Raw genomic sequence first — 56,190 nt, forward strand, 5'->3', positions numbered from 1 at the left:
CCCGCTGATCGCGTTGACGCCCTCGACGAACTCCGACCCCATGTCGTAGAGCACCTTGCTGACCAGTCCCACGGTCTCGTTCTCGCGGACTCCCGGCCGCAGGAACTCGTAGAGCCGGTCGTAGGCGGCGTCGACCATGGAGGCGGCCTGGGTGAGCAGCCCGATCTCGTCCTTGGTCTTGATCCGGCGCGCCTCGAGGAAGACCTGCTGGCCGTCGACGACCTGGATGCCGGCCCGCTGCAGCGCGGCGAGGATCGGCAGCTCGATGACGTCGACGCCGAGCGGCTCGCCGAGCAGCCCGTGCCGGTCCAGCTCAATCCTGATCTTGTTGGCCACGTCCTCGGCGATGCCGGCCTGTGGGTGGAAGGCGCCACGCAGGGTGGAGATGCCGGCTCGGGCGCCGCCCGTTTGCGTGTCCGCGCCGTGGTGCGGGCCGTGGACGGCGTCGGGCGACTCCAGCGCGGCGTGCCCGAGCCACGGGTTGTACAGCTGGTGGTGCCTGGCCGCCGAGCCGAAGTCCCAGATGATCGGTTCGGCGCCCCGGACCAGCAGGGCGAAACGGATCAGCTTGTCGTTGGCCCAGGTGCCGATATGGGTGGCCGTCATGTACCGGATGTTGGGGAAGTCGAACGCGAGCACCGCGCCCAGCGATGAGCGGTCCAGCTCGGCGCGTAGCCGGGCAAGGCGCTCGGTACGCAGCCGGTCGAGGTCCAGCCGCTGTTCCCAGTCGACGGCGTTCATTCCGTAAGTGGCGATTCCCACGTTATTTCCTTTCGGTTGCGCGGCCGGGAGCACCTTTTCCTGCCGCGGCGGAGTGGCCGGCGCGACCGGCCGTGCCCGAGTGGCCGGCGCGACCGGCCGTGCCCGAGTGGCCGGCCCGGCCGGCCGTGGCCGCGAACCAGGCCGCCATCGCGGCCATGTCCCTGGTGCCGAAGCCGTCGTCGAGCGCGTGCTCATGGAGCTCGAAAGCACGCCGTACCACGGACTCCTGGAGGCCCGCGTCGTCGCCGGCGGTGACCGCGAGGCCGAGATCCTTGGTGGCGGTGCCCAGATCGAAGGCGACCTGGGTGCCGGCCGGGTCGGTGAAGGCGGGCCTCTTGTAGTCGAGGAAGCGGTTCCACAGCACGCCGGCGGCGAGGACGTCGAAGAAGGAGTCGGCGGAGACACCGGAGGCGCGGGCGGTGACCAGGCACTCGGACAGGGCGGTGCTGAACGTGTGCAGCAGTGCGTTCACCGCGACCTTGGCTGCTGCGCCGGCCCCGGTGGGCCCCACGTGCACCACGGTGCCGAGTGCCGCCAGCACCGGTCGCGCCGCGTGGATCACGGCCGGGTCGCCGCCGGCCATCAGTCCGAGCCGGCCCTCGCGGGCTACGGCGGTGCTGCCGCTCACCGGACAGTCGAGGAAGCGCATGCCCGCGGCGGCGCACAGTTCTGCGGCCTCGCGTGCCGCGTGCACGCCGATGGTGGAGCAGTCCACGACGATCGTGCCCTCGCGGACGCCGGCCAGGACGCCGTCGTCGCGGGCGAGCGTACGAAGCACCGCCTGGCCGTCCGTCAGCATGGTGATCACGACGTCGGCGTCCTTGCCCGCCAGCGCCGGCGTCGGAGCCACCTCGGCGCCGGTGCGCCCCGCGGTGGCGACGGCGCGTTCCGCCGTCCTGTTCCAGATGGTGACCGGGAAGCCCTGCCGGGTGAGGACGCCGACCATCTCGGCGCCCATCCGGCCGGTGCCGCAGAAGGCGACCCGCAGTAGCCGCTCGCTCATGATGGCCCAGCCTGGGTGTCCACGAGGAGCTTGCCCCGGGCGGCTCCCTCGGCCATCGGGATGAGGGCGTCCTCGACGATCCGATCGAGGGGGACGACGCGCTCGACGAGGAGCGAGGCGAGATCGCGCCGGGCGAGCAGGTCGAGGGCGGCCGGAAGGTTCCGGTCGCACACGTGGGCGACGGTGGTCATGACGTCGATCTCACGGAGGATGAGGTCGGCCGCCGCGAACGAGACCGCCCCCTTGGGCAGGCCGACGAGGAGGATCGTGCCGCCGCGCCGGGTCAGCCGCTGCACCAGGGAGAGGCCGTCGCGCACGCCGCTCGCCTCGATGGTGACGTCGGCCAGCGCCGAGCCGGTGAGATCGCGTACCACCTGCAGCGGGTCGCCTGAAGACGCGTTGACCGTCACGTCGGCGCCGAGCCTCGCGGCGGTCTCCAGCCTGCCGTCGTCGATGTCCACGGCGACGATCGCGCCGGCGCGGGCGGCCTGCAGACCGGCGATGATGAATGACCCGATGGCGCCGGCACCGTGCACAACCACCACGTCACCGGGCCGGACCCGGCTACGGTCCAGGGCGTGCAGCCCGACCGCGAGAGGCTGGGCGAGCGCGGCGTTGTCGTCGGACACGTGCGGCGCGATGGGGTGCAGCATCACCTCGGGCACCGTGACCTGCCGGGTGAGCGCACCGTCGGCGGACAGTCCGTAGGTCCAGTACGACCGGCAGAGGTTGGTCTGACCGCGCCGGCACCAGTCACAGCCTCCGCACCAGACACCGGCGCCGGCCGCCACCCTGTCACCGATGGTGAACCGGTCGCTGCCCGGCCCCGTGCTCTCCACGACGCCGATGAACTCGTGGCCGAGTACTACCGGCCCGAGCGCGCCGGAGCCCGGGTGGCGGCTCTTCAGCGGGGTCATGATCGGACCGGCGGCGTACTCGCTGGCGTCGGTGCCGCAGAGCCCGGCGCGGGTGACCCGCAGGCGTACCTCTCCCGGCTCGGGGGCGGGGGCGTCGGGGCGCTCTTCTATGCGGACGTCCCCGGCGGCGTGCAGGACCGCGGCCTTCATGAGCGCGCGCCGTTCTCGATGTGCACCTTGACGTTGCGATCGGTACGGCGTGCGGCGTCGTACGCCTCCGTTGCCCGCTCCAGGGGGAACCTGCTGGTGATCATCGGCGTCAGGTCGAGACCGGACCGGGCGAGGAAACGCAGGGTGTCCTGCCACACGCCGGGCGAGCCGATGGTGCCGCGGATCTGCAACTGCTTCGACTGGATGAGCCCCAGCTTGGCCGTGGCGCTGCGGCCGACGTCGATGCCGATGTTGACCAGGCGGCCGTTGAAGCCGGCGACCTCCAGCGTCGCCGCCATCGCGGCCGGCTGGCCGGATGCCTCCATGACGACGCTCGCGCCCCGCCCGCCGGTGAGGTCGAGGATCTGCTCGGCGAAGCCGGCGGAGGTGGGGTCGAGCACGTCCTCCGCGCCGAGCCGCCGGGCCAGGCTGCCGCGGGCGGCGTCGGGCTCGGCGGCGATGACCCGGGCGCCGAGCGTGGCGGCGACCGCGACGCAGCTCAGGCCGATGGGCCCGGCGCCGAAGACGACGACGGTGTCGCTCGCGTTGACGTTGCCTGCCCGCATGGCGGCGAAGTACGCGCAGCTGAACGGTTCCACGAGCGCTGCCTGGCTGTCGGTGAGCTCGTCGGGCACCTTGTGCAGCCACTCCGGCCGGACCACGAAGTATTCGGCCGCGGCTCCCGAGATGGAGAATCCGAAGTGGTCCATGCCGATCACGCACTCTCCGAGGACCCGGTCGCCGGTGGCGAACCCGGTCACGTTCCGGCCGACCTCGGCGACCTCGCCCGACCACTCGTGGCCGGGGATGATCGGGTACTCGAAGGGGATGATGTAGCGCCCTTCCAACAGCTCGAAGTCCGAGTGGCAGATCCCGACAGACCGCAGTGCGACCAGGATCTCGTCGTCGCCGATCTTCGGTATCTCGATGTCGGCCAGCGTCAGCTTGCCGGCGTCCTGAAACTGAAGGGCCTTCATGACGGCCTCACCTCCGAGGGGATGACTCGTTCCTTGCGCAGCCGGTCGAAGAGGTCGAGGAACGACCGGCTGCTGTCCTGGACCCTGGTGAAGCCGGCCTGCCGGCTCTTGGCCATGTCGGCGTAGGTCTCGACCGTCCGGCCGAGGTCGCTGTCGGTGTGCCACCACGACACCAGGCGGTCGACGTCGGGCTCGACGAGTCGCTCCCGCTCGGCGATCCGCCGCCAGATGACGGCGGCGTCGTCCATCCGGCCGTCGAGCGGTGTCGGGTGCCCCGGATAGGGGGCGGCCTCGACGCCGAGACCGGAGGCCACCACTTTCCACATCTCGCGCCACTGGAACGTGTCGCCGTTGGTGACGTTGAACGCCTCGTTCCGTGCCGCGGGCGTGGTCGCGGCCCAGGCCAGGTGCTCGGCGAGGAGCCGGGCGTCGGTGATGTCGGTGGTGCCCTCGTACTGCTCGGGGGAGCCGGGGAAGACGAACGGGATGCCCGTCTCGCGGGCGATCGTGCCGTAGACGGCGAGCGTGACGCCCATGTTCATGGCGTTGCCGAGCGTGTATCCGATGACGGTGTGCGGGCGGTGCACCGACCAGCCGAACCCGAACCGGTCCGCGGCCTCCCAGAGGATGTCCTCCTGGGTGTAGTAGAAGTTCTCGTGGTCCAGCCGCGGCTGGCTCTCGCGGAACGGCGGCCTGGCCGGGTTCCGCGCGTAGGCCTCGAACGGGCCGAGGTAGTGCTTGAGGCCGGTGACCAGGCAGACGTGCTCCAGCGTCCCGGTACTGCCCGCGGCGTCCAGGACGTTGCGCAACATCGTCCCGTTGACCACGATGTTCTCGGCCTCGGTGTTCCTGCGCGACCAGGTGCAGTAGAAGAGGTGCGTCGCCCGTACCTCCCGGGCCACCCGCAGCACCGAGTCCGGGTCGAGGATGTCGGCGCTCGCGTGCCGCACCCCCTCGCTCTCCATGGCGTTCCTGCGCGACAGTCCGGTGACCGCCCAGCCGGCTCGCGCCAGGTGCTCGGCGGTGTTGCGGCCGGTGAGTCCGGTGGCGCCGATGACCAGCGCTCTGCGCCCGCTCACGGGTGCTCCTTCCCGTCCGGGGTCTGGAACAGCTCGAGGGTGATGCCGTCGGGGTCCTTGAGGTAGACGAACGAGCAGCCTTCGAGCGGCCCGTCCTCGATGAGCAGCGGCGGGGCGAGGCACTCGACGCCCTTGCCCAGCAGGTCCCGGTAGGCGGCCTGCAGGTCGGGGACGTCGATGCACACGTGCGCGGTGCCGACGTCGGCGTTCGACCGGGTGAACGTCTCCTCGCGGTCGTTGTCGTAGCAGAGCAGCTCGATCACGCTGCCGCCGAAGCGGAGGAACGCGAACCGGAGGTACGCGCCGGGCACTCCCAAGGCCTGCGACAGGCCGGGCCCCGACCCGTGGGCGACAAACTCGGGCTTCACCCCGAAGATGCGCTCGTACCAGGCCAGTGACGCCTCCAGGTCGCGCACCGTGATGCCGACGTGGTGCATGTCGCCGAATGAGCTCATGCGGCTTTCCTTTCTCGGGTCACGAACCCGACCGGACGAGGACTTTGAGCTGGTCGCCCTGCGGGTCGACCAGCGTGTCGAAGCCCTTGGCGACGACGTCGCCGAGGGAGATCTGGGCGGTGACGGCCTTGCCGACCGGGTACGCGCCGGAGGCGATCATGCGGATGATCCGCGGCCAGTCGGTCATCCTCCAGCACCAGCTGCCGTAGAGCGTGAGGTCCTTCTCCGACAGCGCCATCGCGTCGAGGGTGGCGGGCCGAGTGTGCAGCCCGGTCTGCACGATCGAGGCCCGCTTCCTGGTCTGCCGCACGCAGGAGGCGAGACCCGGAGTGCTGCCGGAACACTCGACGGCCAGGTCCACGCCGTCGCCGTCGGTCAGCTCCGCCACGAGCACGTCGAGCTCCTCGGTGGCCGGGTCCACCACAGGGCCGATGTCGAGGGAGGCGGCCAGCGCGGAGCGATTCTTGTTGGGCTCGGAGATGATGACCGTCGACGCTCCGACGGCGCGGGCGTACATCGCGGACAGGATGCCGATCGGCCCGGCACCGGTGACCAGCACGATGTCACCGCCGGTGACCCCGGCGCGATCGACACCGTAGGCGGCGACCGCGGCCGGTTCGATGACCGCGCCCTCGACGTCGGACACCTCGTCGGGAAGCTTGGCGACCTGGTACTCCTTGACCAGGGCGTACTCGGCGAGCCCGCCCGTCTCGGCGCTGAGGCCGGTGCAGGCGAACCGTACGCACAGGTGCCCCTGACCGCGGCGGCAGTAGCGGCAGCGCCCGCACACGATGGCCGGCATGATCGAGACCCGGTCGCCGACGGCGACGTCGCGGACGGCGGCGCCCACGGCGGCGACCCTGGCCGAGAACTCGTGCCCCAGAGTCTGCGGCAGCGTGGCGCCGGTCAGCGGGTGCGGTGCGACGGGGGTGACGATCGGCCCCACGGAGTACTCATGCAGGTCAGTCCCGCAGATGCCGCAGTAGGCCACCTCGACGAGCACATCGTCGGGCTCCTTGACCTGCGGCTCGGCGACCTGCTCCACGCGGATGTCATGCTGTCCGTAGTAGCGCGCTGCTCGCACGTTCTGTCCTTTCATCGGCGGCGGGTACGCCGAGTTTTCACGAGGTCAACGGGTGGCGCTCTCGGCCGTGCGGCCGGTGCCGCGCGCCTGGCTGTACACGAGGGCGGCGATCACGATCAGGGCCCCCTGGAAGAGGTACTGCCAGGTCTGTGACAGGCCGAGGAACGTGGTGGCGTTGAGGAGTTGGACGATGAGGCCGGTGCCCAGGACGGTGCCGACGAAGGTACCGCGGCCGCCCAGCAGGCTGGTCCCGCCGAGCACGACCGCGGCGATGCTGTTGAGGGTGTAGCTGACCCCCTGGGCCGGGTCGCCGATGCCGAGCTGAGCCAGCAGGATGAGCGCTCCCAGGAAGGCGAAGAGCGAGACCACGACGTAACCGGCGATGATCGTACGGGTGGAGCGCACGCCGAGCCGGCGGGCGGACTCCTCGTCGGAGCCGACCGCTCGGATGTTGCGCCCCCATCGGGTGGTGCGGAGCAGGAACTCCATACCGAAGGCGAGAACGACCAGCACGATGAAGGCGATGGGGACCGGGCCGATCGTCAGGGTGATGACGTCGGTCACGGCTGTGCTGATCAGCCCACCGGGAGTGTCGCGCAGCAGATAGCTGAATCCCTGCAGCGCGATGTAGGTCGCCAAGGTCGCGGCCACCGGGGTGAACTTGCCGAACCTGATCAAGGACCCGTTCACCAGGCCGGTCGAGGCCGCGAGCGCTGCCATGAGCACCAGTCCGAGCACCAGCATCTGCCCGGAGTGGCCGTCGGTGAAGAAGAACGACCCGACCACCACCAGGAACCCGGACAAAGGGCCGACGGACAGATCGATGCCGCCGGTCATCAGCGCGACCGTCTGGCCGAGCGCGATGAAGCCCAGGGCGCTGACCAGGAGCATCACCGACGTGACGTTGAAGGGCAGCAGGTAGCGGTCGTTCTGGGCGTAGATGTAGGCGCCGAGGAGGAGCATCACCCCGGCCAGGATCAGGACGGGGGTGTAGTCGCCCTCCAGCCGGCGCCGCCATACCGGGCTGAGTCGGCTTCCGGTGGTCCGGTGCTCCTCGGCGCGCTTGTGGGCCGTCGATTCGATCGCGGCCCGGATCATCCGCTCCTCGGTGACCTCGTCCCCGGCCAGCTCTGCCACGACGTGGCCCCGGGACAGCACGATGACCCGGTCGCAGAGCCCCTCCAGCTCCTTGGCGTCGGAGGACGCGACGACGACCGGCACCCCGCTGCCGGAGACCTCGCGCAGGATGCGGTAGATCTCCGCGCGTGCCCCCACGTCGACGCCCTGCGTGGGCTCGTCGGCCAGCAGGATGTCCGGCTTGCCGAGCAGCGACCGGGCCATGACGACCTTCTGCTGGTTACCACCGGACAGGCTGGTGACGGGCGTCTCCAGCGTCGCGGCCTTCACGTTGAGCCCGGCCAGTTCGGCTCCGACGACCGCGACCTCCCTTCGGCGGCTCACGAACCGGCCCGCGCCGAGCCGGTCGAGCGCCGTCAGCGCGGCGTTCTCCCGCACCGACATGGACATCATCAGTCCCTCGTGGTGCCGGTCGGCCGGCATGTACGCCGAGGAGCGGTGCAATCGCCGGCGGTTGACCCGCCTGCCGCCGATGACGATGCCGCCGCTGTGCCATGCTGCGAGACCGGCCAGCGCCCGGAGCAGCTCGCTCTGACCGTTGCCGAGGACCCCGGCGACGCCGATGATCTCACCCTGCCGGGCGGTGAACGAGACGTCGGAGAACCCGTCCCCGGACAACCCTTCGACCGTGAGCACCGGCGGCTCGTCACCGGAGGTGTGCTGCTTCGCGGGGAAGGTGTACTCCAGCCGCCTTCCGACGATCATGGCGAGCAGTTCTTCATCGGTGACGTCGCCGACGACGGCGGTGCCGCTGTGGTGCCCGTCGCGCAGCACGGTGACCCGGTCGGCCAGCTCACGGACCTCTGCCAGCCGGTGCGTGATGTAAACCACGGCGGTGCCCTGCCGAGCCGCCGAGCGTACGAGGTCGAACAGCAGCCCGACGGAGTCGCGGTCGAGGGGGGCGGTGGGCTCGTCGAGGATGAGCAGCCGCGGCTCCACGGCCATCGCCTTGGCCAGTTCCAGCAGATGCTTCTGGGCGATGCTGAGATTGCCCACCCGGTCCTGCAGGTGTGCGGTGCAACCGACCCGGTCGAGAATGCCGCGCATCGCGGCGCGGCGGTCACCGTGGAGGAAGCGTTCCGGCACCGCCACGGCGATGTTCTCCGCGACTGTCATGTCGGGGAGGACCGCGGGGTGCTGGTGCACGATCGCGATGCCCATCCTGGTCGCCAGGCCGGGGGTGAGCTCGTCGACCGTCTCTCCGAGGACCGTGATGGTGCCTCGGTCCGGGATGACGGTGCCGGAGGCGACACCCATGAGGGTGGACTTGCCGGCGCCGTTCTCGCCGAGCAGTGCGTGCACTTCGCCGGGCAGGACCTCGAGGGACACGTCGGTCAGTGCGGCGACCGCGGCGTAGGACTTGGAGATGCCCTGCAGCGCCATCGTCGGCGGTGCCGCGGTCAGCGCCGTCTCCTGAGACTGGTTGATCATCACATCGTCCTTGGGAGGTGCTCGATCTCGATCGTTCCGGTGGCTCCTGGGGTGGCGTCCGGCGCCACTACTTGACGACCGCTGCCTGGTCGGCGCCTGACATCTCGGCGGAGAGGTAGATGTCGTCGGGCAGGTCGCGTTCGCATTGGACCGGCTTGTCCTCCGAGGTGGAGTCCTCGAACACCAGCGACGGGAAGGTGGAAGAGTCGGGGATCTGGCCGCCGGTGGCCCTGGCGACCGCGTGCTGGACGGCCAGCCGCGAGTGGTCGATCTGGGTCGAGACCGTGAACAGCTTGAAGTCGGGGTTCTTGGCCTTGTGCTCTTCCCAGAAGCATGAGAGCACGTTGCCGTCGGACGTGGCGATCGCCGGGATGGAACGTCCGCTCTGCTCGAACACCGGAAGCGCGCCGACCAGGGACGGACCGAAGTCGGAGATGATGACGTCGATCTGCGCGTTCTGAGCGATCGCGGAGGTCAGCACCTTCTGCGTTTCGGCGGGGTCCCAGTTGGTGACCTCGAACGGCTGCTCGCCGATGAACTTGTACCGGCTGTCGGTGCCGAGCACCGAGCGCAGTCCCTCGGCCTCGTCCCGCCCCTGGCTGTTCCCGGGAGGGCCGCTGAGAAAGAGGACATTGCCGCCGTCCGGGAGGATCTTTTTGATCCACTCGCCCCAGTTACGTCCGTCGTTGGCGAACTTGGTGTCCACGAACACGTCGTAGTCCTCGCCGGCCTTGCCACCCGGGGCGACACGGTAGGGCACGGTGACCACACCGGCGTTGTAGGCGCTGCGCAACGCCGGGAGCATGGCCTCGCCCGCGTCCGGGAAGACGACGAGGGCGTTGACGCCTTTGGCGACCATGCCCTGGATGTCGGCGATCGCCTTCTGGGTGTTGCCCTGGCCGTCGGCGTACTCGAAGCTGGTGATGCTCGGACACTTGGCGGCCTCCTCTTTCGCGGAGGCGGTGCTGACCAGCCGCCAGCTGTTGCCACCGAAGCCGTCGGCCAGGCCGAGGGCGGCCTTCTTGCTGCCGCACCATGCGGGGGCGTTGCCGTTGCCACCGGCGACGGTCTCCGATGCGGAGCCGGCATCCGAGGCGCCGCATCCGGCGAGGGCGAGGCCGAGCGCTCCGGCGGCGACGGTGGCGAGGAATCTGGAACGGCGGATGGGACGGTTCATGGACGTGATCCCTTTCTGAGGGGCTTGCCGTTGCGCCCGGCGTGGCGGGCGAGGGCCCGGCGACGCGTGGATCGGTCAGGCCGTGGCGGCCGTTCGCCGCCCGGCGAACCTGCGTCGCACCGCGGCCCAGTCGACGGTGTAGAGAGCGACACCGACGGTGAGGGCGGCTGCCTCGACCAGCGTGCGGATGGCGAAGGAGACGCCGAGGGCGAGGACGAACTGCTCGAGTTGGCTGAGAAAGACGGCCGCGATGGCGGTGGGCACGAGGAAGCCACGGCCTCCGAGGAGCGAGGTGCCGCCGAGGACCACCGCGGCGACGGAGGGCAGCAGGTAGGCGTCGCCCTGGAAGGCGGTGGGCTGGGCGATGATCCCCGCGAGCAGGACGCCGGCCAGCCAGTAGAGGACCTGCGCCCAGATATAGGCGGCGGCGCGATACCGCGTGACCGGCAGGCCGGTGGCGGCCGCGGCCGCGGGGTTGGCGCCGATGGCCTCGAAGCGCCGGCCGCCGACAGTGGTCTTCATGACCATGGCGGCGAGGGCGACCACGACGACTCCGAAGTAGACGGAGTGCGGAATGCCGAAGGTGACACCGCCGGCCACCTCGCGCAGCAACTGGGTGGTACGCCGGGGGGACCCACCGGAGATACCGAGCACCACGGCGTACATCAGGGCGTTGACACCGAGGGTGGCGACGATGGGGTTGAGCCGCCGCCAGCCGATCAGGAGCCCGTTGACGATTCCGAAACCGATGGCGACGGCCAGCCCGAAGACCAGTGCGCCGAGGAGCTTGTCGTCGTCCCCGGCCGGCTGATGGGTGGTGATGACGACCGCGAGGGACACGGCGCCGGGTACCGACAGGTCGATCCCGCCCTGCTGCACCACCAGGGTCTGCCCGACGGCCGCGATGGCGAGGACGGCCGCGAACGGCAGCATTCCGAGGAGCGCGCTGTGGTCGACGCTGGTCGGCGCCAGGACGGCGCCGACGGCGAAGAGCAGGATCACGGCGATGCTGACCGTCAGCAAGCCCCGGGAAAGGCGGAAGCCCGGTCCGGGAGTGATCGCGCTGCGTTCGGATGCCTGGAGGGCCATGCTCACACCTCACAGTCCTACGGGGGCCGAGTGACGGCCGCCACATGTTTCGTAGGAATGTACATTGTGCGCTTACGCTTAACAAGACCCTAACATCGGGTCTTCAGCGCTGGCATTTCGCCATGGTTGTTCACTTATACAGAACACTCCTGGGCAGTGAACCTTGACTGGCCGTCCATGGTCGTTCACTATGACTGATCACGGTCTCGGGCGACGACACGTCCCCGCAAGCTTCCCGCGAAGGGACACCATCATGAAGATCAGCGACCGTCTGGGGCATCTCACCTACTCCACGCTGGTCCATCCCGGCGACACCTGGGCCGAGATGCGGGCGAGCGTCGCCGCCCACGTGCCCGCGGTGAAGAGGCGGGTTTCCCCCGGCTCTGCGATGGGGCTGTCGCTGCGGCTTTCCGGCGCATCGGTGGCGGCTCTGCGGGCGGATCCCGCCGAGCGCGCCGACTTCCTCGGCTTCCTGCGCCAGGAGGAGCTGTACGTCTACACGGTCAACGCGTTCCCGCACGGACCGTTCAAGGGGCGCTCCGTCATGGAGCAGGTGTACGAGCCCGACTGGACGACTCAGGAACGGGCGACCTACACGATGGGCGTCGCCGACGTCCTGGTGGACATCACCGAAGCCGGCGTGGAGCCGTCCATCCAGACCGCTCCACTGGCCTTCCGTCCCCATGTCACCGGTCCGGGATACGTCGCGGCGTTCACCGCCAACCTGCTCCGGGTGGTCGCCCACCTGGCCGTACTGGAGCGGCGGACCGGTCGCCGGGTGAAGCTCGCGCTGGAGCCGGAGCCGTTCTGCTTCCTCGAGACCACCGAGGAGACGGTGCGCTACTTCGAGGAGCAGGTCTTCTCCCGGTCGGGCACCGAGGAGTTCGCGCGGCTGGCCTACGTCCCGATGTCGGAGGCCATCGGCCTGATCCGCAGGCACCTGGGCGTGGTCTTCGACATAGGCCACCAGTCGGTGGAGTTCGAGGACATCCCCGCTGCGCTGGAGTCACTGCTGGCGGCCGGTATCCCGATCTTCAAGCTGCAGCAGGCGGCGGCGCTGTGGATCCCCGAGGTCACCAGTGAGGCGGTGAAGGCGCTGGAGCAGTTCACCGACACGATCTACCTGAGTCAGACCACCGAGCGTCGCGAGGGACGACTGACCCGCTTCCTCAACCTCGGTGACGCCATCGCGTCGTGGAACGCGGACCCGGGCGGCACACGGGAATGGCGGACCCACTTCCACGTGCCCGTCTTCCTCGACGAGGTCGGTGGTTTCGCGACAACCCGGTCGAACATCGAGGCAGCCCTGGCTCTGCACCGGCGCACACCCCTCTCCGATCACCTTGAGATCGAGACCTACACCTGGGACGTACTCCCGGAACACCTCAAGACCGGCGACATCAATGAGTACGTCAGCCGCGAGATCGAATGGGTACGCGACGCACTCGGCGCACGCTGACCACCCCAACGACGACGAGCAAAGGAGGACCGATGTCCGCAAGAGTGCAGGGCAAGAGCATCATCATCACCGGGGCGGGAAGCGGCATGGGGCGGGTCTTCGCCCTGGGGCTGGCCCGTGAAGGAGCGACCGTGGGCGTCCTCGACCTGCGCAAGGACGCCGCCGAGGCGGTGTGCGCAGAACTACGCGATGAAGGGCTGACGGGGATCCCGCTGGCCGCGGACGTGAGCAGGCGCGACCAGGTGATCGCAGCCTTCGACGCTTTCGTCGAGGAGACCGGCCGGCTGGACGTGCTGTTCAACAACGCCGGATTCAACGAGCCGATGCACCTGATGGACGTGACCGAGGAGAACTGGCGCGCCATCATGGACGTCAACGCGATGGGCACGCTCATCGGCATCCAGGAGGGGGCACGCCGGATGATCCCCCACCGGCAGGGAAAGATCGTGAACACCTCCTCCATCGCCGGCCGGCAGGGCTACCCGTCGTTCGCGCCCTACTGCGCGAGCAAGTTCGCCGTCAACGCGCTGACCCAGGCGGCCGCCCGCGCGCTGGCCGAACACGACATCACCTGCAACGCCTTCGCGCCAGGCGTCGTGGACACTCCACTGTGGACTAAGCTCGATCAGGATCTGATGGACATCGGCGACGCCGAGAGGCCAGGTCAGGCGATGGCCGACTTCGCCGCGGGCATCCTCAGAGGCCGGGTCGCCACCGGCGAGGACATCCTGGGAACGGCGTTGTTTCTGGCCTCCGCGGACTCCGACTACCTGACTGGGCAGGTCATCATGGTTGACGGGGGCATGGTGCTGGTCTGAGCCCCACACGAAGAGCCATCGGACCGCCCGCCATCCGTCGCCATGAGCAAGGAGCACTCTTGACTTCTCCCTCTTCACCGCAGACTTCTGACGACGCCACCGCCGTCAACCTCGGGCTCCGGCTGCGGATGGCGCGTCGGAAGTCAGGGTTGTCACTGCGCGAACTGGCGCGCCGGCTCAGTGTCTCGCCGTCCTTTCTGTCCCAGATCGAGAACGGCAAGTCGCAGCCTTCGGTGGCGACGTTGTATTCCATGGCGCAGATGCTCAATGTGTCCGTCGACCATCTCTTCGAAAGCGAGGAGGCACCGATGGAGTACGACAGCGAGATGACCGACGAGGCCCCGGACGCCGCGGCCGAGCCCGACGAGGAACGGGACGCCGTACCCGGCATCTCGCCTCTGCTCCGCCCAGAGGACGCCGAGGAGACTCCGGAGCGCGGTCCAGATGCAGGCTCCGCGCGAGGGCTGTGGGAGGACACCAAGCGCACGGCCCGCCTGTCGGTGACCTCGCCGGGAAACCGGACCCGGCTCGTCATGGACACCGGTGTCATCTGGGAACAGCTGGCCACCAACACCGCGCACCAGCTGGACTTCATCGAGATCATCTACCCGCCGGGCGCCAGCTCGACCAGCGACGAGCGCATGCTGCGCCACAACGGCTTCGAATACGGCTACCTTCTCGAGGGGGAACTCGAGGTGACCTTCGGGTTCGACACGTTCACTCTGTCCGCCGGCCAGTCGCTCGGCCTGAACTCCACCGTCCCTCACCTGTTCCGCAACCGCGGCACAGTCCCGGCCAGGGGCATCTGGTTCGTGCACCACGAGCACGACTGACAGCGCCGCCGAAGAGTCAGTGTCATGCGTGGTGGTCAATGACGATCTCGGGTTGCATGTTAGGCGTACGCGCTGCCGGCGCCTGGACGCTGAGACGCGTTGCCGCGATGGAGCATCAGGCCCCGGCAAGCCGGGCGTTGCCCCGGAGATCCGTACCCGGCCGCTCCTGCTGTTCGAGCACACCCTCCACGGGTTATCTGTTCCAGCGCCTGAGCCCTGAGCGCGAGGTCTGAAAGGAGAGAGGGCTGGAGGTACCGCACTGACCCGGCCGAGTCGGCCATGCTCGGGGGCACTTCAGGTTGGTGCGGAAGAACGTGGTCAGCTTGCCGAAGGGGATGAGGGGTGACGCGGTCATAGAGATCCACGTGGTCAGCGCCGGGAACGATCGCCAGTTCCTTGGCGTCACCGGCCAGCCGGTAGGCCTCTTCGCTGAACTCCCGCTAATGCGCGTTCTCGCCCGTGATGAACAGCATCGGGCGGGGTGAGATCGTCTCGATGTCGGCGAACGGGTGAAAGTTCATGAACTTGACGTTACTCGTGAGCGTCGGGTGCGTCGTGGTGTTCGGGCTGTAGCCCCTGGCAGTGCGGTAGAAGTCGTAGAGCTCCCGCTCGACCGCGGTGGAGTTGTCATTCAGCTGTTCGGGCGTCCCGCTGGTGTATGCGGTCGGGCCGCCCGCGAACTCCACATCGCGCTGCTGGGCTACCTGGTTGAGGATGTCCTTACGCTGCTGGAGGGTGAGCGACTTGCGGAGCCCTGGAGTTGACCCGGTTCGGTGGACACCTGATCTCTGGGGAACCCTGGTTCCCGGAAGGAGTTCACAGTGCCGAACAACTATCCGCCGGAGTTTCGCCGGCAGATGGTGCACTGGTGCGCGCGGGACGGTCGCCGGAGGAGCTCGCCAAAGAGTTCCAGCCCTCCGCGCAGTCGATCCGTGTCTGGGTGCGCCAGGCCGACCTTGATGACGGCCGCCGCCAAGACGGCCTGACCAGCGCCGAGAAAGACGAACTGGCCAGACTGCGCCGCGAGGTCAAGATCGTCCGCGAGGAGAAAGAGATCTTGCGGAAGGCCGCCTTAGATTCAGACGATCAACGCAACGCTGCTAGTGGATGGGTGGATCGTGGCTCGGATGGGTCGGCCGGGAATGTCGGACGCGATGAAAGAAGACTTGTGGCGGCGGTGGCGCGCCGGTGACTCCATCAGCGTGATCTCCCGGGCACTGGGCAAGCCCCCGGGGTCTGTTTTCACGGTGCTGAAGCACCATGGCGGCATCGCGCCGGCCGAGCGGGTGCGCCGACCCCGGCACCTTCAGAGGAGGCCAGGACGTAACACCTTCGCGTCCTCCGGTACGCCGCCGGAGGGTCGGCTCAGGGGGTGAATGCCGCTGCGCCAACGGCTCGACCAGGGCTCCGGCCTGGCACCCACCAGCGTTCCCAGCGCAGAATCTCTTCGCGCGGGATACGGCGGGCGGGCTTGAAGTCGGTGCCGATCGTGTAGGCCAGCGGAATGAACGCCGCCAGCATCACGTCGTCGTGAGGTACGCGCAGCACCTGGGCCAATTCGCGTTCGAGTGGTCCCTGCGGGCGTCCAGACGGTGCCCAGGCCACGCGCGCGGGCGGCCAGCATGAAGCTCCACACGGCGGGCAAGATGGATCCCCAGGCGCCGGCTTGCACGGTCACCGGGGCGCGGTCGGTAAGCCCTTCCACGCCAGGGATGACGAAGGCGGGCACCGGTGAATGTTCTCGGCCAGGTGGCGGAGGCCGTCGAAGACCCGCTCGGTGGAGCCGGGATGATAGGCCATCCGCCAATGATCGCGCTCGCTCAGGGGCTGGCCGTTGGCCAGGGACAGAGCACGCCGGAAGATGTCGGTGCGGACGCATCCGGTGGTGTGGACCGCTCGCCGGGAGGCGGCCTGGCGGCACGGAGGAGAGCGACCGCCGGTGGCGGTGTGGACGATCGAGCAGTTGGCCGCCTTCCTGCGCTTCGCGTGGGAGGACCCGCGGCGCGAGCTGACCGTGGCACACCAGCTGGTGCACACCGATGATGGGCTGGTCCTGTGTGAGCCGAAGAGTGAGGCCAGCCGGCGAACTTTGGCACTCGATCCGGAGAGCGTGCGGTTGCTGTGCCGCCAAGGGCGTGCGCAGCGTCGGCTGTCGGGGGAGCGCTGGTCACCGACCGGCCCGATCTTCACCCTGAGGAGCGGGGCGGTGGTGTAGCCGAGCTATCTCACGCACCGCTTCCACAAGCCGGTGCGTGCCAGCGGGCTGCCGCCGGTCCTGTTGCACGACCTGCGTCAGGGAGCTCCGACGCTGGCGCTGGCGTCAGGCACGGAGTTGAGTGTCGGTGCTGCCGCAGCTGTACCACGACAGCGCGAAGGCGACGGCCCGGCTGGTGCTCAAGGCCGTGCGGGCGACCAACCGGAAGATCGGCAAGGCGCGAGCGGAGGCCTGACTCACATGTGGCTCACCGTTACTCACGATCAGATGACGCGACTACAGATCCGCGTAAAGCCGCAGATGGGCGTGGTAGGGCGGGTGGGACTTGAACCCACGACCCACGGATTATGATCCCCCACCATTTCCTACCGGGAAAGCCTTGATTCGCGACGTAGATCGCTCTTATAGTCGGAATACCGACCCATTCGTACGACTTGCTCGCCCTGTGAGGTCTATCGTCCTGTCTGTGTGGCTTGTTTGAGCGGCTCCCTCTGTCACTGATCGCGCTCTGACGTAGCGCTCGATCCCCACCCCTTCTCGCATGTCCTATCGGGTATGCCTCCTTTCGGAGCCTTCCTCATCGTGAAGAGATTCTCTTTCTCCCTGCAGTTGCTGCTGGGCCTGGTCCTGGGAGTCGCCCTCGGCTTCGCCGCCCGCATCTGGGACGTTGCTTGGCTGGCTACGACCCTCACCGAAGTCGGCGCGATCTTCGTCCAGCTGCTCAAGCTGGCGGTGCCGCCGCTGGTGTTCACCGCCGTTGTGGTCAGCGTCGCCAACCTCCGCAACGTCAACGGCGCGGCCAGACTCGCGAGCAAGACGCTGTTCTGGTTCCTGGCCACCGCGCTGATCGCCGTCATCGTCGGCATCGGCATCGGCCTGATCCTCAACCCCGGCCAGGGCGTCACCCTGAGCACGGCGGGCGCGAAGGCGCCCGAGCACGTCGGATCCTGGGTCGACTTCCTCACCGGCATCATCCCGACGAACATCGTCACGGCGTTCACCGAACTCAACGTCCTCCAGATCGTCTTCCTGGGGATCGTGCTCGGCGCGGCGGCCATCGCGATCGGCGAGAAGGCTGAGCCGTTCCTCAACTTCAGCCGCTCCATCCTCGAACTGGTCCAGAAGGCGCTGTGGTGGGTCATCCGCCTGGCTCCCATCGGGACCGCCGGCCTGATCGGCAAGTCGGTCGCCACGTATGGGTGGGACTTGCTCGCGCCGCTGGCCAAGCTCAGCCTCGGCGTCTACGTCGGCTGCTTCATCGTCCTGCTGGCCGTCTACCCGACGCTGCTCTCGCTGGTCGGCAAGGTCAATCCGATCACGTTCTTCCGCAACGCGTGGCCCGCGATCGAGCTGGCCTTCGTCTCCCGCTCGTCGGTCGGCACGCTGCCGCTGACGCAGAAGGTCACGATCGAGCGTCTGGGAGTCGACCGCGACTACGCTTCCTTCGCCGTGCCGTTCGGTGCGACCACCAAGATGGACGGTTGCGCCTCGATCTACCCGGCGCTGGCGGCGATCTTCGTGGCGCAAGTGTTCGACATCCCGCTGGGCGTCGGCGAGTACCTGCTCATCGCGTTCGTCTCCGTGGTCGGCTCGGCCGCGACGGCCGGTCTGACCGGCGCGATTGTCATGCTCACACTGACTCTGAGCACGCTGGGTCTGCCGCTCGAGGGCGTCGGCCTGCTGCTCGCCATCGACCCGATCCTTGACATGATCCGCACCGCGACCAACGTCGCGGGGCAGATCGTGGTGCCGGTCCTCGTCGCCCGCGGCGAAGGCCGTATCGACGAGGCGGTGCTCAACGCTCCCCCGCAGCCGCTCGACGAGCCTCCGGTGAGCGCGCCGCGCCCTTCCGGCGAACCGGCGATCGCATAACCTTCTCACTCGGATAAGCAGAGGGGACAGCCCACGCAAGGGCCGCCCCTCTGCTCGTGTTCTAGCAGGCGATGCCGGCCAGGCGCGCTGGGAGAGGCATGCGCTGCCCCCCAGCACCCCGCCGACCCTCATCGGACGCCGCTTGGCGCGCTCGCCGGCCGCGCCACCGCACCGGAGGCCCGGCCGCGTACACAGTCCAGCGGCACCGGGTAAACGAGTTCGGCGGCAGCCACGCCCAGCGCGACGCCGTCCAGAAGACCCTGCTGGAGGGCGCCCTGCGGGCCGGCCGCCGCGCCCTGGCGCGGGTGCTGGTGAGCGAGCGGATCAGCGTGCGGCCGTCGAGCCCGTTCAACTGGCTCAAGCACGCCGCCCTCAGCGTGAGTCTCGGGAATCGCGCTGCGGCCGCAACCGCGCACGCCAAGGTGGCCGAGCTTCGCGCCTGAACGAGCATGCCGCGGCCGCTCACCCGTGGGCTCGCACCCTCGGGTCGAGCAACGGGTACAGCAGGTCCACCAGCAGGTTGGCGGCGGCGAAGACCGCCGCGCCGAAGAGCACGATCCCCTGGACCAGCCGCGCCGAAGAGCACGATCCCCTGGACCAGCCGCGCCGAAGAGCACGATCCCCTGGACCAGCGGCAAGTCCTGCGCGCTGACCGCCTGTGCCGACAGCCGGCCCAGGCCCTGGCGGGAGAAGACCGTCTCGGCCACCACCGACCCGGTCAGCAGCCCTCCGACCAGCAGCCCGGCCATGGTCAGAGCGGGCGGCGCGGCGTTGCGCAGCGCGTGCCCCACCACGACGCGCAGCGCCGAGGCGCCCTTCGCTCTGGCGGTGTCGATGTACGGCTCCCGCAGGCTCTCGCGCAGGCTCTGCCCCAGCACGTGCGCCACCACTGCCGCGGCCGGCAGCGCCCGCGTGACCGCGGGCAGCACCACACCGGGCAGGCCCGCGCCGCCCGTGGCAGGGAACCAGCGCCACCTGAAGGAGAACTGCTGCAGCAACAGCAGCCCGATCCAGAACGACGGCACCGCGACCCTAGCGGCGGCAGTGCGGCGACCGCCTGCCACCGCCCGCGTGCGAGCCCCACCGCCAGCGCCAGTGCCACGCCCAGCAGGCCGAGCGCCAGCCCCGCCCCGGCCACCTCGGCGGGCTGGGGCACCGCCGCGCCGATCAGCTCCGTGACCGGCCGCCGGTACTGGATCGACTCCCCGAACTCGCCGCGGACCACCTCGCCCAGCCGGGCCAGGTACTGCACGGCCAGCAGCCGGTCCAGCCCCAGATCGGCGCGCATCGCGGCGAGCTCGGCGGGGCTGAGCCTGGAGCCCGGCCCGGCCAACACGCTCACGGGGTCTGCCGGCAGCCCGAACATCACGAAGAACGTCACCGTGTACGCGGCCCACAACACGAAGACGGCCTGGCCTGCGCGCCTCAGCAGATAGCCGGATCACCACTCGTCCAGCGACCGGCTCGGGAGCTCCTTGCGCAGCACCGGCGCGATGTCGGTGAAGAGCAGCTCCAGCGTCGCCCGGTAGTCCTCTTCGGCCAGAATCTCACCGTCCACGTGGATGTGCATGACCTCGTGCCCAAAGAGGCGGTGCTGCTCGGAGACCTTCTCGATGATCTGCTGCGGGCTGCCGACCAGCACCGAGCTGTTCGCGATCCAGTCCTCGACGGTGTCGTACTTGATCGAGCCCCGGTCGTAGCGCTTGTTGACCTTCAGCCTGGCCTCGAACACCGGCCGGTACTTGGCCGCTGCCGCCTGCGAGTCGCAGTGCCCGAAGTAGCCCGCGGTGCCCGCACCCACCAGTGCCCGTGGCGGGGTCGTGGCCGTAGGCGGCGTACCGCTCGCGGTAGTGGTCGATCAGCGCCGCGAACGGGCCGGGCGTGCGATCCGGCGTGCGCGACGACCGGCTGGTCTATCAGGCGAGCATCTTCCCCACGCTCTGCGCGCTCACCGGCGTGCCAATGCCGTCCACAGTAGAGTTCCCCAGCCTGATCGAATCCGGGGACGACGATCCGGCCTTTCTGGCGTACCGGCACCTGCAGCGCGGGTTGCGGACCCGGAGGTGGTCACTGATCGCGTACGCGCCGGCGCGCCGGATCCAGCTCTTCGACCTGATCGCCGACCCCTGGCAGACCCGGGATCTGGCGGCAGACCCGGCGTATGGCGACACCCTCCGTCGGCTGCTGGCGGCGCTGCGCCGCCGCCAGGGCGAGTTGGACGACCCGAGCGGCGGATGGGTCGACCAGATCGACGAGTCGTGGCACCGGCCGGAGGACTCCGCCGCAGGGCGTACCCAGCGTCGCCGGTTGCAGTAGCCAGAAGGGTGTCGATCAGCGGGCGGCGGTGAGAAGGGCGCGCACGCCGGCGTGCCAGAAGCCGTAAGGGCCGGTCTCGAAGCGAGTTCGGCCCCCTTCTGTGCATCCAGCCCTCTCACATGGTGAGACATTGCTTGACTTCCGCATTACCTACCTGAAATATGGGGAATGTGCCGAATCTGATCCTGACCGCCCGGCGCGTGATCGACTTCATGCTCGTGGACAGCAGCCTCTGTTAGCGCACGGTGATCCCTCTCGCGCATCGCCGCGCTGGAGACGTCTCCGGTCGCCCGAGATCAAGGGCGTCTCATCGTGTTCGGTGGCCGCACGCCGCCGGTTTCAGCCTGTTGCTTCCTCCCACTATTAGGGGCTCGTCATCGTCATGTGGAAATCTCGTCGGCGCGTGCATATCGCGGTCTTGGCCTTGGCCATCCCGCTCCTCGGCCTGACCACCGCCTGCGGCGCATCGTCCGCTGCCGGTGGCGGATCCTCGTCCTCCGGTGGGACGGGAGCGGTGCTCAAGTTGCAGGATCCGGGTAACGCCGGGCCTCTCGCTTACGCCAAACGTGAAGGCATCCTGGAGAAACGGCTCGGCGCTGTCGGCGCGTCCGTCGAGTGGGGCGGCTCCTATGCCTCCTTCACCGCGACCATCGACGCGGTGCGCGCGGGATCGGTGAACGTCCTCGCGGGCGCCATCTCGCCCGCTGTCGGCTACCTGGCCAACAGCCCGAACATCAAGATCTTCTCGGTCACCGACCCGATCACCGATCCGGCGGCGCCGCAGACCGATGGGCTGGTAGTGCGGCCCGACAGTCCGATCAAGTCCGTGAAGGACCTGGTCGGCAAGCAGGTCGCGGTGAACAAGGGTGGCAAGGGCGAGTATCTGCTGCTGCTCGCCCTGGAGCAGGCAGGGGTCCCGGTCGACCAGGTCAAGCGCGTCTATCTCAACCCCGACCAGGGGGCCGCGGCCTATGCGACGGGCAAGGTGGACGCCTGGTGGGCGATCGTCAAGGCCTACCCCGAGGCAGTGTCCAAGGGCGCCCGGGTGATCGTGCACGGACGCGATCTGGATGACAAGGACCTGACCATTCTCGCCGCGCGCAACGAACTGCTCGAACAGCATCCTGAGGCGGTCCACGTCTACCTCCAGGTCTTGCAGGAGTTGACCGAGGAGGCCAGGAAGACGCCGGAGAAGTTCGAGAACGTGTTCCTCGACCAGGGACCGACAGCTGTGAGCGGCGCGCGACTGGCGCACAACATCGCCACGGCCAAGTACGCCAACACCCCTCGCTACGCCACCAAGGACGACGGCGCCAACATCCAGCAGGTCGCCGACCTGTTCCGTAAGTACGGCGTGGTGTCCGCGGCCATCGACCCGGCGAACGTTCTCTTCGACCTGAAGGCGGCAGCGGGGTCACCGTCGCCGGCTTCGTCCGGGTGACGGCCATGACCATGGAGAGAGTGCACAAGTCAGTTGAGACAGAACGGCCCGGCGCCGGCGTCTCCGATCTGGAGACCCCCAGGTATCTCGGCAGCAGGCGTCGCGCTCCGGCGCTGTCGGCCGGCGTGCGTATCGGCGTACCGCTGCTGCTGCTCATCGCCTGGTGGTACGGGTCGAGCAGCGGACGCATCCCACCGGACGTGCTGGCCGCCCCGTCCTCCGTCTTCGGCGCCTTGCGCGAGCTGATCGCGACCGGCCAGCTCACCGACTACCTGCTCGCCTCCGCGCACCGGGCCGGGCTGGGCGTGCTCGTCGGCGCCGGGATCGGCCTGCTTCTCGGGGTCGCCGCCGGGATCGCGGCCCTGGGCGAGGAACTGGTCGATCCGACCATGCAGATGATGCGGGCTGTTCCGTTTCTCGCTCTCGTCCCGCTGTTCATCTCGTGGTTCGGAGTCGGCGAGACGTTCAAGATCGTCTTGATCGCGGTGTCGGCGGCGACCCCGATGTACACCTACACCTACCTCGGCGTCAGGAACGTGGAGCGCAAGGTCGTCGAGGCGGCGCGTGGCTTCGGCCTGCGCGGTCACCGGCTGGCGTTCGGTGTCATCATTCCGAGCGCGCTGCCCAACATCCTGATGGCGCTGCGCATCTGCCTGTCGGTCTCGCTCACCGGACTGATCGCGGCCGAGCAGATCGGAGCAACCGAGGGCATCGGCTACCTGGTCACGCTGGCCCAGCAGTACTTCCGGATCGACTACATGGTGCTCTGCATCCTCATCTACGCCGGCCTCGGGTTGATCTTCGACGGTGCGATCCGGCTGGTGGAGCGCCTGGCCATGCCCTGGCGCCGACACGTGGCCGCCCGATGAGCGAGAGGTCGCGATGACTGAGCCGACGATCGGCAAGCAGCACGTAAGGCGGCGCGGCCAGAAGCCGGGCGGCACCGCATGGCCACACGCCGACGACGACCTCGCCGTACAGATCAGCGGACTGCACAAGGCCTTCGGCGCGAAGACCGTGCTGTCTGGGGTCGACCTGGAGATCCGCAAGGGCGAGTTCTTCGCCCTCCTCGGGCCGAGCGGCACCGGGAAGACCACCCTCCTCCGCATCCTGGCGGGCCTGGACGTCCCCGACGCCGGCACCGTGCTGGCGGCCCGCCGCCGTACGACGGTCTACCAGGAACCCCGGCTCATCCAGGCCAGAAGGGTGCTCGCCAACGTCACCCTCGGACTCCCGGCCGCCGCGCGGGACCCGGGGCGCCGGGCTCTGGCCGAGGTCGGGCTCGACGGGTACGGCGGGGCCTGGCCGGCCACCCTCTCCGGCGGAGAGGCGCAGCGGGTGGCCCTCGCCAGAGCCCTGGTCCGCGAACCGGAGGTGCTCCTGCTCGACGAGCCGTTCGCCGCGCTGGACGCGCTGACCCGGCTCCAGATGCAGGAGCTGGTCGCGGAGCTCTGCGCGCGGCACCGTCCGGCGGTCATCCTCGTCACGCACGACGTGGATGAGGCCGTACGGCTGGCGGACCGGGTCGCCGTGTTGCGGGAAGGGACGCTGGCCGTCGACCAGACGATCGACCTGCCCCATCCCCGGGACCGCAACAGCCCTTCGTTCGTCGATTACCGCCGGCTGTTCCTGAGCCACCTGGGCGTCGTCCCGGCCTCGCGCTAACGCCCGGATGTCGTCCACGGATTCACCTCGCATCGCTTCGACGTAGACGTAGGAGTCTCATGTCATCGATAGACAAGATCTGGTACACCCGCTGCCCCGTCCCCACTGCCAGCGGCCTCGCACACAACCAGGGCTGGCTGGCCGAGGAGTTCCAGGCGGCGGGCCTGGACGTCGGCATCCTTCAGGACGCGGGACCTGAGCTGGCCAAGCACCATTTCGATCACCAGCTTCTGGGGCTGTTCAGGGAGGGCGGCAACGTGCCCGCGCTGGTGGCCCGGTCGGCGGGCGCCCCGACTCGGCTGATCGGACTGACCTGGATCGAGGAGTGGCAGTCCATCCTGGTCCGGGCCGGCTCCGGAATCAGCGGCGCCGGGGACCTGGCCGGTGCGCGGGTCGCGCTGCCCGCGTGGGCCGAGACCCGTGCCAAGAGTTTCCCCCGCGCCATGGCCCTGCATGGGATCAAGGGCGCATTGTCGCAGGGCGGGCTGACCCTGGACGACGTCACGTTCGTGGAGGTGACTGCGCAGTCCAGCCCGTCGGTCGGCCGGGACGCGGGCGCCCGGGCGTTCTCCTGGCCGGGCATCGCCGAGTTGGCCCGCGGCGAGGTGGACGCCGTGTACGCCAAGGGCGCGCGAGCCGCGGAGCAGGCCAAGGAGATCGGTGCTGTCGTCGCCGTCGACCTGGACGCGCACCCCGACCGCCGTACCAGGGTGAACAACGGCACCCCCAGGCCGATCACGGTGCATGAACGGCTCCTGGACGAGCACCCCGATCTGGTCATCGGGTTCCTGACCCAGACGCTGCGCGCGGCCGACTGGGCGCGGGACAACCTCGACCGGGTGCGCGAGATCCTCGCCGGGGAGACACGGTCAGGGGCGGACGCCGTGGCCACCGCCTACCGGGGCGACTTCCACCACTCGCTGCACCCTGACCTGTCGCGGGAGCGGCTGGACCTGCTGCGCATCCAGAAGGACTTCCTGCTGGTGCACGGCTTCCTCGACGCCGACGTGGACCTCGACGCGTGGGTTGCCCGCGAACCGCTCGCCTTGGCCCGCGAGCGTCTCGACACCTCGGCGGCGCAGAGCGGTCAGCAGGGTCTGGTCCAGAGCGACTCCTCGACCGCGGCGCCGGTCCGGCCAGTCGGGGCGGTGGCGTGATGGCGGCGTATCCGGACTTCCTGGTCACGGTGCCGACCCAGGGTGACGGGCGTGACCCACTGCGGCGGGACCGAGGGGAGTGGCAGCCCGGCGCACGCCGTCCCCTGCCCCCGTTCGTCACGGATCTGCGGCCCGGAGCCTCCAGCGCGTTCGACCACCTGGCCCAGGTGGGCCGAGCCGCGGAGATCGCGGCGATCGGCGGTGCGTTCGTGCCGTTCGACTCCGCCGGTGAGGAATCCTTGGTGGTCGCCGCCGGCCTGCTCAGGCAGAGCCGTCACCTGCGTGTCGTGGCCGGGTTCCACCCCGGGATCGCCACACCCGTCTACGCGGCCAAGTTCTCCGCCTCCCTCCAGCGGTTCACCGGCAACCGGCTCGGCTGGCAGCTCGACGTGGATCTCGACCCGGCCGTCGCACGATCGCAGGGGGACTTCCTTCCAGGTGCGGACCGATACGCGCGGGCCGAGGAGTTCCTCACCGTGGCCAAGGGCGTGTGGCACGAGGAGGGCTACACGTACGAGGGTCGCTTCTACCAGGTGCTCGCGGGTGGCTTCCAGTCACCGAACTCGGGCCTGCCGTTCCCCCGCGTCTACCTGACCGGCACCTCGCCGGAGGCGCTGGCACTCTCGGCACGTCACGCCGACGTGCACCTGTTCACCGCGGACCAGGACGTCGAGACCGGCATCGGCGAGCTGGCCGCACAGTCGGCGCAGGAAGGGCGTCCCGTCGAGTACGGCCTGCGGCTTCCCGTCCTGGCACGGGATGACGACGAGGAGGCGTGGGCGGAGGCCCGCCGGTTGTGGGACCTCGCCGGCGGCGTGGGGGAGGGCTTGCCGGACCCGGACCCGCGTACCCGCCTGTGGGGAGGGTTCGGCCGCATCGCCGGTCCCGGCGCGTCCGGCCTGGTCGGCTCGTACGAGACTGTCGCAGCCGGACTCCGCGGCTACCTCGGCCAGGGTGTCACCACCTTCGTCCTGGAATCGCGGCCGCACATCGAGGAGACCTACCGGCTGGGCGAGCGGCTGCTGCCGCTGTTCGCTAAGGAGATCGAGCATGTCCATTGACATCTACTGGCGAATCGGCACCCACGGTGACCAGCAGTCGCTCCGGCGCCGGGTGTCCAGCCGAGGGGAGTGGGCACCGGTGGTGCCGGGCAGCATCACTCCCGGGGTGCGAAACGGCCGCCGCGACGGATACTCCTATGTCGAGCACATGGCCGATGTCGCCAGGGCCTCGGAAAGCTCCGGATTCGTCGGCGGCCTGCTGCCGTCGTTCCCCTTCACCGACGACCCGTGGGCCGCGGCCGCCGTCCTGGCCCGCGAGACCACCAGCTACCGTTTCATGATCGCCTACCAGCCGGGCTTCCTCCATCCGGTCCAGGCGGCCCGGATGTCGGCGAGCCTGCAGCGGGCGACCGGCGGACGGGTCGTCTACAACATCATCTCGGGCGGTGGCGGTCCCGCCCAGCTGTGGTGGGGCGACCGGGTCGACCACGATGACCGATACGCCCGTACCTCCGAGTTCCTCGACGTGCTCAAGGGCGTATGGAGCGGTGGTCCGTTCGACTACCAGGGCCGCTTCTACCAGGTCGAGGGGGCGGGTCTGCCCGAGCCGCTCGCGCGGCAGCCCTTCCCGGAGATCTACTTCTCCGGCTCGTCCAAGGCCGCGATCGAGGCGGCGGGCCGGCACGCTGACTACTACCTGTCGTGGCTGGAGCCCTTCCCCGCGTTGGCGGCCAAGTTCGCCCAGGTTCGCGAGCACAGCACCGCGCTCGGGCGGGCTCCGAAGTTCGCCGTACGCATCGACGTGCTCGCCCGCGAGACCGAGCAGGCGGCATGGGACGAGATCAGGCGCGGTTGGGCACACGTCGACCCGGCCGCGCTGCGCAGCGCGGACGGCGACTCCGTCGGGTGGCTGCGCAGCCAGTCGTTCGTCTCCTGGCCGGTACGCGACCATCGGGAGCTGGAGGTGTCGCCCAACGTCTGGGGCGGCTTCCACCTGCTCCGCGGCGGTCCCGCGTTCGGACTCGTCGGCAGCTACCAGCAGGTCGCCGAGCGGCTCGACGAGCTGATCGGCCTCGGCGTCGACGCCTTCATCCTCGCCGGGGTGCCGCATCTCGAAGAGGCGTACCGCGTCGGCGAAGAGGTGCTTCCGCTGCTCCGCGGCCACGACATCCGCCAGCACTCCCCGCTGCCCCCAGTATCGGTAACGAAAGGATCCATCTGATGAGCGTTCGCGTCGGCTACTTCCCCAACAACAACTCGCTCTGGGTGCTGCGGCACCAGGGCATCCTGGAGCGTACCCTGCCCGATGTGGAGTGGGTGGACCTGCGCAGCCTCCCGCAGGGTGACCGTCCCGCCCCGACCGAGGGGCTCCCCTCCCTGCACGGTGACCGTCTTTTCGACGGCGGCTACGACTTCATCGGCACCGGCTCCACGCCTCCGGTCACCGCACAGGGCAAGGGGCACGACGTCGTGTACGTCGCGACCTCCGGCTCGCGTCATGAGAACGGCCGCCTGGTCGTACACGAAGACTCCCCGATCAGCTCGCTGGCGGATCTCAAGGGCAAGCGGGTCGCGCTCGGACATGGCTCCTGGCAGACCACGCTCCTGCTGTTCGCCCTCGACCGGGCAGGGCTGACGTGGAAGGACATAGAGCCGGTCGACGCGTACGGGAACGCCGCCCAGCTGTTCCTGGACCGCGCAGTGGACGCATGGGTCGGTTCGTACCCGGCCCTCACCCGCGTCGAGCAGGAAGCCGCCACCCGGGACCTCGTCGCCACGGACGGGCTGTTCAGCCATCGCTCGCTCTGGTTCACCCGCCGCGACTTCGCCGAGCAGCACCCCGAAGAGCTCGCCGCCATCGTCGCCGCCCTCCAGGAGTCCGACGCCTGGATCCAGCAGAACTACCGGGCCGCGGCGGAGCTGTTCGCCGCCGACGACGGCGGGGATGTCGACGCCTGGGAACATGCGCTGCGCCACCGTCCGTTCGGGCTGCACCCCGTCAGCGAGGACTTCGTCGCCGAGCAGCAACGCGCGGCAGATCTCTTCCACGCCAGCGGCCTGATCGACCGGAAGATCACCGTAACCGAGGCCGTCCTCCCCGAGATCGCCCGGCTGGTGGAAACGACTCGGGTTCCGTAACACGGAATCGGCGAAGCCACGCACCGGTGGCGTACCAGGCCCCGGTCGAGCCGACGTCCTGTCGCTCAACGAGCGTGTCATCATACGCCCAAGCTTCCGACTTTTCAGTCCCTTCCGTCTGAATTGGGGTATCCGACCTGGTGGCCGCGGCCCGGCACGGGAGCGGTCGTCGATACGGGAGGAACAATGCGAACCGAGGGACAGATGAGCCCTGAGATGCAGCGATGCGTCGACGCATGCATGGAGAGTCACAGCTCCTGCGAGCAGACCATGAGCTACTGCCTGAAGAAGGGTGGTCGTTTTGTCGACATGGCGATGATGGGCGCGCTCATGGACTGTTCCGACATCACCCGCCTGTGCGCGGACATGATGATGCGCCAGTCCCCGATGGCGATGGACATGGCCCGGATGTGTGCCCAGGTGGCTACCAAGTGCGCCGAGGCGTGCATGACCATGACCGACGACGCGACGATGAAGCGCTGTGCCGAGAAGTGCAAGGCCTGCGCCGAGGCGTGCAAGGCCATGGCGGCCATGCCAGCCTGAGCGGCCCGCGCAACCGAGTCCCGGCCGGTGCCTTTCCCGATCATCGCGAAAGGCGCCGGCTGGGACCCCCGGCCGGGTGAGAAGCAGTTTTCCGGGGACGAGCGGGAGCAGGACGTCGTCCCATCGCCAGGTGGCGCTGCCCCGCAGCAGCCAGACGAACTGGTACGACCTGGCCTGGCGCGGGCCGAAGGTCGAGCCCGGCGGATAGTCGCGACCGTGGGGCCGAGGCGGGGCACCAGGTCGACGGAGACCGTCTGCCGGTCGTCACCTGTCACAGTCGCCGCCGTCCCAGTTCTGGCGGATCCGCGGCCGGCGTACCTCCCGCAGGCCCTTGTACGCGTACGGGTCGGTGCCGGCGACGAGGACGACGTCGCGGTGGTCGGCCTGTGCCATGGGCGTCCCCGCCGGCGGAGCGTCCCATGGCAGCAGGGACTCCGCGCTCATGTAGTGCAGGCGGCCAGCAGCTCGTTGTAGGCCATGGCCCGGTAGTACCGCGGGTGCCCGCAGCGGGAAGTCGGTGTCGCGGCTGACGGGGCTGGAAGCCGAGGACAGCAGCGATGGCCAAACCGTGTCGCGGCTCGATCCGAGCTGTACGTACGGGTGGAACGCCTCATGCGTGGCGATTTGGAACAGCGACCGCGCCGGCGGGAGATCTTGCCTGATCGCTGCGGCGAAGGTAGCGACGAGGACCGCGAGACGGCCGTTCCATCGGGTCACCAGGAAGCCCCTGCTCCAGTCGAGGTTCCGTTGGCGCAGCTCCGACACCTTGACCGGCTCGGCCCCGCGCTCCGTGATCTCCGCAGCCTCGGTGCCGTCGGTGACCAGCAGCACCGTCTACAGGAAGTCGGCCTGTGGCCAGATCTCCCGGCACGGGAGCACACCGTGGCCACATCCTCGCTCAGCGTGCCCAGGAGGGAGGCGAACTCAAGCCCCCAGGTGAGACTGGGCCGCGGGGAGGGCGGCCTGACGGGGGGCCGCCGTGACGCATCCCGCCACGACGATCAGCGCCGCGCACGCCGGCAGCAGCCGCCGTGCCGTACCAGCGATTCCCATACGCCCGAGTATCTCCTCAGGGCCTTCGCCGAGGAATCCTGTCGACTGGCCACCCGGCCATGCTTGTTGACGGCTATGACCATCCCCACCACCGGGTGCAGGCCAGCATGATCCGCCGCTACATCGGCTGGCGCAACGGACGACGCGATGGCAGTGGGCCAGACGCCGATGCAGCCGGGCTGCTCTCCTCCACGGTGAGTTCTGCGAGGGTCGGCTGACGCCGCACTCGATCTACGCGGAGGCCTGTCCAGTAGACGGCTCTGTCTCTCATTCAGCTCTATCTCTCTTTCGGCTCTGTCTCTCTTTCGGTGGTGACGGAACGTTAGGCCAAGAGGATGCGGTGGCGGAGCAGCGCGAATCCGGCTCGGCCGTGCATCTGGCGCATGATGCGTTTGGTCTTGGCGTTCACGCCTTCAGTGCCGCCGTTGTGGAAGGGCAGGGTGACGGCGGCGCGCACGGCGTCGCGGTCCTGATCGAGGCCGCGGGCGAAGGAATGCACGTGAGGCAGATCGGCGGCGCGGGTGGTGGCGATCCATGCGTCGAGACGGTCGGCGTTGCCTTCGCGGGGCCGGAGCAGGTCGCCGAAACCGAGCGGGTGCGGAAGAAGGCGTGGATCTGTCTGCGACGGCCGGGCCAGCTGACGGCGGTGTTGGCGATGAAGGCCTTGAGCGCGGCCCGGATGCGTTCCACCGGGTTGTCGTGCGGGCTGTAGCGGGCTCCGAACAGCAGCTCCATGGTGGGATGCTCGGACAGGCAGGCGGTGACGGCTTTGGCATGGTGGATGCTGTCGTTGTCGCAGATCACCACGATCGCCGGCGCATCCGGGACAGCCAGGCGGATCTGCTCTAACAAGGCGATGAAGTCGGCGGCGCAGCGGCGGCCCAGCCGATACACCCACTGGCCGCTGGTCATCTCCAACGCCGAGCACCGTCACCTGCCGGTTCTTGCCCGGAGTGCCGATCTCGGGCCGGCGCGGGCGTAGTGTCCAGGTGGCCCGCACATGTGGCAGCAGGTGGACGTCGGTCTCATCGGTGGCCCACACCACCGCACCGCGTGGTCACTCCCGCAGCCGGGCGGCGATGCCGGCTACGACGCGCCAGCGGTCGGGATCGCCGCGGGCCACCAGCTCGGGGCGTCGCCAGATCGCCACGATGCGCAGCCGCCGGTACAGGGTCGGCGGGCTCAGCTTCGGCCGGCCCAGGTACTGCCACAACTTCGGCACCGTCCATGGCCCGGCCTGCTCCAGCAGCGCCGTGATCCGGGCGAGCAGGCGGGGCCCGCCGATGCGCGGCCGCCCTGAGCGAGGCCGGTCGGCCAAGCCCGCCACACCGTGGTGGCTGAACCGGCCGATCCACCGCCGCACCGTGCTCGCATCGCACTCCAGCAGCTCCGCGATCTGGGCCGGGGACAGCCCGTGCACCGACAGCAGAACCATCACCGCTCGCCGGGCCTGCCGCCACCGGCCGCGCAGTTCCGCGCGCAACATCCGAACCAAGCCAACGATCAGTTCAGTGGATCTATGAGCCCTTTTCATTGCACCGCGCCGGGCAGCGTCGGAGAGCCCCACACCAGCCGGCCTGCCGGATCGGCCAGCAACTGCACGTTCACCCCATGTTGCTTGTGCTTGCCGCTGTAGTACGGCCGCTCGTCGGCGAGACGGTCGATCGGGATGAGGGTGCCGCCCAAGATCGCGTAGGCCAGCCCGGGCCGCGCATGTAGGACGTTGGACTTTGCTCGGGTGCGGCCACCCACCTGGAGATCGGAAGGACCCACGATGAATCTCAACCTGCTGCGCGGCACGGCACGATGGAGTGCCGCCGTGGCCGGCGCGACGGCCGGAGCCGCGGCGCTGCTGCTGCTGGCGACGTCGGCCACCGCGGCCACCGGCCCTCGCCCGCACTCGCGCAAGCCCACGGTGGTGCTGGTGCACGGCGCGTTCGCCGACTCCTCCAGCTGGAACGGGGTGATCGAGCGGCTCCGACGCGAGGGCTACCCGGTGCTGGCGGCGGCGAACCCGCTGCGCGGCCTGGCGGACGACGCCGCCTACGTGCGCAGCGTCCTGGAAAGCGTGGACGGCCCCATCGTGCTGGCCGGTCACTCCTACGGCGGGTCGGTGATCAGTGAGGCGGCCGACGGCAACCCCAACGTCAAGGCCCTGGTCTACGTCTCCAGCTTCCAGCTGGAGGTCGGGGAGAGCACCGCCGAGCTGGCCGACAAGTTCCCGGGCAACGAGCTGGGCGCCGCGCTGCGAGAGGTCCCGCTGCCCGGTGGTACGGGCAAGGACCTTTACATCAAGAACGAGGAATTCCAGCGGGTGTTCGCCGCCGACGTACCGCGCGGCGAGACCCAGCTGATGGCGGCCACGCAGCGACCCATCACCGAGGCCGCTCTGTCGGACAAGGCCACCAAGGCCGCGTGGAAGACCATCGCGTCCTGGCACCTGATCGCCCGGCAGGACCTCGCGGTTCCGCCGGAGTCGATGCGATTCATGGCCAAGCGGGCCAACGCGCACATCGTCGAGGTCAACGCCTCGCACGCCGTCGCGGTTTCCGAACCACGCGCGGTCGCCGACCTGATCGACAAGGCAGGCCGCACGGTCACCAAGTGACCTGTGAACGCGGGGGCCGTCCCGCCGGCCGGTGCGGCGCACGGACCCGGGGTCGAGGAACCGGCGGACAGCCGTTGGCGCTGAGAAGGATCTTGATTGCAGTGAGCTGAGGCTGCTCCTGGCTGTGAAGCTTCCTCAGCTTGTTGCCCGATCCCGGCGTCGGCGTGCGGCGCGGATCTCGGCGTCGGCGATCTTGTCGTCGAGCAGCGCGTACAGCTGGGTGGTTTCAGTTGAAGCGTGGCCGAGGCGGCGGCGGACGGCCTCGATGGAGACGCCGGCGTTGATGAGTTCGGTGGCGTGGGCGTGGCGCAGCTGGTGGATATCGATCTCGACGCCAGCCTGCGCGCAGTAACCCTGCCAGCGGTGGTGGGCGGCGTCGTAGGACAGGGGCCCGCCCCGGCCGTTGATGGAGGCGCGAAACAGCGGCCCGGTGGTGTAGCCGGCGCGGGCCAGGTAGAGCTTGAGCAGGGCGACGTAGCCGCGGTCGTCGAGCAGGACGGTGCGTACGCTGCCGCCCTTGCCGTGGATGCGGACGTGTTCGTCGTCCAGGCGCAGGTCGAGGTCTTCGACGTACAGGCCGCAGACTTCGGAGGCGCGGGCGCCGCCCACATAGGCCGTGTCGAACAGCACCCGGTCGCGCAGCCGGTCCAACGGCAGGTCCTTGCGTGGCCGCCGCGAGCAGATCACCGCCAGCACCTTGGCGACGTCGGCCGCGCTGGCCGGGCGGGGCAGGATCTTGGGCACCTTGACGGTGTCGATGCGGTCCATCGGGTTGGCCTGCAGCAGGTCGTGCCGGACGGCCCACTTGGCGAAAGAGGCGACGGCGGCGCGCTTACGCTTGCGGCTGGCCGGTGACAGGTCGGCGAGCCCGGCCAGGTACGCGCGAACCGGCGCGGCGGTCAGTGCACCAATCTCCTCGCCGTGGTGGGCGGCGAAGGCGATCAGGTCGCCGCGGTAGGCGCGCCGGGTGTGGACGGAGGCGCCGGCGTTGGCCAGGTCGGTGAGGAAGTCGTCGAGATGGCGGGCGAGCGGGTGTGTGCGGCCGAGCTGCTTGGCGATGACCGGATCCACCGTGCCGACCTCCACCATCCGCCGAGTTGCCAGATAACCGGGAAACGAAGCCTCCGTGCCGGACGATGACCGCCCAGCTCACGCTGCGTCGATGATCGCTATCTTGCCAGATAACCGAGGTTATCTAAGAACCCGTCGTCCCATGGCTCGAGCACGGCTCCACGGGCGTTGTCCTGGCTAGTCCAGGTGATGAGGCTCAACGGATCTGATGCGAACGGAGAGACAACCTGATCTCTCGACTCAGCAAACCTGGCGCCGCCGCCTGGATGCGGGGAAGTCACAAGAAGCGTGGGGGTAAAGATCCCCCTATTCTGTAGTTCGTGGGGAATCGAGGGCATTCGGCGTCGGGGAGCGTACGCATCACGCGTGCGAACGCGCGGTTCCAGCAGTGGCAGGCGCTGCTGGGCAACCGGGCCAAGCGGCAGCGGGCCGGGGAGTTCCCGGTCCAGGGAGTGCGCCCGATCAGCCTGGTGGTCGAGTTCGGCTGGCCGGTGCATACGCTGATCTACGACGCCGAGCGTCCGCTGTCGGACTGGGCCGAACAGATGCTGAAGACGGCCGGCGGCGAGCGGGTTGCCATGGCCCCCAACCTGCTGCGCGAGCTGGGCGGCAAAGACGAGGACATACCTGAACTAGTGGCGGTGGCCGGCCTGCCGGACGATGAGCTGTCCCGCATCCAGGTGGGCCCGTCCTTCCTGGGCGTGGTGTTCGACCGGCCGAACAACCCCGGAAACATCGGGACGATGGCGCGCTCACTGGACGCGTTCGACGGCGTGGGCCTGATCGTCACCGGACACGCCGCCGACCCCTACGATCCCCGATCGGTGCGGGCCTCCACCGGGTCGCTGCTGACGCTGCCGGTGGTGCGGTCCCCCTCACACCGGGAAGTGCTGGCATGGGTAGAGCGGCTGCGCGCCCAGGGGCAGCCGCTGACGGTGGTAGGCACCGACGAGAACGGCGCCTGCGACGTCGCCGAACTGGACCTGACCGGCCCCACCCTGCTGGTCATCGGCAACGAGACCACCGGACTGAGCGCGGGATGGCGACAAGCGTGCGACACGATGGCGCGCATCCCGATGGCCGGCTCAGCCAGCTCCCTGAACGCCGCCAGCGCGGCGACCGTGGTGTTGTACGAGGCCGCCCGCCAGCGTCGCAGCCACACCACATGACCTACCGCCACGCGATTGTCCGGACCAGCCATCAGGACCTGGCCAGCGGCGCGGTGCTGCATTCGGCCCCAGGGTTTCCCGCGTTCCCCGTCCGGCTGGCCAGCGAGATCTTCCAGCGCGCGCTGGCTCTGCGCGGCGGCGACCAGCCCGCCGTGCTCTGGGACCCGTGCTGCGGCAGCGGTTACCTGCTGACCGTGCTGGCGTTGCTGCACCGGCGCCAGATCGCCTCGGTACTGGCCTGCGACCTCGCCCCTGAAGCGCGACACCTGGCCGAACGCAATCTCGCCCTGCTGAGCCAGGCCGGTCTGGCAGCTCGCGCCGCCGATCTCGAAGAGCGCGCCGCCCGCTTCGGCAAACCGGCCTACGACTCGGCCGCGCGTGCCGCCTGCCGGCTCGCCGCCGAACTCGACGCCGCCGGAGGGGACGTGCCGCACGCGGTGCGCCAAGCCGACGTGCTCGACCCCGCCCAGCTCCAGCGGACACTCGGCCATCACACACCCGACATCGTGATCACCGACGTCCCCTACGGCGAACAGACCCACTGGCGCGGACCCAGCGCGGCGGCAGGAGTCACCGGCATGGTCGAGGCGCTCACGGCCGTGCTCCCGCACGACAGCGTGATCGCGGTGACGGTGCGGGGCCGCAAGGTTCCCACGGACCGCGGGCCACGCCCCCAGGCATCCTTCAAAATCGGTACCCGAGCCGTCGCGCTGTTCCGAACCTCCGAACGTCTTCGTACTTCCGCACGTGCGTGACAGTCGGAGGACGCCACATTCGTGGTGAGGTCCTTGCCCGCAGGCGTGGGCGATTCGAACAGTCCGCGCTTCAGACGCCGTCCTCATCCACGACAGCGGCACTGGCGGTGCTGGCCCTGGGCAACGCCGCCGTGCCGAGGGGTCGCAGGCCCTTGTCCGGGGCCGAGGAGGCGATCGCGTAGCGGCCCAGGCAGTTGAGGTGGGCGTGGCCCAGCGGGGATAGCCGCGCCACGTCCTCGTCCTTGACCGGCACGCCCTGGGCGCGCAACTGATCCACGATCGCCGACAGATACCGCGAGTTCCACAAGACGACGGCATTGACGACAAGTCCAAGAGCTGCGAGTTGGTCCTCCTGGCCTTCCCGATATGCCTGCCGGATCCGGCCGGCGTTGCTGTGGCAGATCTTGCGGGCCAGGCGGTGCCGGGACTCCTGGACCGACAGCTGCTTGCCCAGGCTGCGGCGGTAGCTGGAATCCATCGGGTCCAGCATGCTGAGCAGGTGCATCGTCTTGTCGATGCGGCCGTACTCGGCGAAGGCCTGCCCCAGTGGCGTCGGAGAGCCTTGGCGGGCGAACATGCGCAGCAGGTCGTAGGCGCGCACCTGGTTGGTCACCAGCGATCCGGCAACGCGGAGCATGTCCGGCCACTGGGTGATCACCTTCTTGGTGTTCAGCTTGTTGCGGGCGATCGCCTCCAGCACCCCATAGTCGCCGGTGCTGCTGTCGGGCAACTCGGCCCGCCAGAACCGCTGATCGCCCAGGTCGGCGAAGCGGGGCGCGAATCGGTAGCCGAGCATGGAGAAGATTCCGAACACCATGTCGCTGTCGCTGGCCTGGTCGGTCGTGACCACCTCGGGTTTCGGCCCGGCGTCCAGGTTGATCAGGCAGTCCAGGATGTACAGGGAATCGCGGGGCGTCCCCGGCACCACCATCTGCCCGATCCCCGCAACTAGATCATTTACTGCGTTAAGCCAGGTGATACCGACTGCCCGAGCTGCTGCTGGAGGTGACGCCACCGGCCCCTCGGCGTGCGTCCACGCCCGGCCATGCAGGAAGGTCCGGAACTGGCGCGCCAGCTGCCGCTCGCTCCAACTGTCGGTGTCATCGAAGGTGTGGTAACCGTAGGCGTCCCGGATCATCCACGCATGCTCGTACGTCGTCTTGGGCCGCTCGGCGTACTTCTTGACCTGCGACGCGTCACCGATCCCCAACTGCTCGGCCAGATAGTCCACCACCGGCCACGGCACCGCCAGCGGATCCTCCAGAAACAACCCCTTGTACCGAACGGTCCCGATCTGGACAGCGACGCCCAGCCGGTGAGAATCGGCCCTCGACTGCGCGATCACATTCCGGTCGAAGCTGTCCAGGAAGAAGAACTTCTCCATGTCTGACAGCGATGGCACCTCGATGAACGAGGCGTAGGTGGCCCTCTGCTCGGCACACAGAAATTCCGCAGGCATAGCCCGCACGGTAGGACCATATCGGTCGCGATCAACTCATAGTGATTAACGCGTTACAAGTGAGGATGTTTCAGCCTTCAGTGCTTCTTGATCGTTCTCACCGCCAACGGCTGTCCGCCGGTTCCTCACCCACGAATCCCACTGACAGCTCGTGGCAAAAGCCCAAGACAACTTCGTGGCAATCCGCACGCACCGAAGACCGTACAGACCCTTGATCGTCGGCTCCTCTTTACTTGCGGGAATTCTGCCTTCTCGCAAGTTGGGTGGGGTTTCCAGGCGCGCAACGGATCCGTATTTCTGATTTTGATTTTCTGGAAAAACAAAAATGGTAGAGTGATGTCGTGACCGTGGAGAGCAGTGTCGTTACGCCCTGCAAGCACTGTGGCGCGCCGATTGAGCAGCGGCGGGGGAGAGGGCGGCCGAAGGCGTACTGTCCGGAGAAGGACTGTCAGGCGGCGGCCAAGCGGGAGCGGGAGTTGCGGCGGGCCACCCCAGGGCTGGAGGGGGCGCTGGCCAGGGCCGAGCAGCTGTACGACCGGATGGAGAGCGGGCTGGCCGCGGCCATCGAGCCGCTCGCCCGTGCGCTGGTCGAGGAGCTGAGCCCGGCAGGGGTCGAGGCCAAGCTGAGCGCGGTGCAGGCCGAGGCGCACACGCGCGTCGCGATCGCCCGTACGGAGCGGGAGCAGGCGTTCGAGCAGGTACGGCTGGCGCGCGAGGCCACCGAGCATGCCCGCCGGCAGACCGCCGAGATGCGGGAACGGCTGGAAGAGGCCCAGAACGAACGGGAGACCGCGCTGGCCGACGCCGAGCGCGCACGCGAGCAGGCGCTGGCCGCGTTGCGCGAGGCGGCGAGCACGGAGCGGCAGGCGTTGCAGACCGCCGAGGAGGCGCAGCGAAAGGCTGAGCTGGCCGAACGGCGGGCCGAGGAGTCGGCTCACGAGGCCGAGATGGCGCGCCAGGCCAGGGATCAGGCGGTTCGGGAGCTGGCCGAGCGGGTGGAGCTGGCCGAACGGAGGGTGGAGGAGGCGCGGGCGCAGGCCGTACGGGCTGAGGAGGACGCCGAGTTGGCGCGGCGGGAGCGTGATCGCGCCCGGGAGGAGACGGCGGCGGCGGTTCGGACGCGTGAGCAGGCCGAACGTGAGGTGGTCGGCGCGGACGCGCGGGCCGGGGCGGCGGCGCAGGAGCGCGACAGAGCCGTGGAGAGGGCGGTGAACGCGGAGCGCGGGGCGGCCGAGGCGGAACGGGATCGTGCTGTGGCGCTGGGGGAGGCCGCGCGGGCGGCGGACGAGGTCCAGCGGCTGAACGGGAAGGTGGCGCAGGTTGAGGCGGAGGCGGCCGCGGCGCTGTCCCGGGAGCGGAAAGTCGTCACGCGGGAGAAGTCGCGCGCCGAAGCTGCCACCAAGGAACGCGATCAGCTGCAGGGGGAGTTGCGGCTCGAGCGCGTACGGCTGGAGGATCTGCGGGCCGAGCTGGAGGCGGCCCGCGCGGAGGCGGCCCAGCTGCGGGAACGCGCGGTCGTGGCGGAGCTACGCCTGCAGGGCGGATGACCTGTGGGGCTCAGGAACTCGAATCACTTGCATCGCAGAGGCGTTCGTTCAGGGCGGCAGGGGCTGAGGGCGCCGAATGGGGTCCCGGTAGCAATGGCGAAAAATCCAACGGATATGGCCCTGACCTGCGGTGACTCGCTCTTTGGGCAGGCCGAAAGGAGGGGTGGCGGTCCATCCGGGTTCGCATCGGACGCGAGTTTCACACATCCGATGCTGAACTCAGGGATGCTCGCGGCGAAGGTTCTTCAGCGAGGTTGAACCCGAGGGCGATGGACGCGCAGGCTGGTTTCGGCTGGGCGCCGACTGGAGGCTCACCACGCTGGCCGTGGGTGGCGTGGCTGCCCGCTGCTCCAGCGAGCCGACTCGTCGCGCGGGCACGGACAGCTCGACCTCAACCCACTCCCAGGGCGCCCCAACTCCACCAGTTCCGGCAGGACGGGCTGACCCCGCATGTCGCGCAACGGCCACCAGCCCGGTTCGGCGAAGTAGTGGTACGTCGGCGTGGGCAGCGCCACAGGCACGCACCCCCTGCTCGACCACCTTGCCGAGCAGTTGCTCCCTAATGCGCCGCTCGATCCCCTCGCGGAAGCGGGTGTCCTCCCACATCTGGCGGAGGTTCCGCTCTGTGTAGGTGATGACGGTGTCATGGGCAGCCAGCGCCGCGGCGACCATCTCCCCGACCAGGGCCGGGTTCAGGTGCACCATGCTGCCCCCGTAAAGGACCTTGGTGGTCGAAGTCGCCCGCCGCGCCGCTCATGCGGGCAGGCTCCTCATCGTGTTCGGCTGCACATTCGCGAGGGGGCCGTGCAGGTTCGTGTGGCCGGGGCCGAACGTCGGCTCGGCACGGCTGTACCGGCCGGCGGCCGGGGAAGACGAGAAGGGGGCCATCCCAAGTACCAGAGAAAGGGGCAGTGTCTGCCCTACCTGAGAGATCGCTGCTCAGTGGGTACGGCGGCGGGGTGCCAGGATCTCGGTGACCTTGGCGATGGCTTCGGCGCCGGGTTGGACGTAGCGCATGGCGGTGCGGGGGTTCTTGTGGCGGGTCTTGCCCATGATGAGCTGCAGCGGGACTTCGGCTTCGCCGAGGTGGGTGGCGGCGCTGTGGCGCAGCTGGTGCAGGTCGAGCCCGGCGTACTTGTCCAGCAGGACGCGGGCGCGGTCGTAGCCGAGGCGGGCGCGGTCGTAGCCGAGGCGGGCGCGGTCGTAGCCGAGGCGGGCGCGGTCGTAGCCGAGGCGGGCGCGGCCGGTGTGCGGGCAGATGTCGGCGGCCGCGGGGCGGCGGGCCGTCCCTCCTAATCACTCTTCGTGGTCGCTGGGGGCGTAGTGAGACCACGGGCTCCCCGTCTCAGCGGCCAGCGCGGTGATGTGAACGTGGTGGTAGCCGAGCATCCGGGCAACGACCGGTGCCGGTGCCTGGAGCGCGAGTTGACGGATAGCGGCGGTGCGCCCGTTGAAGGTCGGGAGCCCCTCCTTGCGCATCCGGTGAGCGAGTGCGCTTGTGCCCATCGGCTGGCCAGCCCGGCGCCCGGGGAAGAGCCAGCGTGCCCCGGGATTGGTCGCGGTGGTCAGGGTTCGGTCGCCGCGCTGCGAAGGCCCGCAGCAAGTCGGCGAACGGCTCGGGGAGAAGAGCTCAGGGTGTCCAGTGCTGGATGACCTGGACTCGGTCGAAGCGGAGGTCTTCCAGGTCGGCTGCCGGGACTGTCCAGTACAGGGATATCCGGTCGAGGTACCCGATCCACTGGGCCAGCAGGACCCAGCCGTCGGTGTCCAGTTCGTCGCGGGCGCGGTTCTTGAAGGCCGCGGCGTACCGGACGGGGTCGCCGAACTCCTGCCCACGGGCACTGGCCCAGCCTCCGAGCTGCAGGTGAGCCCCGGGCCAACCGCCCGGCCACCGGGTGTCGTGCCAGGCTTGGCGCAGCCGTCCTGTGTTCTCGAACCGCGCGGCAAGAGGATCGGTGAACGTGGCCGCGTAATACGTCGGCTCGTGGTCGGGTAGCGTCACCACCGACTGGGGGCGCAGCGGGTCGATCTCACGCAGGCCGACCTCCAGGTCCACGTGGGTCCCGACGCCGGCGCGGAGCGGGACCTCGTCGTTCTCGTAGTCGCTGTATTCGCGTGCGCGGTCGCCGAGCCCGGTGCCCGCCGGGAGGTAGTCCACGGAGCCGAAGCCGTCCTCGTCGCCCATCTCAGGGGTCGCGAAGAAGAGCAGGTGGCCGTCGGCGGGCAGCGGCAGACCGGTCGCGCCTGTGGGGATCGCCGACAGGTCGACCGTCGCGATCAGGTGGTGCTCATCCCGGCGCCGCTCCCGCGTCGCCGAGTACGTGCCGTCCGGACCGGGGCCGGGTCGGCGCTCGTCACCGAACCATCCGGCCTCTGGCTCGTCTCCCGTCGGCGCGAGGACCACCGCCGGGCGAGCGAGTCCCGCCCACCGCTCGACCTCGTCGACGGGCACTCCCGCCACGAGGGCACGCTCGCGGAACATCGCGAGGCGGTCGGTCATCTCGGGCGTCAGCCGGGTCATGCAGGCCTCTCCCTCGTCCGTACGGTCTGATGGGGCATCATCATGCCACTGCTCGGTGACATGCTCGTTAGATGAACACCCGACCATGCGGGCCACCGCCGAGCAGACTGCCCCCTGGCCGACTTCGTCCCCGACGGGATCGTCGACCGGTTGTGCCTGCTCGGCCCGGCGTCCGCGCTCGGTGTCAGTCGTCGATGGCCTGGTAGAGGGTGGTCCAGAAATCGTGGAACAGCCGCGCCGGATCCGGGGTGGACATCCCGACCTGGGTGAGCAGGATTCCGGTGAGCTGGTTGGTCGGGTCGGCGTAGACGGTGGTGCCGGTTCCGCCGTCCCAGCCGAACTGGCCGATGGGCGCGTAGTCGCCGCGGTAGGTGCGCACCGCCATTCCGAAGCCCCAGCCGCCGTGCAACGCCAGCCCGGCCGACAGATGGGCGATGTTCCTGTACATGGTGTCGCGGGCGGCTTGTTGCTCGGGCGTGAGGCAGTTGGTGGTCATCAGCTCGATGGCGGGCCGGGACAAGATCCGCCGATCCTGGTGCATGCCGTTGTTCAGCAGCATCCGGAAGAAGGTGTGGTAGTCGTCGACAGTGGAGACCAGTGCGCAGCCCTGGAATGCCGGAGGCTGGCTGACCCGTCCGCCTGCGGCCTCGTCCCACACGAGGAACTCTCCGGTCTGCGGGTCGGGCCCGTACAGGGGTGGTAGCCGGTCGATCTTGTCGGCGGGCACATGGTAACCGGTGTCGGTCATGCCCAGCGGATCGAGGATGCGTTCGCGCAGGAACGTCCCGAACGACTGGCCGGTGACCCTGGCAACGAGCACGCAGAGCACCTCGTGGCTGAGGTCGTACTGCCACCGCTGTCCGGGCTGGTACGACAGTGGGAGCTCGCCGAGGCGGCGCATCCACTCGTCCGGCTCGGGCGCCGGTCCGGACGCCACGCCGTAGTCGGTCGCCTCGAAAATCGCGGCCCTGATCGGGGAGTCCAGTAGTTCTAAATCCATTCCGAGCCCGAACGTTGAGGTGAGCAGGTCTCGTACGGTGATCGGCCGGTGGGCCGGCACGGTGTCCTCCAGCGGCCCGTCGGGCCGCTTCAGCACCTTCCGGTCGGCGAGTTCGGGCAGCCACTCATCGACCGGGTCGTCCGGCCGCAGCCGGCACTCGTCGAGCAGGACCATCGCCGCGGCCATCGTGACCGGCTTGGACACCGACGCCATCCGAAAGATCGTGTCCCGGCGCATCGGCGCGCCACCGTCATGCCGCATCGTCCCGAGCGCTTCGACGTGCGTCTGGCCTCCCCGGCTGACCAAGGCGACCAGCCCGGGAATCTTTCCGGACTCAACATGGCGTGCCAGCACCTCGCGCAGTCTGCGCAGCCCCGCATCGGAGAAGCCGCTGTTGCTTTGTCCCATCATGAATCTCCTTGTCTCCAGCGTTCGATCTCACGGCGGCCCTCGTGGCTACCAGCCCCTTCGAGGCGGCCATGCGATGAGCGTGCACCCTGCCCTAAGGTCAAGGTCAACCCTGTCGCGATCATGAGCTGATCTGCGGCGATCTCAGGCGTCCCCGGGCCTGGGCCAGCGGTTGGGCCGCGGTCCGGCGCGGGTGGTGGACTGGAACAGCTGCGCGCTACCCTCGCCCTATGATCGCCCGCCACCCGTACCTCAAGGTGAATGCGAAGGTCGCCGGCGACCACGGCTCGATCCCGCGCCCGGACGTTTGGGCCGTCGCCGACGCGGTGTGCGCGACCGCAGCCACCCGCGACCTGGAGGTGCGCTAAGCCGATGGCAGACGGGCTCACGATCGGTCAGGCGGCGGCGTTCGTCGGCGTCACGATCAAGACCGTGCGGCACTATCACCGGCTCGGCCTGGTCGCCGAGCCGGAACGGGACGGGTCGGGCTACCGGCGTTACCGGTCGGCCGACCTGCTGCGGCTGGTCCAGGTCCGGACGCTGGCCGAGGCCGGCGTGCCGCTGGCCGAGATCGGTGACCTGCTCGACTCCGATCCCGAGGAATTCGCCGCGTCCCTGGACGACGTCGAGCGGCGGCTCACCGAACGGATCGAGGACCTGATCGCGCGCCGCGACACGCTGCACCGGCTCGCCCACGGTGACCGGGCCCTGCTACCCGACCGGGCCTGCGCGGTCTTGGACCGACTCGCCGAACTTGGCTTCAGCCCCGACTACGTGGCCGCCCAACGGGAGGCTCTGCTGCTGGCCCGGGCCCTGGTTCCGGAGATCTTCGACAGCTTCGTGACCCGGCTCGAACACTCGCTTGACGATCCCGAACTCGTCGAGCTGACCAAGCGCGGCGTCGATGCGCTGTCCTGGGATCCCGACGACCCGCGGATCGAGGAACTGGCGTCCGCGCTGGCCGACAAGCTTCTGGCCGACCGCGCGCTGCTGGCACCGCCCACCGGGTCTCAGAACCAGTCCGACGCCGCCGCCCGGTACGGGCTGGTCAACCACCACCGGGAAGACCAAGCGCCAGCCATCGCCCGGTTGAACGCGCTGGTCGAGGCGAAACTGCGCGCGGCTGGCATCGACATCCCGCATCAATAACCGGCACCCAGCCACGATCGCCACTGCGGCCAGCCCCAAGGCGCGGTCCAAGCGTTCAACGAACCGCTCGTCAAACGAACGCCCGGACACGACACCCGGTTGGGCTCCTCGACCCGCGGCCCTCCGTTATCGCAGGTCAGACGTTACTTCGTTGGAAATTTCTTCATTGCTACCGAAACCCCGTCCACGGCTGCTCTACGGCGAGAATCTCCGACAAATCGCTTGAGGTTCCACCGGGTGGAAGGTCCAGATTCAAGCTATGAACGACGTGACGGGTCTTTACACGATCGGGCAGCTGGCCCAGCGTACGGGGCTGCAGGCGCGCACGATCCGCTTCTGGTCCGACAGCGGCGTCGTCCCGCCGGTGCGGAGGTCGGAGGGCGGGTACCGGCTCTATGACGCGGAGGCGGTCGCGCGGCTGGACCTGGTCCTGCATTGATCAACGCGCTGGCCCGGCTGTCGGCACGGGAGCGTCAGCAGATCATCGACGATTTCGTTGACCGTGCGTTCGCCGGCGTCGTGGACGAGGACGCCACACTCGTCGCGGGATGGATGCGCGACCTCCCGTCCGATCTCCCGGAAGACCCGACCCCCGAACAGATCAACGCGTGGGTGGAACTGGCCGAGCTGGCGGGCGACGTGAGCTTCCAGCAGACGGTCCGGCGGATGGTTCTCAGCGGCGAGGAGAACAACCGCCTGGAGTATGGCCTCACCCTCCGCCCCTTGGTCCTGGAGCACGCATGCGCCGCTCTGTCGCGTGGAATCGCGCCGGAGTCGGCCGGGGCGAGCCTGATCCTGAAGCGGATCATCCCCGACGATCTTCCCGCAGAGGAGACCGCCGCCCTGATCACGTGGCTGGAAATGGTCGCCGAGCCCCAAGTGGAGCGGTACTGGCAGCTCCTGAGCCTCCTCAAGGGTCAAAAACCATCCCCACCGGCGGTCCCGGCCTTCGAATGGCTGCTGGCCGCACTGCGCGTCGCACGATCGCCGAGCCGGGGGAGAGTGCGTCCTCCCCGGGAGCAGCCGCAGGACGATCCGGCGACCTGAGTCCGGCTCGATCCGTAAGGGGATCAGCCGCGCTCGAAGAGCGGCATCAGCTCGTGCACCTTTTCCAGCGCCTCGTCGGTGTTGTCGGCCACGTACATCAGCTCGATCAGGAAGTGGTCGATGCCGGTCTCCTGCGCGATGGCTTTGACGGCGTTGACGGTCTGACGTGCGGGGATGCCTCGGTCGACGTTCACCCGCAGAACCGTGTCGATCGCGGCCGGGTCGCGGCCGGCCGCGCGTGCCGCCTCGTCGATGGTGGCGCGCTGCGCGAGCAGCAGGTCGGTGTTCACGAAGGTGGGGACGGTCACCAGGGGCAGCCAGCCGTCGCCCCGCCTACCGATGCGCCGCAGCGCGGCCTCGGCGAATCCGCCCAGGTAGAACGGCGGGCGTGGCCGCTGTGCGGGCTTCAGCGGCGAGTGGTGGAGCGGCAGGTCGATCAGTTTGCCGTGGTACTCGGCCGGGTCCTTCGTCCAGAGGATCTCCAGCGCGTCCAGGAGTTCCTCCATGAGGGCGCCGCGCGTGGCGAAGTCGAGCCGGTGGCCTCGTACTCCTCGGGCGACCAGCCGATGCCGAAACCGGGGATCAGGCGGCCGCCGCTGATCAGGTCGATCGAGGTCAGCGACCGGGCCAGCTGCACCGGCGGGTACAACGGCGCGATCAGCACATGGGTGCCGAGTGACGCGTTCGGTGGCGCTAGCCGCCACGCCGAGCACGACGAACGGGTCGGCCGTTGTGTTGTACTCGACCGGGATCGTGGTGCCGATCCCGCGGGTCCCCACTTTCGGATTGACCGCGGCCATGTTGCGGTCGCCCAACCACAGGCTGTCGGCGCCGGCCTTCTCCGCCTCGGCGGCGTAGTACGCGGTCTTGGCGATGTGATGTGCCTGCGTGTGCAGGTGCGGAAGAGAGACCAATCTGCATCACAGCAGTCCTTTCCTTCGATAGGCGCACCGCGCAGCCGCCCGCACCGGTCCCGCTCGTGGTCGTGCGGCACCATCGGTGTCTGACGTGCGGAAATATCAAGAAGAGGTTGTCATGAACGATCGATCATTCAGATGCGGGGTCAGTCTGCTCAATGTCGGCTCTTCCCGATCCGACTGGCGTGCGAAATTCCAGGAAGCCGAGGACCTGGGCTACGACACGCCGCGTCGGCCGGCTCGAAAATTCTCCAGTATCTGGAAAGTTCCATGTGATGTATATTTTACGCATGGAGGAATCGCGCCGCGACCGCAAGAAGCGGCTGACCAGGCAGCGGATCATCGCCGCTGCGATGAGGCTGTTCGCCGAACAGGGGTATGAGCAGACCACGGTGGCGCAGATCGCCGTGGCGGCGGACGTCGACCCCAAGACGTTCTTCAACTACTTCCGCGCCAAGGACGAGGTCGTGTTCGCCGACGCCGAGCACATTTTCGGCCTGCTGCTCGGCGCGCTGGCGGCGCCGCGGCCGCAGGAGGGCCCGGGCGAGCTGCTGGCCAGGGCGGTGCAGGAGTACGCCGCCCGGCGCCGCCCCGAGGTGCCCCGCAAGGAGCCCGAGCAGTTGTCGGCGGGAGTCCGCCTGATGATGACGACGCCGGCGCTGCAAGCCAAGGGGCTGTACCTGATGCTGGACCTGCAGCGCAGGATGGCCGGCGAACTGCTGAAGGCGTTCCCGGACCGGCTGGATCCGATCACCGCCGCCGCGATGACCGGCTCCCTGATCGGCGCCGTCCAGCAGGCGAGCCTGGCGAGCGTCGAGCTCGGCCGGTCACAGGACGAGCTGTGGCGGGCCGCGCGGCACGGCCTCGACGTCGCCGCGCGCGGCCTGCTCTCGGTCCGCGCGGACGCCGCGGAAGAAGACGAACCGGCGCACGCCGCAGAAGGGAGCGACCCGTCATGACGGAGAACGAGCGGAGCCTGGCCCGCGACGCGCGGCGGGCGCTGCGCGAGGGCCCCGAGGGGATCGCGCGGCGGCAACGGGCCCGCCTGGCCGAGGCCGTGGCCTACGCCCGCGCCCACTCACCCTACTACCGCGAGCTGTACCGGGCGCTGCCCCACGGCATCGACGACCCGGCGCGGCTCCCGGTCACCGGCAAGCAGGCGCTCATGGCGCGCTTCGACGACTGGGTCACCGACCCGGACGTGACGCTGGCCAAGGCCCGGCAGTTAGTCGCCGACCCCGCCCTCGTGGGCGAGCGCTTCCAGGGGCGATACCTCGTGGCCACCACGTCCGGCATCAGCGGGCTGCGCGGCATCTTCCTGCAGGACGAACGGAGCCTGGCCGTGGGCAACGCGGTCGGCCAGCGCGCGCGAGCCGGGCTGGGGGTCGGCGACCTCGTGCGCCTCATGCGCGGCGCCGGCCGCACCGCCATCGTCTCCGCGCCGCCCGGCCACTTCTCCACCGTCGCCGGGGCCGCGCGGTTCCGGCGCGACCACCCGCGGCTCGGCTGGATGCTGCGGGAGTTCTCCATCCACAAGCCGCTGCCGGAACTGGCCGCCGAGCTGAACCGGTACAAGCCCAGCTCGCTCGCCGGCTTCTCCAGCATGCTCGGGCTGCTGGCCGGCGAGCAGGAGGCCGGCCGCCTGCACATCCACCCGGGGATGGTCATCGCCGGCGGCGAGGCGCTGACCGCGGAGAACCGCGCCCGGATCGCCTCCGCGTTCCACGCCCAGGTCCGCTCCGCCTACGCCGCCACCGAGTGCGGCTTCCTCGCCTACGGCTGCGCGCACAACTGGCTGCACGTCAACGCCGACTGGGTGGTGCTGGAGCCGGTCGACGCCGACCACCGGCCCGTCCCGCCGGGGCGGCCCTCGCACACCGTCCTGCTGAGCAATCTCGCCAACCGGGTCCAGCCGATCCTCCGCTACGACATGGGCGACAACGTCCTGGTGCGGCCCGACGCCTGCCCGTGCGGCAGCCCGCTGCCCGCCGTCCAGGTGCAGGGCCGCGCGGCGGAGATGCTCGAGTTCCCCGCCGGCGGCGGGCACGTCCGCATCTCCCCCATGGCGTTCGGCACGCTGCTGGACCGCGTCCCCGGCATCGCGCAGTTCCAGGTCGTGCAGAGCGCGCCGGCCACGCTGCGCGTGCGGCTGAGGCAGGCGGACGGCGCCGACCCCGATCACGTGTGGCGGACCGTGCGCGAAGAGATCTCGCGCCTGCTGGCCGAGCACAGGGCCGAGCACGTCGCGCTGGAACGCGCCGAGGAGCCGCCGGAGCAGTCGGTCGGCGGCAAGTTCCGCAGGATCATCCCCCTGGCCCGCTGACCGCGGCGCGGGCGGGCCTCACCCCCGAACCACGCCCACCGTAGCGGCGACCCGACGTACCCGCCCGTAGTCACCAAATCGCAACCCACGCCCCTTCAAGATCACAATTGTGGGTTTGGGCTTACCTTCGCTGCACCCCAAGATCGATTCCTACTTTGGGGCTGGGGTCAGCTTCGGGAGCGGAGGGCCGGTGGCAGCGGTACCCGGTCCTCGCACCGGGCCCGAAGCGGGGGCCGCACAGTTGGCGGCGGCACGTGCGGGCGGGGAGGCGTCCTGACGGCCATACCCCGAGCTTCGCAGCGCCGGGCTCCCCGGCCCGGAAGGAGGTCGGGGCCTGCAAGGAGGGAGTGGGTGTCGGCTCGCTCTTGCCGTCGGCTTGAGCACTGCGGTGATGAAGTGTTCCGTGCGGGGCCCGGACGGTATGACATCTGGGCCCCGCACGGGACGGGGTTGTCAGCGCTTCATGAGGGCGAAGACTCCCCAGCCGAGATACTCACGCGTGGAGCGCGCGTAGCGGGCGGGCTCGGTGGTGAGTTCTTCCCGTACTTCGGGGGCGAATTCGTCGTCCGGGTTCTGGTCGAGCCAGCGGCGCATGGTGAGCCACTGGGCCGCGGCGTAGCGGTCCCAGCTGTCCTGGTCGGCCAGAATCATTTCCACGACGTCGTACCCGAGTTCCTGGAACTGCTCGATCAGTTCCGGGAGTTCCAGGAAGTCGGCGATGGCGGTGGCGTGGCACGCCTTGGCAGTCTCCTCGTCCGGAGGGGTCTGCCGCCAGTACGGCTCGCCGATCAGCATCATTCCTCCGGGGCGGAGGCTGCGCTGGAGCAGCTCGATCGTTCCGGCGACGCCGTTGCCGATCCAGGTGGCGCCGACACAGGCGGCCAGATCGACGGGCTCGTCCGAGACATGGCCGGTTGCGTCACCGTGGAGGAACTCGACCCGGTCGGCGACGCCGAGTTCGGCGGCGCGGGCCCGGGCCTGCTCGGTGAAGAGCGTGCTGATGTCCACCCCGGTGCCCGTGAAGCCCAGGTCACGCGCCCAGGTGCACAGCATCTCGCCCGAGCCGCTGGCCAGGTCGAGCACCCGTGTCCCGGGGGCGAGGCGGAGGGATTCGCCCAGGGCGGCGAACTTGTCCGCGGTCAGCGGGTTGTGGATGCGGTGGTTGCTCTCGCGGATGGTGAAGATGCGGGGAAGGTCCATGACCTGATTCCTTTCCGTCATGCCTTGAAGTGGGGGGACTGCTTGAGGGCGCGCACTTGGCGCGCGATCTGCTTCATCGGCCGCTCCAGCTCGGCGCGCAGCCGCGCGTCGGTGCGGGATGCGGCATAGGTGTTCTCGCGCTGCAGCCGGTGGTAGCTGTCGAGGCGCCGCCGGGTGAGGTAGCCGCCCTCGACGGCGGCCAGCACCGCGCAGCCCGGCTCGGTGGTGTGGGCGCAGTCCGCGAAGCGGCAGTCCCCGGACAGCTCGGTGATCTTCGCCGAGATCAGTCGACGTTCGCGGCCAGCACCGGGGGCTTGGAAGGTGCGCGAGGAGGTGGAGCGGACCACGGCGGTCCGGCGCTCCAGCAGCTCCACCACGGTGGCGGAGGTCGCCGGGCTTGCCGGCCGGACGGCCACCCAGTCGCCGGTGCACGGCGTCAGCCGATCACCGGTGCCCGACGAGGGAAGGACCACCGCGCGGACGGGGCCGGTCTCGGCAATGACGTCGCACAGGCCGCGCTCGGCCCGCACGACACGGCCCGGGACCAGTCCCTCGGCCCGCGACGGGGCGAAGGAGCGCTCACGTTCCGTGTCCCAGCCGTAGTCGGCCAGAGTCAGGACGCGCTCATGAGGAGAGAGAGCAGGTGGGGATGAAGTGGGTTGATGAAACAACGTGGAGACCCTTGAACGGGGGCCCCGCCGGACGACAGGCGTGCCGAGAACACTCCCTAGGAGGGAGGAAGGCAGGCGAAGGTCAGGACGAGGCCCGGGAGGCGAGGATGATCCGGGCACCGCACGCAGCGGGCGTCTCCACGACGGTCATCAACACACCTCCTTAGATCTCCGTGAGCGAACTGGTCATCGCTCGGACAGTCACGCTACCACCCTCCGTGGACGCCGACGCCACGCGAGTGGCACGTTCGAGACGTAGATCACCGACGACATCCGGCGTGCAACAGCAGAAGCGCGCGACGCGCGGCCGTTCAGCTCGGTAGGGCGATAAGGACGGCAGGAAGGTCGCACCCGCACACGGCGCAACTGTTAGAAACGGTCGTTTATGGGAGATGCTGACCGAGCCCTTTCATGCCTCGGGCTCGGCAGGATTTCCGGGCGGCCGCCCGCCCCAAAGATCATTTATAAGCCGGTTGGCCGAGACGGGGTGCTGGGACTATTTCCTCAGAAAACAACGCTAAGGACTTTGCCCAGGTCAGCACAGGTGCGCTGAGCATGGCTCAACGATCTAGGTCTCAGGTTGGGTGTACTTGCCGGTAACCAGCGGTTGATTGTTTAGCTTCGCGGCGTGTGGCCGAGTATCTGTCCGATGAGCAGGTAAGCCGGTATGGCCGGTTTCCGGCGGCGCCGTCGCCAGCTGATCTGGAGCGGTTCTTCTATCTGGACGCCCCGGCGTTGACCAAGGTGGCGGACAAGCGTGGTCCTCACAACCGGCTGGGCTGGGCGGTTCAGTGGGGCACCGTGCGGATGCTCGGCACGTTCCTGCTTGATCCGCGGGATGTTCCGCACGTGGCGGTGTACTACGTGGCCGAGCAGATCGGTGTGGCGGACCCGTCGTGCCTCAAGCTGTATCCGGAGCGGGCCCAGACCCGGTGGGACCATCAGGGCGAGATCCGGGAGCTGCTGGAGTACCGGGAGTTCGCCGAGGCCCAGGACGATCTGCTGACGTTCCTGGGATCGCGGGTGCGCAACTTCCGGGTCTCGCGGCGGAAGTTGTTCGACCGGGCGGTGGTGTGGCTGATCGACAACAAGGTGGTGCTGCCGGGGATCACCGTGCTGGAGCGGCTGGTACGCGATGTGCGCACGGACGAGCTGGACGCCATCAACGTTGTGCTGACCGAGCGGACGCCGGTGGAACTGCGGCGCGAACTGCTGGAGACGCTGGAGGTCCCCGACGGCCGGAGGGTCTCCACGCTGGAGTGGATGCGCACCACGGTGACGGACGTGTCCGGGATAGGGCAGGGCAAGGCGCTGGAGCGGGTTGAGGCGGTGTGGGCGCTGGGCGGCGGCGCGGTACACCCTGGGGGTGGCGCCGGTGAAGCTGGCCGAGCTGGCCGCGTACGGGATGTCGGCGAAGGCTCCGAAGATCAAGCAGTTGGAGGCGATGCGCCGCTCGGCCACGTTGCTGGCGACGGTCCGGCATCTGGAGGGCGCGTCGGTGGACGACGCGCTGCTGCTGTTTGACGTGCTGATGGCGACCAGGCTGCTGTCGCGCGCCGCCCGGGCGGGGCGGGAGCAGAAGCTGCAGTCGCTGCCGAGGCTCCGCAAGGCCGCCGCTGACCTGGCCGCGGCGGTCGCGGTCGTGTATGAGACGCCGCTGGAGGCCGAGAAGGGGCCGACGCGGGCGGCGGATCTGGTCGGCCGGATCGAGCAGGTGATCTCCAAGGAGCGGCTGACCGCGGCGCTGGATCTGATCGCCGAGCTGGTGCCGGGCGAGGATAACGACGACGATCTGGAGTGGCGGGCGGAGTTGATCGCCCGCTTCAAGACGGTCCGGCCGTTCGTCGACTCCCTCGCTCAGGCGATCCCGTGGGGCTGCACCCCGGCTGGGACGCCGATCGTGAAGGCGGTCAAGGACCTGCCCACCTTGCTGGCGCGCGGCAAGTACGCCGGAGTCGAGCACATGCGCGAGCACGACGGCCTGGTGACCGGGTCGTGGCGGCGGCTGGTGTATCACAACCCGAACCTGCCCGACGGCTCGCTCGACCGCGCCGCTTACACCTTCTGCCTGCTGGAGGCCCTGCATGGGGCGCTACGGCGGCGCGATGTGTACGCGATCGGCGCCGACCGATGGGGCGATCCGCGCGGCAAGCTGATCCCGCAGCCGGTATGGCAGGTGCACCGCGACAGCGTCTTGACCGCGCTCGGCCTGGAGATGGACCCGGCCCGCCATCTGCAGGATCTGGCCGAGGACCTGGACGCCGCCTACAAGCAGGTCGCCTCGAACCCGGCCGTCACGGTCAAGGGCGGCCGGTTGAACCTGGAGAAGCTGGAGGCGCTGCCGCTGCCGGACGGCTACCAGGCGGTGCACAACGCGGTGCAGGCGATGCTGCCGCGCATCGACTATCCGGAGCTGCTGCTGGAGGTCAACGGCCACACCGGGTACTTCGAGGTGATGCCGCACCTGTCGGGGTCGGAGGCGCGGCGCCCCGATCTGGACATCAGCCAGGCCGGCGTGCTGGTCGCCCGCTCCTGCAACGTCGGATTCGTCCCGGTGGTCAAGCCCGGTCAGCCGGCGCTCACGCTGAGCCGCCTGCTCGGGGTGGAGAAGGGATACTTCCACCACGAGGGCCTGGCCGCGGCGTCGGCGACGCTGGTGACCGCGCAGAGCGACATCTCGATCGCGGTGCAGGACTGGGGCGGCGGCCTGGTCGCCTCCGCCGACGGGCTGCGGTTCGTGGTCCCGGTCAAGTCGCTGCATGCCCGGCCGAACCCGGTCTACTTCGGGCGCGGCAAACGCTCGCGCGGCTCGACCTGGCTCGCGGTCGTCAACGACCGGGTGATGGGCCTGGGCGGGCTGGTGGTGCCGGGGACGATGCGGGACTCGCTGTTCATCCTGGATGCCCTGCACCGCCTGGACGCCGTTGAGCAGCCCGACATCGTCACCACCGACACCGCCTCCTACAGCGACATCGTGTTCGGCCTGTTCGCGATCTGCGGCTACCAGTTCGCCCCCAGGATCGCCGACATCGGCGACGCCCAGATGTGGCGGCTGGACCTGGCCGACGTGGGCCTGGCCGGCCAGCCGGTCGCCAAGGCCGACAACGGCTACCGGCACCTCAACGATCTGGGCCTGCGCAAGGTGAACGTCCGGGTCATCCGGCACCACTGGGCCGACATGCTGCATGTGGCCGGGTCGCTGGTGACGAATTAGGTGCGCGCCTACGACCTGCTGCGGATGCTGTCGGCCGATGGCCGCCTGACCGGGCTGGGGTCGGCGTTCGCGCATTACGGGCGCATCTTCAAGTCGATGCACCTGCTGCACGTGGCCCACCTGGAGGACTACCGGCGGATGATGGGTGCCCAGCTCAACATCGGCGAGGGCCGCAACGGCCTGGCCCGGCGCGTATTCTTCGGCAACCTCGGCCAGCTGCGCCAGGGTTATGCGAAGGGTATGGAAGACCAGCTCGGCGCGCTCGGCCTCGGTCTGACCGCGATCATCTATTGGAACAGCCTCTACATCGACGCGGCCGTGAAAGCCCTGCAGGCGGACGGGCAACTGTCGATCGGCCCGGAGATCCGGGCCCGGCTGTCCCCGTTGATCTGGGAGCACATCAACTTCCACGGCAGCTACCCGTTCACCCGGCCGGAGACGCCGGGGAACCTGCGGCCGCTGCGCGATGCCGCGGCCGAAGACGACGAACAGGACTGACCACGATCGGGTCCAGTGCCCCTCCGCCGGTACGCGCCAGCGCCCGCACGTCTACGGTGGCACTGCTGCGCCGGGCCGTTCAGCGGTTGTCGTTGTCGTCGAGGGCCTCGTTCTTGTCTGCGGCTGACTGGCGGACGTCCGTCCCGTGCTCTACGAACGCCTTGAAGTCCTCCATGTGCTGCTGCGACTGCTTGCGGAAAGAGCCAGGCATCACAAGCCCCACCAACCGCACCAGCAATCCGTCGAACCGGAATTCGCTCTCGCTCTCCCACAGCGTGGTGTCCGGACCGGCTGCGATCAGCCGGTCGCGCTGGGCCTGCCACATGCCCTCGCCGGCGATCTCGCGGTCGTAGTGCACGACGACAGAACTGGGGATGGCGTGCAGGTCTTCAGGTTCCAGGCGCGTGATGGTCTCGGTGGCCTCCATCCTCTGCTGCCCCATTTGAAACACGACTCGCGAGGTGGTGCCAAGCTGGCCGTGCGCTCCGTCCACCGGCTCGTGCAGTACCAGGCCCCGCAGCCACTTCGGCATGTGCGCCGGGTCCGCGAGCATCTGGAGCACCTTCTCCCGCGGCAGGGCGATCTCGATCGAGGTGGTGTACCTCATCAAGCGTTCCCTCCGGGGGCGTAGAACGCGGTGGTGGCCTTGACGCCGGCCGCCACGTGATCCGGATCGCCACCGGCGGCCAGGTGAGCTTCGCCCCAAGCCGCAGCGCTGCGCCGAACGAACTCGCGCCCTGTGGGCGAGGTCTGGAACTCCTCGTGATCGAGGGTCTCGCCGTCTGCCAGGAACCGGGCCAGCGTGAGGAGATGCAGGTCCCAGCCCACACCGCCGGCACCCGGGCCGTAGGTCGGGAACATGGGCTCCCCGACGGCCGCTGCATGGACCAGTTCAAGCTCGGTGTCCCCGGCAGGGCCCGGGGACAGGCGCACCTCGACCTCGCTCGTGCCCGGCCACTCGTCGGCGTCCGGCCCGAAGAGCCAGGACACCCGCAGCAGACGCGGCGGCTCGCACCGGAGGATCTCCCCGTGCTCACCACCGTCCAACTCGAACGACCCGCCGAGCCGCAGGTCTCCGGTGACCGACTTCAACCAACGGCCCAGCCGCTCAGGGTCGGTGATGGCGTTCCACACGTCGTCGACCGGCGCGTCGTAGCGACGCCGCAACTCCATCGTGTAGGCGTCGCCGGCGGGCAGAGTCGCTGTTCCCACCGTCCGGCGCGCAGCGGCCAGTTCGTCCAGCACGTCCTTCATGTCATGTTCCTTTCACTGGCGGATCGGCCTTGCCGACGTCGGTGCGCGTGTCGGACTGCTGGCCAGCCCGGGACCGGGATGCACGCCTGCCTCGGGCCAACTCAGTGCCCAGGGCATCGAGCCGCTGATCCCAGAACCCGCGAAACCGGTCCAACCACACGTCAACCTCGCTTAGGGACGTCGGGTCGACGGCATAGAACCGGCGAGCCCCCTCGGCCCGGACCGACGCGAACCCGTTCTCACGCAGAACGCGAAGATGCTGGGAAACCGCCGGCTGGGACAGTGCGAACTCAGCCCGGATCACGTCCGTGATCGCTCCAGAGGTCTGCTCACCCTCGGCGAGCAGCTCCAGAATGCGCCGGCGCACAGGGTCGCCGAGAATGTCGAACGCGTGCACGAACCAGAAGCATACCAGGTCTGACTTATATAAGCCAGGATTGGTACTACCGCGTTACCCCCGGTGTCGACGCACATCGACACCCGGCACGCCCCCATCGATGCTGGTGTCGAACGAGACCGGCATCCGGTGAGGTGAGACCGACGTAGCCAGTGCACCCAGGGCCGTTGGGCGTCTGGTGGACCTGGGGCGCGACCGGTTCTTAGATAAGCGACGTTATCTGGCAAGATAGTGATCACAGGCCGGGTGCGAGCTGGGCGGCCGGTCTCCGGAGCGGACGCTTCGTTTCCCGGTTGTCTGGCAACCTGGCCGATCGGGGCCGAGAAGGCGGAGGGCGGGCGGCATGGATCCGGTCATCAGCGAGCAGCTCGGCCACGCGCACCCGCTGGCGGCGCCCCTGGACGACTTCCTCACCGACCTGGCCAACGCCGGGGCCTCCGCGCACACCCGGCGCGCCTACCGAGGAGATCTGCTGCAGTTCGCCGGCCACCACGGCGAGGAGCTCGGCGAGCTGACCGCCGCGCCGGTCCGCGCCTACCTGGCCGAGATCGCCGCTCTCGCGCCCTCGACCCGCAAGCGCAAGCGCGCCGCCGTCGCCTCCTTCGCCAAGTGGGCGGTCCGCCACGACCTGCTGCAGGCCAACCCGATGGACCGGATCGACACCGTCAAGGTGCCCAAGAACCTGCCCCGCCCGGCGGCGGCCGCCGACGTGGCCAAGGTGCTGGAGGTGATCTGCACCCGGCGACCGCGCAAGGACCTGCCGCTGGACCGGCTGCGCGACCGGGTGCTGTTCGAGACCGCCTACGTGGGCGGCGCCCGCGCCTCCGAAGTCTGCGGCCTGTACGTCGAAGACCTCGACCTGCGCCTGGACGACGAACACGTCCGCATCAGCGGCAAGGGCGGCAGCGTGCGCACCGTGCTGCTGGACGACCGCGGCTACGTCGCCCTGCTCAAGCTCTACCTGGCCCGCGCCGGCTACACCGCCGGGCCGCTGTTTCGCGCCTCGATCAACGGCCGCGGCGGGCCGCTGTCCTACGACGCCGCCCACCACCGCTGGCAGGGTTACTGCGCGCAGGCCGGCGTCAACATCGACATCCACCAGCTGCGCCACGCCCACGCCACCGAACTCATCAACGCCGGCGTCTCCATCGAGGCCGTCCGCCGCCGCCTCGGCCACGCTTCTGCCGAGACGACGCAGCTGTATGCGCT

General features: G+C 69.3%; 52 protein-coding genes and 9 pseudogenes (2 of these 61 running past the window's edge). 29 read left to right on the plus strand and 32 right to left on the minus strand.

Annotation, left to right across the window (positions count from 1 at the left end; all coding sequences use genetic code 11):
- The 10 genes from E1286_RS04535 to E1286_RS04580 form a co-directional block, all read right to left on the minus strand.
- On the minus strand, positions 1–762 hold the 5' portion of the coding sequence (locus tag E1286_RS04535; RefSeq protein WP_132609005.1) for a M24 family metallopeptidase. 606 nt of this gene lie to the left of the window's left edge; the window shows 762 of its 1,368 coding nt (coding positions 1–762); it begins with the start codon at positions 760–762; its stop codon lies off the left edge, out of view.
- A 1-nt stretch (position 763) separates the two neighbouring features.
- Entirely contained in the window at positions 764–1,765 is a 1,002-nt protein-coding gene (locus E1286_RS04540; RefSeq protein ID WP_132609006.1) for an NAD(P)-dependent oxidoreductase, read from the minus strand.
- Positions 1,762–2,832 carry a zinc-dependent alcohol dehydrogenase gene (locus tag E1286_RS04545; protein ID WP_132609007.1) on the minus strand — a complete coding sequence of 357 codons (1,071 nt, stop codon included), beginning with the start codon at positions 2,830–2,832 and terminating at the stop codon, positions 1,762–1,764. Before E1286_RS04545 ends, E1286_RS04540 begins: the two co-directional genes overlap by 4 nt.
- On the minus strand, positions 2,829–3,809 hold the full coding sequence (locus E1286_RS04550) for a zinc-dependent alcohol dehydrogenase (protein ID WP_132609008.1): 981 nt from the start codon (positions 3,807–3,809) through the stop codon (positions 2,829–2,831). The genes E1286_RS04545 and E1286_RS04550 overlap by 4 nt, the downstream gene beginning before the upstream one ends.
- Positions 3,806–4,888: an SDR family oxidoreductase gene (locus tag E1286_RS04555; RefSeq protein ID WP_132609009.1), complete on the minus strand. Its 1,083-nt coding sequence runs from the start codon at positions 4,886–4,888 to the stop codon at positions 3,806–3,808. The genes E1286_RS04550 and E1286_RS04555 overlap by 4 nt, the downstream gene beginning before the upstream one ends.
- Positions 4,885–5,343 carry a VOC family protein gene (locus E1286_RS04560; RefSeq protein WP_132609010.1) on the minus strand — a complete coding sequence of 153 codons (459 nt, stop codon included), beginning with the start codon at positions 5,341–5,343 and terminating at the stop codon, positions 4,885–4,887. Before E1286_RS04560 ends, E1286_RS04555 begins: the two co-directional genes overlap by 4 nt.
- A gap of 19 nt (positions 5,344–5,362) precedes the next feature.
- On the minus strand, positions 5,363–6,427 hold the full coding sequence (locus E1286_RS04565; protein ID WP_132609011.1) for an alcohol dehydrogenase catalytic domain-containing protein: 1,065 nt from the start codon (positions 6,425–6,427) through the stop codon (positions 5,363–5,365).
- 45 nt (positions 6,428–6,472) lie between these two features.
- On the minus strand, positions 6,473–8,995 hold the full coding sequence (locus tag E1286_RS04570; RefSeq protein WP_132609012.1) for an ATP-binding cassette domain-containing protein: 2,523 nt from the start codon (positions 8,993–8,995) through the stop codon (positions 6,473–6,475).
- 67 nt (positions 8,996–9,062) lie between these two features.
- Positions 9,063–10,172: a substrate-binding domain-containing protein gene (locus E1286_RS04575; RefSeq protein ID WP_132609013.1), complete on the minus strand. Its 1,110-nt coding sequence runs from the start codon at positions 10,170–10,172 to the stop codon at positions 9,063–9,065.
- Between the two features lie 75 nt (positions 10,173–10,247).
- The gene (locus E1286_RS04580; protein ID WP_132609014.1) at positions 10,248–11,261 is read right to left on the minus strand and encodes an ABC transporter permease; all 1,014 of its coding nucleotides are present in this window, start codon (positions 11,259–11,261) and stop codon (positions 10,248–10,250) included.
- A 253-nt stretch (positions 11,262–11,514) separates the two neighbouring features.
- On the opposite strand from E1286_RS04580, the gene eboE reads away from it, so the two are divergent.
- Genes eboE through E1286_RS04595 form a run of 3 tightly spaced genes read left to right on the plus strand, consistent with a single transcriptional unit; the run spans position 11,515 to position 14,371 of the window.
- Complete coding sequence (gene eboE / locus E1286_RS04585) at positions 11,515–12,720, plus strand: metabolite traffic protein EboE (protein ID WP_132609015.1); 1,206 nt, start codon at positions 11,515–11,517, stop codon at positions 12,718–12,720.
- Positions 12,721–12,752: 32 nt separating this feature from the next.
- Positions 12,753–13,538 (plus strand): SDR family NAD(P)-dependent oxidoreductase, encoded by a 786-nt coding sequence (locus tag E1286_RS04590; RefSeq protein ID WP_132609016.1) that lies wholly within the window; start codon positions 12,753–12,755, stop codon positions 13,536–13,538.
- A gap of 59 nt (positions 13,539–13,597) precedes the next feature.
- Positions 13,598–14,371 carry a helix-turn-helix domain-containing protein gene (locus E1286_RS04595; RefSeq protein ID WP_223189544.1) on the plus strand — a complete coding sequence of 258 codons (774 nt, stop codon included), beginning with the start codon at positions 13,598–13,600 and terminating at the stop codon, positions 14,369–14,371.
- Positions 14,372–14,811: 440 nt separating this feature from the next.
- On the opposite strand, the gene E1286_RS49010 is transcribed toward E1286_RS04595, so the two are convergent.
- Positions 14,812–15,057: an alpha/beta hydrolase gene (locus E1286_RS49010; protein ID WP_223189546.1), complete on the minus strand. Its 246-nt coding sequence runs from the start codon at positions 15,055–15,057 to the stop codon at positions 14,812–14,814.
- Positions 15,058–15,239: 182 nt separating this feature from the next.
- Here E1286_RS49010 and E1286_RS47525 point away from each other — a divergent pair, with 182 nt between their 5' ends.
- Positions 15,240–15,563 carry a hypothetical protein gene (locus E1286_RS47525; RefSeq protein WP_165969564.1) on the plus strand — a complete coding sequence of 108 codons (324 nt, stop codon included), beginning with the start codon at positions 15,240–15,242 and terminating at the stop codon, positions 15,561–15,563.
- A 173-nt stretch (positions 15,564–15,736) separates the two neighbouring features.
- Here E1286_RS47525 and E1286_RS49015 read toward each other — a convergent pair whose 3' ends face one another.
- Positions 15,737–15,928: a hypothetical protein gene (locus tag E1286_RS49015; RefSeq protein WP_223189548.1), complete on the minus strand. Its 192-nt coding sequence runs from the start codon at positions 15,926–15,928 to the stop codon at positions 15,737–15,739.
- 310 nt (positions 15,929–16,238) lie between these two features.
- On the opposite strand from E1286_RS49015, the gene E1286_RS47530 reads away from it, so the two are divergent.
- Together E1286_RS47530 and E1286_RS04615 are read left to right on the plus strand one after the other, a co-directional pair.
- Positions 16,239–16,586, plus strand: coding sequence for a site-specific integrase (locus E1286_RS47530; protein ID WP_165969559.1), 348 nt, complete (start codon positions 16,239–16,241; stop codon positions 16,584–16,586).
- A gap of 582 nt (positions 16,587–17,168) precedes the next feature.
- Positions 17,169–18,458, plus strand: coding sequence for a dicarboxylate/amino acid:cation symporter (locus E1286_RS04615; protein ID WP_246074439.1), 1,290 nt, complete (start codon positions 17,169–17,171; stop codon positions 18,456–18,458).
- A gap of 128 nt (positions 18,459–18,586) precedes the next feature.
- Here the strand turns inward: E1286_RS04615 and E1286_RS49020 are convergent, their stop codons facing one another.
- The 3 genes and pseudogenes from E1286_RS49020 to E1286_RS04630 all read right to left on the minus strand — a co-directional run bounded on the left by E1286_RS49020 (position 18,587) and on the right by E1286_RS04630 (position 20,259).
- A complete protein-coding gene (locus E1286_RS49020; protein WP_223189550.1) occupies positions 18,587–19,483 on the minus strand; it encodes an ABC transporter permease in 897 nt (298 codons plus the stop codon).
- A gap of 245 nt (positions 19,484–19,728) precedes the next feature.
- Positions 19,729–19,860 (minus strand): annotated as a pseudogene (locus E1286_RS51880) (ABC transporter permease); the annotation flags it as partial.
- 39 nt (positions 19,861–19,899) lie between these two features.
- On the minus strand, positions 19,900–20,259 hold the full coding sequence (locus E1286_RS04630) for a hypothetical protein (RefSeq protein WP_132609018.1): 360 nt from the start codon (positions 20,257–20,259) through the stop codon (positions 19,900–19,902).
- Between the two features lie 80 nt (positions 20,260–20,339).
- On the opposite strand from E1286_RS04630, the gene E1286_RS04635 reads away from it, so the two are divergent.
- The 9 genes from E1286_RS04635 (at position 20,340) to E1286_RS04680 (ending at position 28,720) form a co-directional block, all read left to right on the plus strand.
- Positions 20,340–20,774, plus strand: coding sequence for an alkaline phosphatase family protein (locus E1286_RS04635; RefSeq protein ID WP_132609019.1), 435 nt, complete (start codon positions 20,340–20,342; stop codon positions 20,772–20,774).
- 403 nt (positions 20,775–21,177) lie between these two features.
- Positions 21,178–22,215, plus strand: coding sequence for an NrtA/SsuA/CpmA family ABC transporter substrate-binding protein (locus E1286_RS04645; protein ID WP_246074440.1), 1,038 nt, complete (start codon positions 21,178–21,180; stop codon positions 22,213–22,215).
- 20 nt (positions 22,216–22,235) lie between these two features.
- Positions 22,236–23,084 (plus strand): ABC transporter permease, encoded by an 849-nt coding sequence (locus E1286_RS04650; protein ID WP_246074441.1) that lies wholly within the window; start codon positions 22,236–22,238, stop codon positions 23,082–23,084.
- A gap of 13 nt (positions 23,085–23,097) precedes the next feature.
- Complete coding sequence (locus E1286_RS04655) at positions 23,098–23,880, plus strand: ABC transporter ATP-binding protein (RefSeq protein ID WP_132609021.1); 783 nt, start codon at positions 23,098–23,100, stop codon at positions 23,878–23,880.
- A 59-nt stretch (positions 23,881–23,939) separates the two neighbouring features.
- The gene (locus E1286_RS04660; protein WP_132609022.1) at positions 23,940–25,037 is read left to right on the plus strand and encodes an ABC transporter substrate-binding protein; all 1,098 of its coding nucleotides are present in this window, start codon (positions 23,940–23,942) and stop codon (positions 25,035–25,037) included.
- Positions 25,037–26,098 carry an LLM class flavin-dependent oxidoreductase gene (locus E1286_RS04665; RefSeq protein WP_132609023.1) on the plus strand — a complete coding sequence of 354 codons (1,062 nt, stop codon included), beginning with the start codon at positions 25,037–25,039 and terminating at the stop codon, positions 26,096–26,098. The genes E1286_RS04660 and E1286_RS04665 overlap by 1 nt, the downstream gene beginning before the upstream one ends.
- Positions 26,088–27,260 (plus strand): LLM class flavin-dependent oxidoreductase, encoded by a 1,173-nt coding sequence (locus E1286_RS04670; RefSeq protein ID WP_132609024.1) that lies wholly within the window; start codon positions 26,088–26,090, stop codon positions 27,258–27,260. Before E1286_RS04665 ends, E1286_RS04670 begins: the two co-directional genes overlap by 11 nt.
- Positions 27,260–28,177, plus strand: coding sequence for an ABC transporter substrate-binding protein (locus E1286_RS04675; protein WP_132609025.1), 918 nt, complete (start codon positions 27,260–27,262; stop codon positions 28,175–28,177). The genes E1286_RS04670 and E1286_RS04675 overlap by 1 nt, the downstream gene beginning before the upstream one ends.
- A gap of 216 nt (positions 28,178–28,393) precedes the next feature.
- The gene (locus E1286_RS04680) at positions 28,394–28,720 is read left to right on the plus strand and encodes a four-helix bundle copper-binding protein (protein ID WP_484213904.1); all 327 of its coding nucleotides are present in this window, start codon (positions 28,394–28,396) and stop codon (positions 28,718–28,720) included.
- Positions 28,721–28,984: 264 nt separating this feature from the next.
- Here the strand turns inward: E1286_RS04680 and E1286_RS04685 are convergent, their stop codons facing one another.
- The 4 genes and pseudogenes from E1286_RS04685 to E1286_RS04705 form a co-directional block, all read right to left on the minus strand.
- Entirely contained in the window at positions 28,985–29,551 is a 567-nt protein-coding gene (locus E1286_RS04685; RefSeq protein ID WP_132609027.1) for a hypothetical protein, read from the minus strand.
- Between the two features lie 544 nt (positions 29,552–30,095).
- Positions 30,096–30,359 (minus strand): annotated as a pseudogene (locus E1286_RS04690) (transposase); the annotation flags it as partial.
- Positions 30,360–30,361: 2 nt separating this feature from the next.
- Positions 30,362–31,307, minus strand: a pseudogene (locus E1286_RS51655) (IS630 family transposase); the annotation flags it as partial.
- Positions 31,308–31,309: 2 nt separating this feature from the next.
- Positions 31,310–31,474 (minus strand): annotated as a pseudogene (locus E1286_RS04705) (transposase family protein); the annotation flags it as partial.
- A gap of 73 nt (positions 31,475–31,547) precedes the next feature.
- Between E1286_RS04705 and E1286_RS04710 the strand changes: the two are divergent.
- Entirely contained in the window at positions 31,548–32,381 is an 834-nt protein-coding gene (locus E1286_RS04710; protein ID WP_132609030.1) for an alpha/beta fold hydrolase, read from the plus strand.
- 135 nt (positions 32,382–32,516) lie between these two features.
- Here E1286_RS04710 and E1286_RS04715 read toward each other — a convergent pair whose 3' ends face one another.
- Positions 32,517–33,452 (minus strand): tyrosine-type recombinase/integrase, encoded by a 936-nt coding sequence (locus E1286_RS04715; RefSeq protein ID WP_246074442.1) that lies wholly within the window; start codon positions 33,450–33,452, stop codon positions 32,517–32,519.
- Positions 33,453–33,772: 320 nt separating this feature from the next.
- Here E1286_RS04715 and E1286_RS04720 point away from each other — a divergent pair, with 320 nt between their 5' ends.
- Together E1286_RS04720 and E1286_RS04725 are read left to right on the plus strand one after the other, a co-directional pair.
- Positions 33,773–34,621: an RNA methyltransferase gene (locus E1286_RS04720; RefSeq protein ID WP_132609032.1), complete on the plus strand. Its 849-nt coding sequence runs from the start codon at positions 33,773–33,775 to the stop codon at positions 34,619–34,621.
- Positions 34,618–35,376, plus strand: coding sequence for an rRNA methyltransferase (locus tag E1286_RS04725; RefSeq protein WP_132609033.1), 759 nt, complete (start codon positions 34,618–34,620; stop codon positions 35,374–35,376). Before E1286_RS04720 ends, E1286_RS04725 begins: the two co-directional genes overlap by 4 nt.
- Before the next feature lie 70 nt (positions 35,377–35,446).
- Here E1286_RS04725 and E1286_RS04730 read toward each other — a convergent pair.
- Both E1286_RS04730 and E1286_RS49900 read right to left on the minus strand, forming a co-directional pair.
- Positions 35,447–36,385: pseudogene (locus E1286_RS04730) on the minus strand (Tn3 family transposase); the annotation flags it as partial.
- Between the two features lie 69 nt (positions 36,386–36,454).
- Positions 36,455–36,835: pseudogene (locus tag E1286_RS49900) on the minus strand (DUF4158 domain-containing protein); the annotation flags it as partial.
- 341 nt (positions 36,836–37,176) lie between these two features.
- Here E1286_RS49900 and E1286_RS47535 point away from each other — a divergent pair.
- Positions 37,177–38,382 (plus strand): coiled-coil domain-containing protein, encoded by a 1,206-nt coding sequence (locus tag E1286_RS47535; protein ID WP_165969567.1) that lies wholly within the window; start codon positions 37,177–37,179, stop codon positions 38,380–38,382.
- A gap of 219 nt (positions 38,383–38,601) precedes the next feature.
- On the opposite strand, the gene E1286_RS04740 is transcribed toward E1286_RS47535, so the two are convergent.
- Positions 38,602–39,087 carry a hypothetical protein gene (locus E1286_RS04740; protein ID WP_132609035.1) on the minus strand — a complete coding sequence of 162 codons (486 nt, stop codon included), beginning with the start codon at positions 39,085–39,087 and terminating at the stop codon, positions 38,602–38,604.
- A 354-nt stretch (positions 39,088–39,441) separates the two neighbouring features.
- Positions 39,442–39,501 (minus strand): annotated as a pseudogene (locus E1286_RS49905) (hypothetical protein); the annotation flags it as partial.
- On the opposite strand from E1286_RS49905, the gene E1286_RS49910 reads away from it, so the two are divergent.
- On the plus strand, positions 39,484–39,678 hold the full coding sequence (locus tag E1286_RS49910; RefSeq protein WP_246074443.1) for a hypothetical protein: 195 nt from the start codon (positions 39,484–39,486) through the stop codon (positions 39,676–39,678). The pseudogene E1286_RS49905 and the gene E1286_RS49910 overlap by 18 nt on opposite strands.
- A 334-nt stretch (positions 39,679–40,012) precedes the next feature.
- Here E1286_RS49910 and E1286_RS04755 read toward each other — a convergent pair whose 3' ends face one another.
- The gene (locus E1286_RS04755) at positions 40,013–40,903 is read right to left on the minus strand and encodes a YwqG family protein (RefSeq protein ID WP_132609036.1); all 891 of its coding nucleotides are present in this window, start codon (positions 40,901–40,903) and stop codon (positions 40,013–40,015) included.
- Between the two features lie 184 nt (positions 40,904–41,087).
- On the minus strand, positions 41,088–42,311 hold the full coding sequence (locus E1286_RS04760; RefSeq protein ID WP_132609037.1) for a serine hydrolase domain-containing protein: 1,224 nt from the start codon (positions 42,309–42,311) through the stop codon (positions 41,088–41,090).
- A gap of 230 nt (positions 42,312–42,541) precedes the next feature.
- Here E1286_RS04760 and E1286_RS47540 point away from each other — a divergent pair, with 230 nt between their 5' ends.
- The 4 genes from E1286_RS47540 (at position 42,542) to E1286_RS04770 (ending at position 44,507) form a co-directional block, all read left to right on the plus strand.
- Positions 42,542–42,679 carry a hypothetical protein gene (locus tag E1286_RS47540; protein WP_165969568.1) on the plus strand — a complete coding sequence of 46 codons (138 nt, stop codon included), beginning with the start codon at positions 42,542–42,544 and terminating at the stop codon, positions 42,677–42,679.
- Positions 42,680–42,683: 4 nt separating this feature from the next.
- The gene (locus tag E1286_RS04765; RefSeq protein ID WP_132609038.1) at positions 42,684–43,460 is read left to right on the plus strand and encodes a MerR family transcriptional regulator; all 777 of its coding nucleotides are present in this window, start codon (positions 42,684–42,686) and stop codon (positions 43,458–43,460) included.
- Positions 43,461–43,719: 259 nt separating this feature from the next.
- The gene (locus tag E1286_RS49915; protein WP_246074444.1) at positions 43,720–43,899 is read left to right on the plus strand and encodes a MerR family transcriptional regulator; all 180 of its coding nucleotides are present in this window, start codon (positions 43,720–43,722) and stop codon (positions 43,897–43,899) included.
- The gene (locus E1286_RS04770; protein ID WP_246074445.1) at positions 43,896–44,507 is read left to right on the plus strand and encodes a hypothetical protein; all 612 of its coding nucleotides are present in this window, start codon (positions 43,896–43,898) and stop codon (positions 44,505–44,507) included. Before E1286_RS49915 ends, E1286_RS04770 begins: the two co-directional genes overlap by 4 nt.
- A 23-nt stretch (positions 44,508–44,530) precedes the next feature.
- Here the strand turns inward: E1286_RS04770 and E1286_RS04775 are convergent.
- Positions 44,531–45,504 (minus strand): annotated as a pseudogene (locus E1286_RS04775) (LLM class flavin-dependent oxidoreductase).
- 210 nt (positions 45,505–45,714) lie between these two features.
- Between E1286_RS04775 and E1286_RS04780 the strand changes: the two are divergent.
- The gene (locus E1286_RS04780; RefSeq protein WP_132609039.1) at positions 45,715–46,383 is read left to right on the plus strand and encodes a TetR/AcrR family transcriptional regulator; all 669 of its coding nucleotides are present in this window, start codon (positions 45,715–45,717) and stop codon (positions 46,381–46,383) included.
- Complete coding sequence (locus E1286_RS04785; protein WP_132609040.1) at positions 46,380–47,747, plus strand: phenylacetate--CoA ligase family protein; 1,368 nt, start codon at positions 46,380–46,382, stop codon at positions 47,745–47,747. The genes E1286_RS04780 and E1286_RS04785 overlap by 4 nt, the downstream gene beginning before the upstream one ends.
- 453 nt (positions 47,748–48,200) lie before the next feature.
- Here E1286_RS04785 and E1286_RS04790 read toward each other — a convergent pair whose 3' ends face one another.
- Together E1286_RS04790 and E1286_RS04795 are read right to left on the minus strand one after the other, a co-directional pair.
- Positions 48,201–48,947, minus strand: coding sequence for an SAM-dependent methyltransferase (locus E1286_RS04790; RefSeq protein ID WP_132609041.1), 747 nt, complete (start codon positions 48,945–48,947; stop codon positions 48,201–48,203).
- Between the two features lie 17 nt (positions 48,948–48,964).
- Complete coding sequence (locus tag E1286_RS04795; RefSeq protein WP_165969570.1) at positions 48,965–49,618, minus strand: ribosome small subunit-dependent GTPase A; 654 nt, start codon at positions 49,616–49,618, stop codon at positions 48,965–48,967.
- A gap of 630 nt (positions 49,619–50,248) precedes the next feature.
- Between E1286_RS04795 and E1286_RS49920 the strand changes: the two genes are divergently transcribed.
- A complete protein-coding gene (locus E1286_RS49920) occupies positions 50,249–51,142 on the plus strand; it encodes a DUF4158 domain-containing protein (RefSeq protein ID WP_132609042.1) in 894 nt (297 codons plus the stop codon).
- A gap of 439 nt (positions 51,143–51,581) precedes the next feature.
- Positions 51,582–53,330: pseudogene (locus tag E1286_RS49925) on the plus strand (Tn3 family transposase).
- Positions 53,331–53,409: 79 nt separating this feature from the next.
- On the opposite strand, the gene E1286_RS04815 reads toward E1286_RS49925, so the two are convergent.
- Genes E1286_RS04815 through E1286_RS04825 form a run of 3 tightly spaced genes read right to left on the minus strand, consistent with a single transcriptional unit; the run spans position 53,410 to position 54,981 of the window.
- The gene (locus tag E1286_RS04815) at positions 53,410–53,937 is read right to left on the minus strand and encodes an SRPBCC family protein (RefSeq protein ID WP_132609045.1); all 528 of its coding nucleotides are present in this window, start codon (positions 53,935–53,937) and stop codon (positions 53,410–53,412) included.
- Positions 53,937–54,584 carry an SRPBCC family protein gene (locus E1286_RS04820; RefSeq protein ID WP_132609046.1) on the minus strand — a complete coding sequence of 216 codons (648 nt, stop codon included), beginning with the start codon at positions 54,582–54,584 and terminating at the stop codon, positions 53,937–53,939. Before E1286_RS04820 ends, E1286_RS04815 begins: the two co-directional genes overlap by 1 nt.
- A 1-nt stretch (position 54,585) precedes the next feature.
- The gene (locus E1286_RS04825) at positions 54,586–54,981 is read right to left on the minus strand and encodes an ArsR/SmtB family transcription factor (RefSeq protein ID WP_132609047.1); all 396 of its coding nucleotides are present in this window, start codon (positions 54,979–54,981) and stop codon (positions 54,586–54,588) included.
- Between the two features lie 343 nt (positions 54,982–55,324).
- On the opposite strand from E1286_RS04825, the gene E1286_RS04830 reads away from it, so the two are divergent.
- Positions 55,325–56,190, plus strand: the 5' portion of a protein-coding gene (locus E1286_RS04830; protein WP_132609049.1) for a tyrosine-type recombinase/integrase. The gene runs 70 nt beyond the window's last position; only the first 866 of its 936 coding nucleotides appear in the window; its start codon is at positions 55,325–55,327; the stop codon falls past the right edge of the window.

Origin of the sequence: Nonomuraea terrae, from assembly GCF_004348995.1 — a bacterium.
Lineage (GTDB): Bacteria > Actinomycetota > Actinomycetes > Streptosporangiales > Streptosporangiaceae > Nonomuraea > Nonomuraea terrae.

Bases quoted from the DNA above. Each gene is read 5' to 3' on its own strand.
- E1286_RS04570 (WP_132609012.1), bottom strand. From the start codon at position 8,995: ATGATCAACCAGTCTCAGGAGACGGCGCTGACCGCGGCACCGCCGACG.
- E1286_RS04820 (WP_132609046.1), bottom strand. From the start codon at position 54,584: ATGAAGGACGTGCTGGACGAACTGGCCGCTGCGCGCCGGACGGTGGGA.
- E1286_RS04765 (WP_132609038.1), top strand. From the start codon at position 42,684: ATGGCAGACGGGCTCACGATCGGTCAGGCGGCGGCGTTCGTCGGCGTC.
- E1286_RS04655 (WP_132609021.1), top strand. From the start codon at position 23,098: ATGACTGAGCCGACGATCGGCAAGCAGCACGTAAGGCGGCGCGGCCAG.
- E1286_RS04575 (WP_132609013.1), bottom strand. From the start codon at position 10,172: ATGAACCGTCCCATCCGCCGTTCCAGATTCCTCGCCACCGTCGCCGCC.
- E1286_RS04725 (WP_132609033.1), top strand. From the start codon at position 34,618: ATGACCTACCGCCACGCGATTGTCCGGACCAGCCATCAGGACCTGGCC.
- E1286_RS04665 (WP_132609023.1), top strand. From the start codon at position 25,037: ATGGCGGCGTATCCGGACTTCCTGGTCACGGTGCCGACCCAGGGTGAC.
- E1286_RS04710 (WP_132609030.1), top strand. From the start codon at position 31,548: ATGAATCTCAACCTGCTGCGCGGCACGGCACGATGGAGTGCCGCCGTG.
- E1286_RS04545 (WP_132609007.1), bottom strand. From the start codon at position 2,832: ATGAAGGCCGCGGTCCTGCACGCCGCCGGGGACGTCCGCATAGAAGAG.
- E1286_RS04675 (WP_132609025.1), top strand. From the start codon at position 27,260: ATGAGCGTTCGCGTCGGCTACTTCCCCAACAACAACTCGCTCTGGGTG.
- E1286_RS04740 (WP_132609035.1), bottom strand. From the start codon at position 39,087: ATGGTGCACCTGAACCCGGCCCTGGTCGGGGAGATGGTCGCCGCGGCG.
- E1286_RS04760 (WP_132609037.1), bottom strand. From the start codon at position 42,311: ATGGGACAAAGCAACAGCGGCTTCTCCGATGCGGGGCTGCGCAGACTG.
- E1286_RS04660 (WP_132609022.1), top strand. From the start codon at position 23,940: ATGTCATCGATAGACAAGATCTGGTACACCCGCTGCCCCGTCCCCACT.
- E1286_RS04755 (WP_132609036.1), bottom strand. From the start codon at position 40,903: ATGACCCGGCTGACGCCCGAGATGACCGACCGCCTCGCGATGTTCCGC.
- E1286_RS47540 (WP_165969568.1), top strand. From the start codon at position 42,542: ATGATCGCCCGCCACCCGTACCTCAAGGTGAATGCGAAGGTCGCCGGC.
- E1286_RS04550 (WP_132609008.1), bottom strand. From the start codon at position 3,809: ATGAAGGCCCTTCAGTTTCAGGACGCCGGCAAGCTGACGCTGGCCGAC.
- E1286_RS04785 (WP_132609040.1), top strand. From the start codon at position 46,380: ATGACGGAGAACGAGCGGAGCCTGGCCCGCGACGCGCGGCGGGCGCTG.
- E1286_RS49915 (WP_246074444.1), top strand. From the start codon at position 43,720: ATGAACGACGTGACGGGTCTTTACACGATCGGGCAGCTGGCCCAGCGT.
- E1286_RS04680 (WP_484213904.1), top strand. From the start codon at position 28,394: ATGCAGCGATGCGTCGACGCATGCATGGAGAGTCACAGCTCCTGCGAG.
- E1286_RS04560 (WP_132609010.1), bottom strand. From the start codon at position 5,343: ATGAGCTCATTCGGCGACATGCACCACGTCGGCATCACGGTGCGCGAC.
- E1286_RS04670 (WP_132609024.1), top strand. From the start codon at position 26,088: ATGTCCATTGACATCTACTGGCGAATCGGCACCCACGGTGACCAGCAG.
- E1286_RS04780 (WP_132609039.1), top strand. From the start codon at position 45,715: ATGGAGGAATCGCGCCGCGACCGCAAGAAGCGGCTGACCAGGCAGCGG.
- E1286_RS04815 (WP_132609045.1), bottom strand. From the start codon at position 53,937: ATGAGGTACACCACCTCGATCGAGATCGCCCTGCCGCGGGAGAAGGTG.
- E1286_RS04790 (WP_132609041.1), bottom strand. From the start codon at position 48,947: ATGGACCTTCCCCGCATCTTCACCATCCGCGAGAGCAACCACCGCATC.
- E1286_RS04590 (WP_132609016.1), top strand. From the start codon at position 12,753: ATGTCCGCAAGAGTGCAGGGCAAGAGCATCATCATCACCGGGGCGGGA.
- E1286_RS04580 (WP_132609014.1), bottom strand. From the start codon at position 11,261: ATGGCCCTCCAGGCATCCGAACGCAGCGCGATCACTCCCGGACCGGGC.
- eboE (WP_132609015.1), top strand. From the start codon at position 11,515: ATGAAGATCAGCGACCGTCTGGGGCATCTCACCTACTCCACGCTGGTC.
- E1286_RS04540 (WP_132609006.1), bottom strand. From the start codon at position 1,765: ATGAGCGAGCGGCTACTGCGGGTCGCCTTCTGCGGCACCGGCCGGATG.